Raw genomic sequence first — 57,671 nt, 5'->3', positions numbered from 1 at the left:
TTCATTCTGATGGTCAGTCTTTATATCTTCCCGTTGATTCTTCCAATTTTCACGGGATCGATTCTTTCTTTCCTCGCTTTTTCTGCCTTTTATCGTCTTGTGCTGAAATGGCAGGAGAAAACGGAAGCAGCTTAACCGGAAGCCTTTGGTTTCCGGTTTTTTGTTGTTTTCATTTAAGTGGGAGGGACGGACTGGAGGATATGGGACGCTTTCTGCGCGAAAATATCCTTCCACAATAGCAGCAGGTTAAGACAGAAAGGTTTTTGGGGGAGTGTTCTTCGGAAAGGAAGGTGTTTTTTACGTGGAGCCTCCACATCTTACATTCAAGCCATCTCACTGATTTATCTCTCAGTAGGAAATGATGTTAAGGAAAAGCTGCCTTGGTGGTATGAGCTGTAGAAAGGGCGCATATAGATGAGAGTGAGTGGTCTATGACTCCTATTATGGAGGTGACAGTGGTGTGAGTTCTGCCATTGTCACCTCTTTTTTCGCCGCAGGCACAGGCAGGAGGGGGATCGATGGTCGAATTGAACGGAAGGACGTTGACTATCAGTCAAATACGGTCGATATGTTACCAAAACGCGCCGGTTTCTTTGAATGAGATGAGTCTGGAGAAGGTCCGGGCGAGCCGGCGGGTGGTCGAGGAGATTGTGAAGAAGGGCAGCATCGTATATGGCATTAATACAGGGTTCGGGAAACTGAGTGATGTCCGGGTAGCAGCGGCGGATGTCGATCAACTGCAGCAGCATTTGATCCGATCGCATGCCTGCGGTGTCGGGGATCCTTTTCCGGAAATCGTGAGCAGGGCAATGATCGTGCTGCGTCTCAATGCGCTCTTGAAAGGCGTGTCCGGGGTACGGGAAGAAGTCGTATGCCGGCTGCGCGATTTGATCAATAAGGGCATCCATCCGGTGATTCCATCACAGGGATCGCTCGGGGCGTCCGGTGATTTGGCGCCGCTTGCTCATCTTGCACTTGTTTTGATGGGAGAAGGTTGGGTCAACTATCGGGGGGAAGTACTTCCGGCAGAAGATGTGTATGCGCGACTTGGCATGGAGCCGATCCAATTGAAAGCGAAAGAAGGACTTGCGTTGATCAACGGTACGCAGGCGATGACGGCGGTCGGGGTCATCCAGTTCATCGAATCGGAACGGCTCGCTCTGCAGTGTGACTGGATCAGCAGCATGACGATGCAGGCGTTGGAAGGGGTTCGTGATGCGTTCCATCCGAGCATCCACGCGGCGCGCGGGTATCCGGAACAAGAGGAGGTGGCGGAGCGGATCAGGCACTTGATCCACGGCAGTCAGCTTGTTACGTACCAAGGAGAGAAGCGGGTGCAGGATGCGTATTCGATCCGCTGTATTCCGCAAGTCCACGGAGCGTCCTGGCAGGCTCTCCGCTACGTGGAAGACAAGCTGACGATCGAGATGAACGCTGCAACGGATAATCCATTGCTGCTGGAAGACGGAAGGGTTGTCGTCTCCGGGGGGAATTTTCACGGTCAGCCGATTGCGCTGGCGATGGACTTTATGAAAATCGCGATCGCTGAATTTGCAAGCATTTCCGAACGTCGGGTCGAGCGGCTCGTCAATCCGCAGTTGAACGATCTTCCCCCTTTTTTAAGCAGAGATCCTGGGCTTCAGTCAGGTGCCATGATCCTGCAATATGTGGCGGCGTCTCTCGTTTCGGAGAATAAAACGTTTGCCCATCCGGCGAGCGTCGATTCGATCCCGTCCTCTGCGAATCAGGAGGACCATGTCAGTATGGGAACGATCGCCGCCCGCCATGCCGCTGAGATTGTCAGAAATACGTACAAGGTGCTGGCGATCGAGCTGATCTGCAGCATGCAGGCGCTGGAGTACCGGGGAGTGGAGAAGGTCTCTCCGAAGACGGCGGCTTTGTATGAAGCAGGGCGAAAGGTCGTGCCGAGCATGACAGAGGACCGAGTTTTTGCGGAGGATATCGAACGGGCGGCGGCGTGGCTGCAGACGGATGTGTTTGGTTGGAAGAAATGGAGAGAAGGGGGAGATCCCAGTGGCGGAAGCGAGGAAGGTACGCGCCAAGACGGGGAGAGGTCTTGAGTGTAAAGGATGGGAGCAGGAAGCGGTGCTGCGGATGCTCTGCAATAATCTTGATCCGGACGTCGCCGAGCGGCCGGAGGATTTAGTCGTATACGGCGGCATCGGCAAGGCGGCCAGGAATTGGGAGGCGTTTGATGCCATCGTTTCGACGTTGAAGCGTCTGGAAAAGGATGAAACGATGCTTGTTCAGTCCGGTAAACCGGTCGGAGTTTTCCGGACCCACGAACAGGCGCCGCGTGTGCTGCTTGCCAATTCGGTCCTTGTCCCGAAATGGGCGGATTGGGATACGTTTCATGAGCTTGACCGGAAAGGATTGATGATGTACGGCCAAATGACGGCCGGGAGCTGGATCTATATCGGCTCGCAGGGCATTCTGCAAGGGACATATGAAACGTTCGCGTCGCTGGCTGAACAGCACTTCGGAGGATCGCTTCAAGGAACAATTACGTGGACGGCCGGCCTTGGCGGCATGGGGGGCGCACAGCCGCTCGCAGTGACGATGAACGGCGGAGTCGTCGTCGCGGTCGAAGTGGACGAAACCCGGATCGATAAACGGATTGCGACAGGATACTGTGACCGGAAAACGGCGTCGCTTACAGAGGCGTTAAAATGGGCGGAGGAAGCAAAGCGTGCCGGGCGCCCGCTGTCGATTGCGCTCCTCGCAAATGCTGCAGATGTCTATCCATCTTTGATTAATAGAAAGGAAGAAATCGATATTTTGACAGACCAGACCTCGGCACATGACCCGTTGAACGGATACATACCGAAGGGGTGGAGTCTGGAGAAGGCGGCGGAATTGAGAAAGGAAGACCCGGAGCGCTATGTGGAGCTTTCCTCCCGGTCGATGGCCGATCACGTCACGTCGATGCTTCATTTTCAAAAAGAGGGGACGATCGTGTTCGACTACGGCAACAATATCCGGCAGGTCGCCTATGATCAAGGAGTTAAGGATGCTTTTGCCTTCCCGGGATTCGTCCCTGCCTATATCCGGCCGCTGTTCTGTGAGGGGAAAGGACCGTTCCGCTGGGCGGCGCTCTCCGGGGATCCGGCAGATATCAAACGGACGGATGATCTTTTGAAAGAATTGTTCCCGAACGATGAAAAACTGCTGCGTTGGATCCGGATGGCAGAAGAGAAGGTCCACTTCCAAGGCCTCCCGTCGAGAATCTGCTGGCTGGGCTACGGGGAGCGGATGAAGATGGGGCTTGCAATCAACGAACTCGTACGGAAAGGGGAGCTGCGCGCACCGGTCGTAATCGGCAGGGATCATCTGGACTGCGGCTCGGTCGCCTCTCCCAACAGGGAAACAGAAGCGATGATCGACGGCAGCGATGCGGTGGGGGACTGGGCGGTACTCAATGCACTCCTTAATACGGCTGCCGGTGCTTCGTGGGTGTCCTTCCACCACGGTGGTGGTGTCGGCATGGGATATTCCCTGCATGCCGGAATGGTCGCCGTCGCTGATGGATCGCAGCTTGCAGAAGAGCGCCTCCGACGGGTGCTTACGACGGACCCCGGCATGGGCATCATCCGGCACGCTGACGCAGGATATGAGAAAGCGGTGGCAGAAGCGAAACGGCACGGCATCGATATTCCTATGAAGAAGGAGGAGACGTAATGTTGGATCTCGTGATCGACCGGATTGGTGAGCTGATCCTGCCGGAAAAGGGACCGCTGAAGGGCGAAGCAATGGCTGAGCTGCCCGTTCGGCGGAACGCGGCCCTCGGCATTCAGAACGGCAAGGTCACGTGGATTGGGAATCAGGGCGAAGCGGCCCCGGCACGTACCTATGTCGATGCTCGTCATCAGGTGGTTTCCCCCGGACTTATCGACCCCCACACCCACCTTGTTTTCGGAGGTTCCCGGGAACAGGAACTCCCGTTGAAGCAGGCGGGCATGCCGTATTTGGAAATCTTGAAACGGGGCGGCGGTATCCTTGCGACCGTCGAGAAAACGAGGCTTGCGACTGAGACTGGACTCTATGAAAAAGGGAAAGCGACGCTTGCGAGAATGGCGGCTCACGGAGTGACGGCGGTGGAGGCAAAAAGCGGCTACGGCCTTGATCGGGAAACGGAACGGAAGCAGCTCCGCGTCATCAAACGGCTCGGGGAGGAAGGGATGCTGACAGTGGTTCCGACCTTCCTTGGTCCACATGCGATTCCTGACAGCATGGCCCCGGACGTCTTTTTACAGGACATGATCGATCTGCTTTCTGATATCAAGAACGAGAGCCTTGCCCGCTTTACGGATATCTTCTGTGAGACGGGCGTGTTCACGGTCGATCAGTCGCGTCGGTTTATGGAAGCATCGAAGAAACTCGGCTTCCCTGTCAAAATTCACGCCGATGAGATCGACGCGCTTGGCGGTACAGAGCTTGCTGTTGAACTGGAAGCGGTATCGGCGGATCATCTCGTCGCTGCGACGGAGGTTGGAATGGAAAAGCTTGCCGCCGGCCGGACGATTGCTGTGCTTCTTCCGGGCACGACCTTCTACTTAGGGAAAGATGCGTATGCCGATGCACGGAGGATGCTCGGGAAAGGGGCCGCCGTTGCCCTTGCGACCGACTTCAATCCTGGAAGCTGTGTCACCGAGAACCTGCAGCTCATCATGTCGCTTGCTGCGTTGAAGCTGAAGATGACAGCGGAGGAAATCTGGAATGCGGTGACGACGAACGCGGCCTGCGCCATCGGATTGGAAAACACGGCCGGCCGCATTGAAATCGGAGCGGCCGCTGATCTCGTACTTTGGGACATTCCGAACTACACGTACCTTCCCTATCATTACGGCGTGAACCATGCCCGTTCGGTTTGGAAGGACGGCCGGAACATTTGGGAAAAGAGGGATGCCGATGTCTTTCCGTTACGTTAAACCGGCAGGGGAAGCAGTTTTCAAAGACAGCCTGACGACGAAGATGGAGGACCGCATCGTTCCGTACCGCCAAGGAAAGGGGGCGGAAGCAGGGATCATCGGCCTGCCTTTGTCGAAGTCCTCGATTTCCCCGTCGACGGCATCGGAAGCGCCGGCTGCAATCAGGAAGGCGTTCCGGTCTTTGACCACTTACGCCTCCGGAAAAGGGGATTATGCAGGAACGATTCTCGATTTCGGCGATGTCCTCATGCATCCGACGGATATCGATGAGAATATTGCCAGGCTGAAAGAAAGCATCCGGGACATGTTGAAACAGGAGGCGTGTCATCGCTACATTATTCTCGGTGGGGATCACGGCATCAGCTACCCTTCGATCGCTGCCTTTCAGGAAAAATACGGCACGATCGGCGTGCTGCAGTGGGACGCCCATCACGATCTGCGTAACCTGGAGGACGGCGGACGAACAAACGGGACACCTTTTCGCAGTTTGCTGGAAGCAGGTATTCTGAAGGGTGAGCATCTAGTACAGATCGGTATCCGGGACTACTGTAACGCAGGAGCGTATGCGGAATATGGCGAAGAGAAAGGTGTACACGTGTACACGATGGAGGAAGTGGAACGGCAGGGCATCACGACGATTCTTCAGAAGGAAATAGCCCGGTTGAAAAAAGTGACGGACGCCGTCTATTTATCTGTCGATATGGATGTGGTCGACCAGGCCTTCGCACCGGGTTGCCCGGCAGCCGGACCGGGGGGAATAACATCGCGGGAGCTTATTTCAAGCATAGCGGCAGCCGCGGCAGATCCTTCGGTTAAAGCGATGGATCTTGTAGAAAACGATCCATCTAAGGATATCCGTGACATGACAAGTCGTTTGGCTGCCTATGCGATGATGACGTTCCTCCATGCGAAATAGATAGGCAGTCGACGATCGATGTGGTAAAGTATGGATATAAATCAGTTGCAAGGAGACAGAGGTACGGATGAAAGAAGTCATTTTGCTGTTAGCGGAGATCGTCAACATCTGGCATGAGGTGATCGCAGATTTTTCGTCCTCCATGGGGTGGACTCTGACGGATAAGGAACTGCATTTTTGGGTGATCGGGATACTTGGCATTATTGGCCTCGTATTCGTCGATATTCTTTTTCACATTCTCGCCAAGTGGAGCATTACGGCCATCTCGTTTCTATTCACCTTCGCCATGGTGCTGGTGTTCGTTTTCGCCGTCGAAATCCAGCAGAAGATCACAGGCAGCGGGAACATGGAATTCGGAGACGCTGTCGCAAGCGTACTCGGCTTTTTCCTCTTCTGCGGTATCTATATGATCCTGCGTTTGATTTCGAAGGCAGTGAAGCGGTGGATTGACAAGCGGGACGAGAAGTCCGCGGCATAAAGGAACCCCGGCTATTCCATATGGAATAGCCGTTTTTTTGTTTTATGTTCCAAAAGGACATAGCTGACGGCAGAGAAAAGGAGAGAAGACGATGGATATTAGGATAGATGATTTACAGGGACGGGAAGTGGCGGATTTACTGGAGGAACATCTTCAGATGATGAGGAGGCATTCGCCTCCGGAAAGTAAACATGCCCTTGATCTCGAGGCACTGCGCGCATCGGAGGTGACATTTTGGAGTGCCTGGGAAGATGGGGAGTTGGTTGGCTGTGCGGCATGGAAGGTGCTGGACAGAAAACATGTAGAGCTCAAGTCGATGAAAACGAAAGCTGGTCATGAACGGAAGGGCGTCGGCAGAAGTCTCCTCGCACACGTGCTGAAAGCAGCGAAGGAAGCGGGATACGAACGGGTCAGTCTGGAAACCGGATCGATGGAATACTTCAAACCGGCGCGGACGCTGTATGAGCGTTTCGGTTTCCATTACTGCGCCCCGTTTTCGGATTATACGGATGATCCAAACAGTGTCTTTCTGACAAAAGACCTGAAAGAATCATAGGATGTTATCATAAGAGAAGGAAGCTTTAGGGGGTGTAGGATAAGTGAAGCGGTTGTCTATTTTCTTAGGTGGTCTGTTGTTTGTTCTTTCTGCTCTGCCGATTCTTGGGGTATGGAACGGATTCGGCTCCGGTATTTCTGAATTTTTCTTCGGTATCAGCATCTTCCTGCCTGTTGTTTTCGCCATTGCCGGTCTGCTGTTCAGCATCTTCGGATCGAAGGGGACGTGGAAAGTGGTGCTGATCCTTCTCAATACGGCGAGCGTCATCTTCTGGGGGTTCGTCCTCTTCGTAGCCATCTTCGGATTTCAGAACCCTTGATACGTAAACAAAAAGGAACGAGGATTTCCATCCCGTTCCTTTTTTGTGTTTAGCAGCACGGCTGTTTCTTCTCCCGGAAGAAGCGGGTACTTGGGTTCTTTGGTTCCTTCTTGGCGATCGGAATGCGATACTCGTTATTGCGGCGACCGTACTCTAACTGCTTTTCTATGACATAAAAGGTCTCCATATCAGTTCTCTCCTCCGTTCGTGTCTGCTTTCGTATAGAAGAATTCCCACTCGTTGCCGTCCGGGTCCGTGATCCAGAACTTGTCCTGAAGCGCATAGCAGCAGTTCGTGTCCTTCTCTTCCCGAGTGAAGAAGCCGAGAGCTTCCAACCGGTGTTTCTGATGATCGATGTCTTCCTGTTGATCGACTTGAATACCGAAGTGGCCGACCTGATTGCCCGCGACTTCCGGTTTCTTATTAAGGGTGAAGTTCAGTCCGAGCCCTTCCGGTAAATATTTCGCATAGTCTTCTTCCTCCTTCACCGGGGTTTCACCGAAAACTTTGTTATAAAAAGCGATCGACTCCTCTAAATTGGTGACGTTCAATCCCACGTGTAAATTCATGTACTTTCCTCCATTCATCAACTTTTTTTGATTTATAAGGTAAAAAAATTAACCGCGACGGAACAGGCAGCATAGCTCTTCTGATAAAAGGTGGTTGATTTCTTTATGTTGGAGGGTGTAATAGCTCCATGTACCCCGTGTTTCTTTCTCGATCAGACCGGCATCCATCAAAATCTTCAAATGATAGGACAGCTTGGATTGCGGGAGCTCCAGCTTCTCAGACAAATCGCAGACGCATACTTCTCCGTATTCGGTAATTTCATGGAGGATGTGAAGGCGGCGTTTGTCTGCCAGCGCTTTGAACTTCTTCTCATAGAGCGCGAATGTATTCGTAAGGGATACATCTGTAAAGGCCATGTTCTCTTTCATGGAATCCTCCTCCTTCATCAATTTTTTTTGATGAATTAATCATATGTCAGAAAATTCGGTAAGTCAAGGATTATATTGGCAGTAAAAAAATAAGTTGCATATATAAGCATACACTTATATAATGGCGGTGGATGAAAGGGAGGGGAAGGGTATGGAGCCGAAGACGATCGATTTGGAAAATGCCGCAAAAACGCTGAAGCTGCTTGGAGACAAAACGCGCTTGACGATCCTCGGGATGATCAAGGGCGGCGAGTGCTGCGTGTGTGAGTTTGTGGAAGTGCTGCAGATGAGCCAGCCGTCCATCAGTCAGCATTTGCGGAAGCTGAGAGACGCCGGTCTCGTAAAGGAGCGCCGCAGCGGGCAGTGGGTTTTTTATTCGTTGAATGAAGCACATGAGACGTATTCGATCATCGAGCAGGTGTTAAACCAAATACCTGATCAAAGAGATAAATTAAGAGCATTGGAAGAAGCAGGACTGCGAATCCAGTGCGACATCTAGGGGGATGCACGTGAGTTCAGCCATTATTGCCATCATTATTTTCCTGATCACCCTGACATTGGTGATCTGGCAGCCGAAGAACTTGGGGATCGGCTGGTCAGCCTGCGGGGGAGCCGTGCTTGCCCTCCTGTTCGGTGTCGTCGATTTCCAGGACGTCGCTGATGTGACAGGCATCGTCTGGAATGCCACTTTAGCGTTTATAGCGATCATCATCATATCCTTGATTCTGGATGAGATCGGATTTTTTGAGTGGGCTGCGTTACATATGGCCCGCATTGCCAAAGGAAACGGAAAGAAAATGTTTATTTACGTCATCCTGCTCGGGGCGCTCGTTTCTGCCCTGTTTGCCAATGATGGGGCGGCTCTGATTCTGACACCGATTGTACTCGCAATGGTCAGGAATCTGAACTTCAAGGAAGCGATGATTTTGCCGTTCATCATGGCGAGCGGCTTCATTGCCGATACCGCTTCCCTGCCGCTTGTCGTCAGTAACCTTGTGAATATTGTATCTGCAGATTTCTTCGGCATTGGTTTCGTAGAATATGCTTCGCGTATGATCGTGCCGAACTTGTTCTCGATTGCGGCGAGCATCCTCGTCCTCTTCCTGTTCTTCCGGAGGAGCATTCCGGGAACGTACGAGGTAAGTCAGCTGCAGGAGCCGAAAAGGGCAATCAAAGATCCTAAAATGTTCCGCCTGTCATGGGGCGTCCTTGCTGTGCTGCTCATCGGGTACTTCGCCAGTGAGCCGCTTGAGATTCCGGTTTCCATCATTGCCGGCATCGTGGCGATTTTCTTCCTGCTGATGGCGAGGAGAAGTGCAGCAGTGGAAACGGCAAAGGTCGTCAAAGGTGCGCCTTGGGCGATCGTGTTCTTCTCGGTCGGCATGTATGTCGTTGTATATGGACTGCGGAACGTCGGGTTGACCGACGTACTGGCAGAGGTCATTCAGTACACAGCGGATCAAGGATTGTTTGCAGCGACTATTTCCATGGGATTCATCGCAGCGATTCTTTCTTCGGTCATGAACAACATGCCGACTGTGATGATCGATGCACTGGCCATTGCAGGAACCGATACATCCGGGACAATCAGGGAAGCGTTGATCTATGCCAACGTCATCGGTTCGGATCTAGGTCCGAAAATCACTCCGATCGGGTCGCTTGCTACATTGCTTTGGCTCCACGTCCTTTCTTTGAAAGGCGTCAAGATTTCATGGGGATACTATTTTAAAGTTGGTGTGATTCTGACGGTACCGACGTTATTCATCACACTGACCGGCCTTTATATCTGGCTGTTACTCTTATAAACCAACACGAAGGAGATGGAAATTATGTCAAACAAACCAGTTATTTATTTTCTATGTACAGGAAACTCCTGCCGCAGTCAGATGGCGGAAGGGTTCGGAAAGAAATACCTTGGGGAGAAATACGATGTGCGTTCAGCGGGAATTGAAGCACACGGATTGAACCCGAATGCCGTGAAAGCGATGAAGGAAGTGGACGTCGATATTACCGATCAAACATCCGACATCATCGATTCTGATATTTTGAACAACGCCGCTTATGCGATTACGCTGTGCGGGGATGCTAACGACAAATGTCCGATGACGCCGCCGCATGTGACACGCTTCCACTGGGGATTCGATGACCCTGCCAAAGCAGAAGGTACCGAAGAAGAGAAGTGGGCTTTCTTCCAGCGCGTCCGTGATGAAATCGAAGCTCGAATTCAGGAGTTTGCTGAGACAGGCAAATAATCAGAAGAAGCCGCCGGGACGGAATCGTTTTGGCGGATTTTTCTATACATAGAAGGAGAGAAGGTGCAGGGATGGGAAGAGAGGTTGTTGTGGAACCTATGCTTCCGGAAGATTGGGAGCAGGTGCGGGCCATTTATGAAGCAGGAATAGCGACAGGGAATGCAACCTTCCAGAAGGAGGTCCCATCTTGGGATGACTGGGATGCCGGACATGCTTTGGAGTGCCGAATCGTCGCAAAACGCGACGACGAAATTATCGGTTGGGCGGCCTTGAGTCCCGTGTCGAGCAGATGTGTGTATGCAGGTGTGGCGGAAGTCAGCGTCTACGTCCGCCCGGAAAGCAAAGGGCAGGGAGTGGGCAGCAAATTATTGGAGCAGCTGATTGAGGCGAGTGAAGCGCATGGCTTTTGGACATTACAGGCTGGGATCTTCCCTGAGAACGGTTCCAGCATAGCGATCCATAAGAAAAACGGATTCCGGGAAGTCGGACGCCGTGAACGGATCGGCAGGATGGACGGCATCTGGCGTGATACGGTGTTTCTGGAAAGACGAAGTAATAGAATAGGGTTGGATTGAAAACAGTCTGGTGTCCCAGGCTGTTTTTTTATTGAATGAATGGAAAGGTGTTCGTAAGGGAATGTACTTGGCTGGTCTTTCATAATTAGTACGTGGAAAGTGAGAAATGAAACGTATTGTACTCAATAGGAATTTTTGAAATGATTGGATTATAACCAGGTAGGAGAGAAAGGAAGATATTTATGTGGAGTGTGGTTTATTATGTACTGGCTGTTCTAATCTTCTCTGCACTTTGGAAAGGGATGGATCTTGTGTGGAATGCCTTCGTCCCGCTGAATTATAAAACCAATTTGATCGCCGTTATTTTTGTGATCCCGCTTATGATCATCATATCCTTATTACTCGCTTCTTTTATAAAAAAAGCTCTGAAGAATGGATGAAATCCCTCCGCTTGAAAGAATCCAAGAAGAGGGAATAAGGATAGTGCTTGGATTAAAGAACTCTGGCAAGTCCCCGCTCAAATGCGGAGAGGTGGTTGACGGAAGCGTTGCGTAAGGAGTTGAAAACGATTCGGATGTCTGGAGGCAGCTGGAAAGTTAGAAATTTTTCGTACATCGCGATATTATCGATTTCTCCTTGAACTCCGGCGGCATAGGCGGCTTTTATTGTCTCCGGAGTGGTGACAAGGGAGGCGGATGTGTCTTCCGGTAAAGGGATTTGGTAACGGTCGAACAGCTGCCATAATGCGTAAATATGTCTCATTTCTGCTTCTTTTATTTGCACAAAAGTACGGATGCTGCCGAATTTATTTATTATATCTGCATACCTCGCCTGAGCCAGGTATTCATCCTGAAGGGCGTAGGTCAACATTTGGGGGATGGTCAATGTCGCTGCATTTAACGCACCAACAGCGCCGTAATCTTGACGGATAGACCGTTTATGGCTGTCGTAGGGAGTGTTATACATGGATCTTCCTCCTTTTTATTAAATTATGTGCAGGACGTTTCGGAGGTTCGTTGTCTATTTTCTTCGGACCCTTTAGAGAGTAGACGGATTCTGCCTATCTTCTCGGTAACCTAAAAAACCCCGCATCCTAATCAAGGATGCGGGGTTTTTTATCATTTACCGAAATTCACAATCATGTCGTGCGCTTTCTGGACTTCTTCGTCGCTCATGTAAATCAGGTACATGCCGTTTGTCATCCGGCCTTCCCCGCTCATCTGATACGTAGAGGATTCCTTGCGGGCACTGCTGTATTTCGTCGCCAGACGGCGCATATCACTGAACTCCATGTTCGTGCTGACATTGCTGCCGAGGACGTCGAGAATGTCGTTGATCTTATTGACGACGTTCAAGCTGGCACCTTTGTTGATGATGCCCTGGATGACCTGCCGCTGGCGTTCGTTCCGGCCGAGGTCGCCTTGAGGGTCTTCTTTACGCATCCGAACATAGGCGAGCGCTTCACGTCCGTCGAGATCAAGCTCCCCTTCTTCAAAGGTGAAGTTGCCGGACTTGAAGGCGCGGTCGTTCTGAACGGTTACACCGTTCACCGCATCCACGACCTGGGAGAGTCCTTCCATATTGACGCGGACGTAGTAATCGAGGTCGATATCGAGAAAGTTCTCGACGGTATCGACGGCCATATCGCTTCCACCATAGGCGTAGGCGTGGTTGATCCGCGTAACGCGGCCGTCGCCTGCAATTTCAGTTCTCGTATCCCGCGGGATGCTGACCATCTGCATCTGATCATTGTTCGGATCGAGGGTCATCACGATCATCGTATCAGAGCGTCCGACATCGTTTTCCCGTTCATCGACACCGAGAAGGAGAATATTCAACGGTTCCTTCTTGTCGACCTTCGCTTTCGTTTCTTCGGTATCGATCGACGATACGTCTTCATGTAGATCCTGATTCACGGTCGCCCGTACATTATGGAATATCGTATATAAGTAAATGCCTCCGCCTGCCAGCACGAGAGCTAACAGGACTAAGAGGACTTTCCAGCGTTTCTTCTTTTTACGTTTGCTGCGTTTGAGCTCTTTGCGCCCCATTCCTCCACCCCTTCTCTAAAAAAAGCGTACTTCTATATTATACGTTTTTTGTAGAATCATGTAAAAGCATGTTTTTAAGAAAAGTGCTACTATTAACTAAATAGTGCGAATAATGAGGGGGATCTTATGGGAATTCATATCGGTGTCGATCTCGGCGGGACGAACGTCCGCACGGGAATCGTACAGGAAGATGGAACGGTCGAACAACTCATTCAGGAGAAGACGGAAGTGGAAAACGGGGTGGACCGGACGCTTGAAAAAATGATCGACATGATTGAGAGGACCGCCGGCGGCCGAACGATTGATACCATCGGCATCGGAGCTCCTGGTCCGCTCGACCCGCACCGTGGAGTCATTCTCGATCCGCCGAACCTGCCGGGATGGGAAGAGGTGGCGCTGGTGGAACGAATGGAGTCCCACTTCGGCGTCGATGTCCAGTTGGACAACGATGCCAATGCCGCGGCGCTCGCCGAAGCGAAATTCGGAGCTGGCAGAGACTATACGAGTGTTTTCTACATAACGGTGAGTACCGGTGTCGGCGGGGGATTAGTGATCGACGGCCGGGTGTTCAGCGGGGCGCAGGGCTACGCCGGGGAAATCGGCAACATGATCCTGCAGCCGAACGGCTATCAATACAGCAACCTCAATAAAGGATCGCTCGAAAGCTATGCAAGCGGCACGGCGATCGGAAAGAGAGCGGAAGAGTTATACGGCATCGAAGGCGGAGCGGAGCGTGTCTTTGAACTCGTGAAGGAAGGGAAAGAGGAGGCGCAGCACATTGTCGAGGAAGCGGTTGATTTCCTGGCAATGGCGATTGCGAATCTCACCCACATCATCAATCCGGAAGTATTCGTCCTTGGAGGCGGTGTGATGAATGCAGGGGATTTGATCTGGGTTCCTCTCGAGGAGCGGGTGAAGGAGTACCTTTTTCCCGGCCTGATTCCGGAAATCAAGCTCAAGCGTGCAGAGCTGGATGGACATGCCGGCGTCATCGGTGCCGCCCTGCTCCCGCTTCAGAAAAAGTAATAGACTCGTCCGTGCTAATCCATTCCCGCCCGGCATAAGATGGTATAAGCTATCTTTTCTGGAGGAATGTCTGAGTGAGAACGCGTGTCTGGCTGTTGTTGGGGATCGTTCTGCTTACGGGATGTATGGAAAGCGCGACACAGCGGTCGATTGATGAGTTCAAAATGCCTGTGACCAATGCTTTGCACTTCGTCTACTTCTATGAGGGGGACCCGCCGGAGGAAAAGGTGCGCTCCCGGCTGAACGGGATGAAAGTGTTCCTTGCCCGGAAGAGCGTGCAGGCCGAAGTCACCTACCAGCCGTTGACGGAGGACAATGAGTATAAGGAAACGTTGAATGTGGAAGACAAACAAATCGTCGTTTTCGATTACAAGGGGATCCGGTTCCAGGCGAGAAACCTCGACGTCCTGGAGGGAATGGTCCTCCAATTTGCTAATAACGGATAATTAAAAAGGAAACCAGCGTCTGCTGGTTTCCTTTTCAGTTTGTGGAAGGAGTATTTATAAGGAAGGAGCGGACGGACTCCGTAAACGGACATCAAACCCCTGACATTCTTCGTATTTCCTTTATCTCCTGTTAATCGGTCCTGATTTATCGGGAGAAGAATTCTTCTAACACGAGGACACAGGCACCGATGGCGGAGGCGTTGGCTCCGAGCTTCGAGAGCACGATTTCCGTTTCTTTCGCCTTTATCGTCAAGCCGCGCGACTGGATCGTCTCACGAAGACCCTCTAATAAAAAGTCACCCGATCTCGCAACACCGCCGCCGACGATGATCCGTTTCGGGTTCAGCGTGTGTATCAAATTGGCGAGGCCGATGCCTAAGTAGCGGCCTGTTTGGTTCAACAGCTGGATACTGAAGGCGTCGCCTTGCAGTGCCGCTTTGTGGACGGTCGCACCATCCACTTTTTCGAGGTCATGGTCGACCAGTTCGGTGATCAAGGAAGGCTTGCCTGTTTTCAGTTCCTTCCGTGCCCGGTCAGCGATGGCGGGTCCGGCCGCGAATGTCTGAAGGCAGCCGTAGTTGCCGCACGGGCACTTCGTTCCGGATAGATCAATAGTGACGTGGCCGATTTCTCCTGCCAGGTGGTTTTCCCCGTGGAATAGTTTGCCGTTGATCATGATCCCGGCACCGATTCCGTTTCCTACATTAATGCCGACGAGGTTATCGGCATCGTTGCCGTTTCCGAACCAATACTCCCCGAGCGTCATCGTATGGGCGTCGTTCTCGACTTTGACGATCATGTTGAATTCCTTCTCCAACTCTTCCTTGATCGGGATATCATATAGCTGGAAGGAGGGGGCGAATAGGGATGTCCCCTCTTCCGGATCGACGATTCCGTGCATACCGATGCCGATACCGAGAAACTTGTGTTCATCTCCATCGCCGCAGGTCAACAGCTCACGGATGCCGCTCTTCATCGTCGAGATAATATCTTCCTTGGACGGATTCAGCGGTATCGCGAGTTGGAAATCACGCTTCAGCTCACCGAACAGGTTCGTGACGACGAATTTCATCTGATTCGTACCGACATCGACGCCGAGAATATAGAACTGGTCGGCATTGATAGCGAGCAGCGTCGGTTTGCGCCCGCCTTTGGACTCTCCCTGCGTCGTTTCGATGACGAATTTCGTCTGAATCAGCTCTTTGACGATGTTGCTGACCGTCGGGGGAGTGAGGCGTGTCTGTTTTGCAATATCAGCTCTTGAAATGGGGCCGTGCTCACGGATCATGTTCAAAATGATCGAGCGGTTGATCGATTTCATCAACTGGAAGCTGCCCCGTGTATAGTTGGTATTCATAGGATTCCTCCACTATTCATTCTTCGTTTAGCATACCACAAATTCCACTTTTTTAATTAATTTTATTAAGTTGTGAAGAAAGTCCTGTTTGAGGAATCGGGAAAGATGGACATATTTTAACGTCTTAAACGCCTTGGTGATAGGACATAAGGCCGTTACATAAGAATATTTAAAAAATTTACGAAAGGATAGCAGACAAAGCTAGGAAGCTGTGTTACTATTTACATAAATTAAATTAATTAACAAAGTCAAAACGTTGAAATGTAAGCGTTTCTATAGACGGGAGACATAGGAAAGGGTTGGTGAACAGTGTTGATTCATATACACGAAGCGGAGAAACAGTTCCATCTGACAAACGGAAAGATCAGCTATATCTTTCATGTCATGCGGAACGGACAGCTTGGACATTTGTATTACGGCAAAGCCATCCGGGATCGATCCGGATTTGCGAGGTTTCAGGATTATGAGACGGTCGCACCGTCCAGTACGCACGTCTATGAAGGAGAGCTCGGATTCTCAATGGAAACGATCCTTCACGAAGCGACAGCTTATGGGAAAGGAGATTTTCGAGAGCCGGCGGTGAAGCTGGAAGCAGCCGACGGCTCGTACGTTTCTGATTTCCGATTTGACCGTTACCACCTGGAAAAAGGCAAAGCGAAGCTGCCGGGACTTCCTGCGACATTCGCGGAGGAGGAAGAAGCGGAGACGCTGACGATCACGCTTAAAGATGAACCATCCGGTGTAGAATGGGACCTTTCCTATACAATCTTCCGGGACCATCCCGTCCTTTCAAGGAGCAGTATCCTCCGAAACGATGGAACAGAGAAGGTGAAGGTGGAGCGGCTGATGTCCCTGACCGTCGATCTTCCGGACAGCGCGTATGACATGGTCCATTTGGCAGGAGCCTGGTCGCGCGAGCGTCATATCGAAGAACGTCCGCTCCGTCCTGGTATCCAGTCGATCGGCACGAGCCGCGGAGCGAGTTCGCATCAGCACAACCCTTTTCTCGCGTTGAAAAGAAAGGGAGCGACCGAGTTTGCCGGCGAAGTACTCGGGTGTCAGTTCGTATACAGCGGCAATTTCCTCGGGGAAGTGGAAGTCGATCATTACGACCGGACGCGGGTGTCGATGGGAATCAACCCGGACACATTCACGTGGCATCTGGAAAGCGGAGCCTCGTTCCAGGCGCCGGAAGCGGTCCTCGTCTATTCGGAAAACGGGATGAACGGGATGAGTCAGGCGCTGCACGCGCTTCATCATGGTCATTTAATCGCACCGAGATGGCTCGAAAAAGAACGTCCGATCCTCATTAACAACTGGGAGGCGACTTACTTCGACTTCGATGAAGCGAAGCTTGACGCTTTTGCAGAGGAAGCGAAAGATCTCGGCATTGAATTGTTTGTCCTCGATGACGGTTGGTTCGGGAAGCGGAACGATGATACGACATCGCTCGGTGATTGGTTCGTTGATGAAGCCAAGCTGCCGAACGGAATCGGTGCATTAGCGAAGCAGGTGAAGGCGAAAGGGCTGCAGTTCGGTTTGTGGTTTGAACCGGAGATGGTCAGTCCTGTCAGTGACTTGATTAAGGAACATCCGGAATGGGTCGTCGGTGTACCTGGACGCCACCAGACGCTGGAACGGAACCAGAAGGTGCTGGATTATGCCAATCCGGAGGTCGTCGACTACTTGTTCAGCCGGATGGACAGCATCATCAAGGAAACGAAGCTCGACTACATCAAATGGGATATGAACCGGAACATCACAGAACCGTTCTCCCCGCATCTCGAGCATCAGGGGGAGTTCTTCCACCGCTATATTCTTGGAGTCTATGATTTGTATGAGCGCTTGACGTCGGCACATCCGGACGTTTTGTTCGAATCATGTGCCGGAGGCGGGGGACGCTTCGATGCCGGCCTTCTGTATTATGCCCCGCAGGCGTGGGCTAGTGATGACACCGATGCTGCCGAGCGTCTGAAGATCCAGTACGGCACCTCGATTGCTTATCCGCTGTCAAGCATCGGATCGCATATATCTGCTGTACCGAACCACCAGACGTCGCGCGAGACGCCGATGAAGTTCCGCAACGATGTCGCGGTTTTCGGAACGTTCGGATATGAGCTCGATCCGTCCGGTTTGACCGAAGAAGAGAAGTTGGAAGTCCGCCGCCAGATCAAAGAGTTCCAGAACGTCCGCCGCTTGATTCAGACTGGCACCTTCCACCGGCTGCTCAGCCCGTTTGATGGAGAAGAAACCGCCTGGATCGTCGTGTCGGAGGATGGTACGAAGGCGCTTGCCGGCTGGTATCGCCAGACGTATCACCCGAATCCGAAGCAGGATCAGGTTTTGAAGCTTACCGGACTCGATCCGGACGCAGCTTATAGAGTCACAGGGCAGGATACGGTTTATTACGGGGATGAATGCATGTACCGCGGCCTTCCGCTTCCCGTCGAGTTCAACGGGGCGAATGCACCGCAGGCAGAGCGGGCCGGAGATTTTCAGTCCCAGCTGTTTTTAATCGAAAAGGTAGAAGAATAGAAGGGAGAAGGAGTCGGAATGAAACAATTACGAGATGCGTTCGCAGAGAAGTTCGGCGGGGGCCAGGGGGCATTGCTGTTCTTCGCACCGGGCCGGGTCAATTTGATCGGAGAACATACGGATTACAACGGAGGGCACGTCTTTCCATGCGCCCTGAGTGTCGGGACATACGCTGTCGCGAGAAAACGAGAAGATACGAAACTTCGGTTTTATTCGATGAATTTCCCGGAAAAAGGAATCATCGATGCTGATATAGAAGAATTAACATATGAGGAAAAGCACGACTGGGCCAATTATCCGAAGGGAGTCATCGCTGCCTTCAAGAAGCACGGCTATGCGGTTTCTTCCGGCTTTGATATTGCCTTTTTCGGAAATATCCCGAACGGGGCAGGGCTTTCTTCGTCCGCTTCGATCGAGCTTGTCATGGGAACAGTGCTTGAGGAGACGAGCGATTGGTCGGTGGACAGAGTGGAGATGGTGAAGCTTGCGCAGGAGGCGGAGAACGAATTCGTCGGCGTCAACTGCGGCATCATGGACCAGTTCGCTATCGGTATGGGAAAACGGGACCATGCGGTTCTATTGAATTGTAATACGCTCGACTACCGCTACACTCCGGTAGAGCTTGATTCTCACGCGCTGATTATTGCTAATACGAACAAGCGCCGAGGACTTGCAGACTCCAAATATAATGAACGGCGCTCGCAATGCGAGACAGCTCTTGCAGCCTTGCAGACTGAGCTTAAGATTCACAGCTTAGGAGATTTGACAGAGGAGGCATTCGAAGCGCACAAACATCTGATAGACGATCCCGTCGTACAGAAGCGCGCAAAGCATGCCGTTTATGAAAACCGTCGTACCATCAAGGCGGTCGATCTGCTTGATCAGGGGGACATCGAAGGTTTCGGTGCGCTGATGAATGACTCGCACCGCTCCCTGCGCGATGATTATGAAGTGACGGGTCGCGAGCTCGATGCCCTTGTCGAAGCAGCCTGGGCGGAAGGGGCAGTCGGATCCCGCATGACCGGTGCAGGTTTCGGCGGCTGTACGATCAGTATCGTGAAGAAGGATGACGTTGATTCCTTCCTTACGAATGTCGGAGATCGATACAAAAAGGCGGTCGATCTCGAAGCAGATTTCTACGTGGTGGAAATCGGAGATGGAGCGAAACGTATGGAGGAGGAAAGAATATGACCATTCTCGTATGTGGAGGAGCAGGATATATCGGCAGCCACGCGGTGGCGGAGCTGCTGGACAGGAAAGAAAAGGTGGTTGTCGCAGACAACCTCCAGAAGGGGCATGAGCCGGCCATTCTGGAAGGAGCGGACTTTTACAACGGGGATTTGAGAGATGAAGCATTTCTCGACCGTGTTTTTCAAGAGAATGAGATTGCGGCGGTGATTCATTTTGCCGCTGATTCCCTCGTCGGTGAAAGTGTGGAAGATCCATTGAAGTATTATGATAACAACGTCTACGGAGCCGTCGCTCTCCTGAAGAGCATGGCCAAGCACGGCGTCGATAAGATCGTCTTCTCTTCGACGGCTGCCGTCTACGGGGAACCGGAACAGGTGCCGATCCAGGAGACGGACCGGACAGTTCCGACTAATCCATACGGCGAAACGAAGCTCGCCATTGAGAAGATGCTGCGCTGGACGGAAGAAGCACACGGCATCAAGCATGTCGTCCTCCGTTACTTCAATGTTGCCGGTGCGGATCCGGATGGAAGGATCGGGGAAGATCACCGGCCGGAGTCCCATTTGATTCCGATCATTCTGCAGGTCGCCCAAGGGAAGAGGGAGAAAATCATGATGTTCGGGGATGATTATGACACACCGGACGGCACATGTATCCGTGACTACATTCACGTCAACGACCTTGTCGATGCCCACCTGCTGGCACTGGCGAAGCTTGAAAAATCAGGAGAAAGTGCGACCTACAACCTTGGCAACGGGAACGGCTTCAGTGTGAAGGAAGTCGTCGACGCTGCCCGCAGAGTGACGGGGCATCCGATTCCTGCCGAAGTGGCACCGAGAAGAGCGGGTGATCCGGCTCAGCTCGTCGCATCTTCCGAAAAAGCGATGGAAGAGCTCGGCTGGATACCGAAATATGCCGGTCTTGAAACGATGATCCAAACCGCCTGGAATTGGTTCCAGCAGCATCCAAACGGTTACGGCGGGAAGGAGTGAAGCAAATGGCTGTCTACGAAGATATCGAACGTCTGATTCAGTTCGGTTTGAACAAAAAGATGATTTCTGTCTGGGATGTCGATTACGTCAGGAACCAGCTGTTCCGTGTCATGGAACTTACAGGGAAAGGGCCGGTTCGTATCAACGACGCAGTAGCGTTGGAGAGTCCGGTGCCGGTGCTGGAGCGTCTGTTGGACGATGCAGCGGCACGCGGGGTTCTGGAAGAGGATACGACGACAGACCGTGATCTTTTTGATACGAAGCTGATGGACTGTCTCATGCCGCGGCCGTCGGAGGTCATCCGGGATTTCTATCACAAATTCGAGAAAGAGGGACCGGAAGCGGCAACGGATTATTTTTATCAGTTGTCTCAGGATGCCCACTATATACGTACGGACCGGATTGCAAAGAACAAACACTGGTACAGCGCGACGGAGTACGGGAACTTGGAAATAACGATCAACCTGTCGAAGCCGGAGAAGGATCCGAAGGCGATTGCGGCGGCAAAAGCTGCACCGCCGTCGGAAGCATACCCATCCTGTCTGTTGTGTAAGGAGAACGTCGGCTATGCAGGAAGGCTCGATCATCCGGCGCGCGATAACCACCGCATCATTCCGATCGATCTGGAAGGAGAGCATTGGTTCCTGCAGTATTCGCCGTATGTGTATTACAACGAGCATGCCATCGTCCTCTCGCGTGACCACCGGCCGATGAAGATATCGAAGGAGGGCTTCGATCGTCTGCTGGATTTCACGGATCAGCTGCCACATTATTTCGTCGGATCGAATGCGGACCTGCCGATTGTGGGTGGTTCCATTCTGAGCCATGACCACTTCCAGGGCGGGCACCATGAATTCCCGATGGCGAAAGCCGAGGAACAGGAAAGCTATCGCCTGCCACGCTTTTCAGATGTGGAGGTGTCGATCGTACGCTGGCCGATGTCGGTGCTTCGTGTGAAGGGAGCGGACCGGCACCGGGTATCAGAACTCGGGGAAGTGATTTTACAATCGTGGCGTGCTTATTCCGATGAGGAAGCGGGTATTTATGCAGAAACGGCGGGGGAGCCGCACAATACGGTCACGCCGATTGCAAGGTACCGGGATGGTCAGTATGAGCTCGACCTTGTCTTGCGGAACAATCGTACGAGTGAAGAGCACCCGCTGGGTATTTTTCATCCGCATGAAGAGGTGCACCATATTAAGAAGGAGAATATCGGCTTGATCGAAGTGATGGGGCTGGCAGTGCTGCCCGGCCGTCTCGTAGAGGAAATGGAGAAATTGGCCGATGCAATCATGGAGAGCCGTCTGCAGGATGCTGCCAAGGAAGAGGCGACGGCGAAGCATGTCCCGTGGGCACTCGGCATCGATTGGGACAGGTCGTCCAGGGAGGCACTGTGGTCGCAGATCGAGCAGGAAATCGGCAGACGCTTCTCGGAAGTACTTGAGCATGCCGGTGTGTTCAAAAGAGATGAGGCCGGCCAGAAGGCGTTCCGCCGGTTCATCAAACAAATCGTATAAGGAGGAAGAGAACATGATCGATGTATCGACTTATCATAAGAAGAAGTACAAAGGGCTCGAGGCCGTGGTGTTGGAGAATTCCTACGTACGCTGTGCCATCCTGCCGGCTTACGGCGGGAAAATGGTGAGTCTGTATGATAAGGAAATCAATCATGAGTGGCTCTATCAGGCGAAGGATAAGCAGTTGACGGTCCCGCCTTATGGAGCGGATTTCTCCAAGTATGACTCCAGCGGATTCGATGAAATGTTTCCGGGAATCGACCGCGGTCCGCATCCGCTGTCGTGGAAAGAAGTGCCGGATCACGGGGAAGTGTGGGCACTTCCCTGGGAGTACAAAGAGAACAACGGCTGTATCGAGATGTATGTAGACAGTCCGGTGTTTCCGTATCGTTTGAAGAAAAAAGTCGGGCTGTATAAGAACGTCGTCGTAACGTCCTATGAAGCGAAAAACTACGGCGATGAGCCGTTTCCGTTCATCTGGACGCCGCATGCGCTGCTTAATTACAACGAGCATACGGAGATCGAAGTTCCGGAGGGCGCCGATAAGGTGATGAATGTGGAGAAAGGTACGAAGCATCTCGGGGATTGGGGGACGGTCCATGATTATCCGGTTACGACATCCTTGTCTACCGGGGAGAAGATCGATCTCTCGAAGCTTGAACCTCTCGAGGAAGGAACGATGGAGAAGTTCTATTTCACTGAACCGCTGCAAAAAGGGTGGTGCACGCTTTCCCAGCCGGAGCTCGGCAGGAAGCTGACGTATGATTTTCCGGAGGAGATGGTGCCTTATCTCGGCATCTGGAAGACACGCGGCGGCTACCGCGGGGAGCATAACGTCGCGCTTGAGCCGTGCACAGGCGTCTACGATGACGTGTACGTGGCGGACAAGATCGGGAAGGCTTCCTACATTCCTCCAAAAGGAACATATAAATGGACATTGACGATAGAAACGGGGGAGCGTTAGATGACATATTTGGGAGTCGATTATTATCCGGAGCATTGGCCGGAGGAAATGATCGATGAAGACATCAATGGAATAAAAGGGCTGGGTGCGAATATCGTCCGGATCGGTGAATTCGCCTGGCATAGGATGGAACCGGAAGAGGGAAGATTCGACTTCTCCTATTTCGACGGGGTTATGAAGAAGTTGAAGGAAGCGGGGCTGTCCGTCATGTTCGGCACGCCGACAGCGACGTTTCCGGCCTGGCTCGCGAAGAAACATCCGTCTATCCTGTCAGAGGATGAACAGGGACAGACGCGTGTCTTCGGAGGCCGCCGGCAGTACTGCTTCAATTCTGATAAATACAAGGAATATGCGGCGAGGATCACAAGGGAACTCGTCGCCCATTACAAGGAGGAAGAGGCGATCATCTCCTGGCAGATCGATAATGAGATCGGTCACGAAGGCAGCGACCTCTGCTATTGCGATCAATGCCACCAGGCATTTCAAAAGTATTTGGAAAAGAAATATGCTTCCATTGAGGAATTGAATGAGACGTGGGGGACGATTTTCTGGGGACAGACGTACAACGACTTCTCGGAAATTCCTCATCCAAAGCCGACGATCACCACACACAATCCAAGTTTGAAGCTGGAGTGGGCGCGGTTCCGTTCTTACTCCATCAACAGCTTCACTCATGAGATGACGGAGATTGTAAAAGAGTGTAAAGGCGGGCATCAGACGGTGACGACGAACGTGTCGGGAGGTTTCTTCAATAAATCGTTCGACCATGAAGAAAACGTAGAGCCGATGGACTTCGTTTCTTATGATAACTACCCGGTGTGGGGCGGCCTTGAGAAGCCGGTACCGCGGGAATCCATCGCGATGACCCATGATTTCAACCGGGGGCTGCTCGATCAGAACTATTGGATCGTGGAGGAACTGATGGGCGCGCAGGGGCACGACGTCATCGGCTATCTGCCACGGCCGGACCAGGCGAAGATGTGGTCGTATCAAGCCTTCGCCCACGGCTGTTCCAATATGCTCTACTTCCGCTGGCGCGGGATGACGAAGGGAGCCGAGCAGTTCTGCTTCGGTGTCGTCGATCATGATAACGTTTACGGACGGAAGTATAAGGAAGTCCAATCGCTGTTTTCATCGATCAAAGATCATTCTCGACTGCTGGATGCGAAGATTGAAGCGGACGTAGCGGTTCTGTATGATTACGATAATATTTGGTCATGGCGCGCTCAGATTCAGAGTAAAGATTTCGATTTCAATGAAGAACTGCTGCGACTCTATCGTCCGTTCTATCAGTGGAACACGGCGATCGACGTCATTCCTGCCGGTCGGGACTTCAGCGGTTACAAAGTCGTCGTCGTACCTGTTATGCAGATGATGGAACAGGGGCTCGCGGACCGGCTTCATGCATTCGCAGACAGAGGCGGAACGGTCATTTTCTCCTATCGTACGGGACTGAAGGACAAAGACAACAACATCCGCCTCGGAGAAACCCTTCCGGGGCCTGTCAGCAAGCTCGTCGGTGCAAGAGTCGAGGAGATTGAATCACTCACAAAAGAACATCGTCTCGCTATCCGCGGGGAAGAAGAATGGGAAGGTGCCGCCGCTTATGTATCCGTTTGGCGCGACCTGCTCGTTGCGGAAGAAGCGGAAGTCCTGTTCCGTTACACCGACACGTTCTACAAGCAGTTTGCTGCGGTAACGCGGAACCGCTACGGAAGTGGAGATGTCTACTACATCGGCGGCGGTCTCGATGCAGATACGCTGAAAGAGCTTGTCCAGCCGATTATAGAGAAGCACGGAATCTTCCACGTAGAGTCGGAAGAGGATGTAGAAGTATACCGCCGCACAAGCGAAGAGGGAAGCTTCCTGTTCGTCATGAACCACGGCGAAGAAGTCCGCTCCTTCGAGGATGTGGAGCTCGCTCCATACGAAAGTCGGATCATCAAACAAGAGTAGAAGAAAAAGACCGAACGCCTCTGCTGCGTTCGGTCTTTTTTGTTTATGGTTGGAAGGGACCTGCACTTAAGGAGAATGGAGCTGTTGTATGGCAGAGGGCGGAGGGAAATGGGGAGACTATCTCCTTAAAACAGGAAGATGGCCAGGGTAGTGGATGCGATCAGGCCGAGGAGGACGGGGAAGAAGTTCTTCCGGACGAGTTCCATCACGGGCACGCCGCAGAAACCGGCAATCGCAATCAAGGACGACCAGGCGATGATCGTTCCTCCTCCCGTCCAGATCGATCCCATCTGTCCGATGGCAGCAAGCGTTTCGACATCGATCTGACCGTTCGCAAGCGAAGCCGATAATGCACCGGTCAGAGGGAGGCCGGAGAATCCGGAACCGTCGAGCCCTGTGATGATCCCGATCAGAAGAATCGAGAATGCAGTCCAAACGGCGCTCTCCGGCAGGAACTGCTGGATCGACTGGACAAGGTCGAACAACAGCGACGGGGCGGAATCGGCGGACAGGACCAGGATATCTTTAGCGAAATCCGCACTTCCGAGAAAGAAGAAGCCGGCAATCGGAATGACCGGTCCCATCGCCCGGAAAGCGAAAACGAAGCCTTCGGTCAAGTGTTTGCTGACATCATCAAGCGCCCGCAGTTTTCCGTGGGCGGTCGCAGAAAGCAGAAGAAGCAGGACGGCGACACCCCCGATAAAGGCAGCACCGGTTCCTCCTTCAAACCCGCCCATTCCGCCGGAAGTCACCTTCGTAGTGACCATGTAGATCATGATCGCCAGCATAGCGAGTGGGACGAGAATGGCGAAAAGTCTGCTGAAGAACGGATGCGCGTCTGTCCCATTTATATCGTCTGTCCCCTGCATGGCAGCAAGCTCCCGGCTGTTTTCCGGGTCTCCTTTTGTACGGAACGATTTCCGATGGAGGAGGTAGACGAGACTGATGGCGACGGCTCCGGTAATGAGCGAAAGAATCATCGCTTGATCCATGACCGCAGCAGTTTCCACACCGGCGGACTTCGCAGACAGTCCCGGTGCGACCTGGATGATGTAATCCGAGGAAAGTGCCATCCCCTGCCCGGCGATGGCGACGACGACCGCGGCTGTCATCGCCGGCAGTCCGGTGCGGATGGCCGCTGGAACGAGCAGGGCACAGATGAGCGGCACGGCCGGTGTCGGCCAGAAGAACAGGGAGACGATATAGGTGACGGTAAGCAGGACGAAGAAGGAGAGATGGCTGTTGACCATCACCTTTTCTATCGGTTGAATCATTTTCGTATCGGCGCCGAGATCCCGGAGTGACCGAAGCAGGGCGACCATGAAGGTAATGATCAAGAAGATGTTGAACAGTTCTCTGGCCGCGACCAGGTTGGCCTGGAACACGCCGATGAAGCCGCTGACGATGCTGCCGTGGAAGACCCACGCGACGAGGAACGTTCCGAGCAGCGTCGGAAGGACGACTCCTTTTCTGAAAATCATCGTAACGATGATGAGGAAGGTGAACAAACCATAGATCCAATGAGACAGGGTTAGTTCCACCATAGTGCCTCCTTTCTTTCTACGACACGCGTAGACACTATAGGCTATTCACCGGGATCTGAAGGAGTGACGGGCACGGAGGGGACGATCGGAGAATTTTTTCTTGGAGGGGTGGTCCGCGTCCAGACGGCACCTGTATCGAATCATGTCAAAATCTGCCCTTGATTTGATTGTTTAGATAATTATAATTATTAGTATTATTCGAGAAAGGAGCAGCCGGGGAGAAAACATCATCTAGGGGGATATGTCTTGGAACAAAAGCTGACTAACATTTGGAAAGACTGGCGCCTTCATGCCATCGTACTGATCATCGTCGTACTTACGGAATTCATCGGAACCCATTCCTTCACGGTCGGGCCGGGCGTCGTCCTGCTCCTGCCTATGCTTTATGCCATTATCATCGGTCTTGCTTTATTCTTCACACCGCTCATTAAGGAAAAACAGGCGAAAAACGCCGAACCGCTTATCATTCTCGGTGTAACGCTCCTCATTGCGAAAATAGGTGTCGTCATCGGTCCGTCGCTGCCGGAGATCATCGCCGCAGGCCCTGCCCTGCTGCTTCAGGAGTTCGGAAATCTCGGCACAATCTTCATCGCACTCCCGGTCGCTGTCCTGCTAGGGTTGAAACGGGAAGCGATCGGTATGACGCACTCGGTCGCGCGGGAGCCGAACGTCGGACTGATCATGGATAAATACGGCTTCCATTCACCGGAAGGACGGGGAGTCATGGCCATTTACATATTCGGTACCGTCTTCGGCGCGGTATTCATGGGATTAATCTCCGGTTTTCTCGCGACCATCACACCACTCAGCCCGCTGTCGTTCGCGATGGCATCTGGAATCGGGAGTGGAAGCATGATGGCTGCGGCCAGTGGCTCTCTCGTCGCCGCCTTTCCGTCTATGGAATCGGACATCCTCGCGTTTGCCGGTGCGAGTAACCTCCTTTCTCTTTCGACAGGCCTTTATATGAGTATCTTCATCGGACTCCCGCTCACAGAGAAGATGTACCAACTGCTCACCCGGGAGAAGAAAACAACGAAGAAAACGGAGGAGGTCTGATTATGTTGAAAACGATTCAAGAGTGGGTGCTCCTGCTCGCAATTTTCGGTATCGTTTCCCTGCTCGGGAACAGGATCGGTTATGATGTCGGTATCGTCGAAGCCCTTCCCGGAATGGTCATTCTCGTCATCATCTGCCTGATCGGTCTGCTTCTGGGGAAAGTACTCCCTGGAAGCATTCCGAGCGTCGCTTATGTTGCCATCGTCGGCGTGTTGTTCTCGATGCCGTGGATGCCGGGATCGGATTACATCGTCGCTGCGACGAATGAAGTCAACCTGCTCGCGTTGACGACGCCGATCCTTGCCTATGCCGGGATCGCGATCGGCCGTTCGTGGGCCGACTTCGCGAAGCTCGGCTGGCGCTCGATCGTCGTCGCCGTCTTCGTCATGTTCGGGACGTTCCTCGGCTCAGCGTTAATCGCGGAAATCACGCTCCGCATCCAGGGAATTATTTAATACGATTGGGTACCAGCAGCTTGTAATCCGAGGTCCAATAATCCTATTAGGGAGAGCGGGCTCCGGGAAAGGAGAGGCTTTCCATGGGGCGGCCGGTGAGCCCATCGGATTCTCTCCTTTCCCTACGCCCTTTGCAGGATAGGAACTCCCTTCAGCCTGGCGCACGCGAATCGAATATCTATTTTATTACATACAAAAAAAGCGCGGGAACCAAACGGGTCCCGCGCTTTTTCTTATTATTATTCCTTATTTCCCGGTACTTCACAGCCGTCGTCGGTGCAGACAGCGCCTTGGTCCTGGGATAGATCCTCGAATACCGGCTTTTCTTCGGCGAACGCTTTCTCCAGCCCCTGGACAAATACTTCCGTCGGCTGGGCGCCGGACACGGCATACTTACGGTTGATGACGAAGAACGGTACGCCTTGGACGCCGATCTGCTGCGCTTCAGCTTCCTGGGCGCGGACGGCTTCCGTATAGCCGTTTCCATTAAGCACACCCTTCACATCTGCTTCATCCAGACCTGCTTCCGTTGCAAGTGCGACGATCGTGTCGTAGTCGCCCACGTCTTTGGACTCCGTGAAGACGGCATGAAGGAAACGCTCGGTATAGGCTTTGCCGACTCCTTTTTCATTAGCGAGCTGAGCAACACGGTGAGCGTCGAACGTGTTCGTCGGTTTCATCGTATCGAAGCGGAAATCGAGACCGACCGTTTTCGCCTGCTCGGTCATGTTGTCGGTCATGCCTTTTGCTTCCTCCAGGCTGCGGCCGTATTTCGCAGCAAGGCCTTCTACAACAGATTTACCGGTGTTCTTCTGTGCATTCGGATCAAGCTCGAAACTCTTATATTCCACGTCTACGTCTTGTCCCGGGAACTGCTCAAGCGCTGCTTCCAGACGGCGCTTGCCGATATAGCAGAACGGACAGACGAAATCGGACCATACTTCTATTTTCATTGTCGTCACCTCTTCATTAGATTACGTTTCTATTCTACGATGATTCCTGCTTCGATTGCGAGCCATCTGTTTAGACACCATGGAAGGGTCTCTTTTCGATTGTAAAAGTGGGAGGGGATTAGTCATGATAAGTGTAGAAACGTTAAAGAAACGCAGCTTGGAACGAATCGGTGAGGTTCATATGGAAGTAAAGAAGAAAGTGATCGAATTAATTGATGCAGCCTATGAGGAAGGAATAGCTGTCCAAATGTCCTCCGGCTATCGTTCCCATACCCAGCAGGCAGCGATCTACGGGCAGGGGAGGCCGGGGTATCATTGGAACGGCGTTCATTACGGCAGTGCGGGACGAATCGTCACCTACGCCGAGCCAGGGGAAAGCAACCATCATTCCGGAAGGGCGGTCGACTTCTTCCTCGTTTCACCCGAAGGAAACGAAGCGCTCTGGGTCGTCGACAGCCGTTGGAGACGGGTCGCTGCGCTTGCCAAAGAGCTTGGATTCTCGTGGGGTGGGGACTGGAAATCATTCAAGGATTATGCCCATCTGGAATGGATGGAGGCAGAGGAATGGGCAGTAGTGCTTAAGACCGGAAGCAGTGGACCTGCTGTACGCATACTTCAAAAGCAGCTTGCGGATCTCGGCTATCCGCTTGGTCCCTCAGGGGTGGACGGACGTTTTGGACCTGCCACGATGCAGGCAGTGAAGATGTTTCAGGAAAAAGAGGAGCTTGCCGTGGACGGTAGCTATGGTCCGAAGACCCGCACCCGCTTGAAGATGCGTACGTACACGGGCGTCCTGAAACAGGGGGCACGAGGTTTGGCCGTCGGTGAGGTGCAGAGAAGGATAGGCGTCTCTGTGGACGGTTCCTTCGGTCCGAAAACAAAGGAAGGCGTGAAGACTTATCAGGAGCAGCACGGCCTGGAAGTGGATGGAATGGTCGGCCCTAAGACGTGGCGTCATCTTTTTGGAAAATAATCGAGGATAAGCTCCCGGGTCCGGGGGCTTTTATCTTTTACAGGGGTAAAATGTCCCGTGTCATTGTCCTTGATTTTACGATATGTTTTTCCATCGGTTGACAATAATTCCAAGGTCTATAATAATGACAGTTGTAATATTCAGTATTTTCTAATTATTTTTGTGCGCTTAATTGGAAGCGTATACAAAGGAGGTGTGCCATGCTCATTCCCATCGTACTCGGTTTGCTGACGATCCTTTCTGTCGCTCTCGCTCTCCGCAGAAAGCGTCCGATATTCCTTTTGCTGCCGCTTGCCGGGGTTCTCGCCACTTCTCTTGTCAAAATCATCCAGGTGCCTATGCCGTTTTGGGAAACAATTCAATTCATCTTCGACCTGAGGGGATGAAACCGAAGGGAAGGATTACAGTGAAGAAAATGGATCCAGCACGGGCGAAGGCGTACTTTCGTCTTCGGACGACTTTGATCGGCATCTACCTGGCGGTCGGAGTCCTCGCTTCGTTTGTCATTGTCCTCTTTGCAGAACGTCTCTCGTCGATTGAAATAATGGGGATCCCTTTGCCCTACTACATGGGGAGTCAGGGGGCAGTGCTCGTCTTCATCCTCCTGCTTTTCTTCAATGCCGCAATCAGTGATGCCGTAGATAAGAAATTCGGCTTGATCGAGCAGCCAGTAGAAGAAAAAGATAAAGCCGCAAACCAATAGGATAGGGGGAAGAACATGGATGCACAATTTCTCGTTTCACTCGCACTGATCGGAGGGACCTTCGCCTTATACATAGGAATCGCCCTCTATAACAAGGCCAGACAGACGTCGGATTTCTATGTAGCGGGAAGAGGGGTGCCGCCTGTTTTCAACGGAATGGCGATCGGCGCAGACTGGATGAGCGCCGCCTCCTTCATCGGTATGGCGGGGACGGTCATGATTCTCGGCTATGACGGACTTGCTTATATCATGGGCTGGACAGGCGGGTATCTGCTGCTCACCTTCCTGCTCGCACCGCAGCTCAGGAAGTACGGGCGTTATACGGTGCCGGAATTCATCGGCGACCGTTATAAAAGCAATGCGGCCCGCCTGATTGCAGCAGTTGCGACGATCATTATCAGCTTTACCTACTCGATCGGCCAGCTGTCCGGGTCCGGTGTCGTCATCGGGCGTCTGCTTGAGGTGAACACGGTCATCGGTACGCTGATCGGGGTCGTGCTTATCGCCTTTTACTCGGCGCTCGGTGGAATGAAAGGCATCACCTGGACCCAGGTCGCTCAATATCTGGTGCTCATTGTTGCCTATTTGATCCCGGTCATCTTCATGTCGCTGCAGCTGACTCAGAATCCGCTGCCGTGGTTGTCTTATGGAGGCGTCATCGAAGAGATGCGGACCCTCGACCAGCAGCTCGGTATCTCGGAATACATCGTGCCGTTTACAGAGGCTACGAAATGGCAGTTCCTCGCTCTCATGTTCACATTGATGGCGGGGACGGCCGGGCTTCCACACGTCATCGTCCGTTTCTATACTGTAGCGACGATGAAGGCTGCCCGCTGGAGCGGGGCGTGGGCGCTGTTGTTCATCGGTCTTCTTTACTTGTCTGCCCCTGCTTATGCGGCTTTCTCCCGGTTCATCCTGATGACCGAGGTCGCCGGCTCTTCCCTTAACAACCTGCCGGCGTGGACACAGCCGTGGGTCGATACGGGGCGGTTGTCGCTTGCCGATACGAACGGCGACGGGATTCTGCAATGGTCGGAACTCGTCATCAGCAATGACATCGTCGTCATGGCGACTCCGGAGATCGCCGACCTGGGTATCTTCGTGATCGGTCTCATGGCTGCCGGTGCGATGGCTGCTGCCTTATCAACGGCGGGCGGGCTGATGATCGCGATTTCGGCTGCCTTGTCGCATGACATCTACTATCGTTCCATCAATCCGAAGGCCTCGGAAGCGCGCCGCCTGTTCGTCGGGCGTTTGTCCATCGTGCTTGCTACCGTTGCTGCGGGGCTGATTGCGCTCAACCCGCCTGGTGCGATTACGCAGATTGTCGCCTGGGCGTTTGCACTCGCTTCGGGATCGTTCTTCCCGGCACTGCTGCTTGGTGTCTGGTGGCGGCGTTCGAACGGACCTGGCGTCATCGCGGGGATGCTCGTCGGCTTATCTGTCACACTCGGCTACATCTTTGCTGCTAAATACGGTGGGTTTACGATTCTCGGGATCATTGATACGGGGGCGGGCGTGTTCGGGGCGATTGCTGCCATCGTTGCCAACATCACGGTATCGCTCCTGACGAAAGCGCCGTCCCAGGAGACGCAGGATGAGGTGACGGACCTTAGGTATCCGGAGCAGATCGAATATAAAGATGGAGAGTTTTGGATGAAAAATGTGAAGTGATCCCTGGAGGTCCTTTACGGGCCGGTTCCCTAAGTAATGGGGAAGCGGCTTTTTTGTTCTCGGGCTGCCGCCGGGGATTTCCGTGCAGGGCTGCGCTTTCCGCGGGCGGCCGGCGAGCCTCCTCAGAGCTCCGCTCTTCCGGGGCCTCCCCAGTCCCGCTGTTCCCGCAGGAGTCTCCGCCCTGCCCTCCAATCCCCGGCTGGATGAGAGGAGTGCTGTGAATTCGAATGTTCGTGCTTGGAAGTATCAGCCGGCGGCGTGTTGATCGTGTGTTTAATGGAACGGGGATCGCTGACAGAAAAATGGGGAACGTTGCTTTTTCTTATGTTAGGGTTCACTATGTAAAAGGGCCATTCGATTAGTAAGAGGAATACATAATGTGAAAGGAACGGGCACAAGGAAACAGGTCTTATAAGCACTTGCTCTTGTTTTCTAATCTGCGATCAGCTGTTTGTTTAACAAGGGCGGGCGTCTATTGCAAAAAAACTTAAATAGGAGGGTCTGAAATGAAAGAGAAAGCAAAGTTTTTTATCGTACTTTTCCTGTTTTTCTTTATCACTGGATGTGCAAATGTTGAAGATACATCTATGGAAGAGGAAGGGGCGGATCAGCAGGAAGAAACGGCCTCGGCGGTTGTTGATCAAGATACGTCCGAAACGAGTGATGCACCGTTTGAAGGATACGAACTCCTTGAGGTGGACGGCGGTGATCTAAGCGGGGAAAGGGAATCAAACGTTGTCGTAGACATAGGGTTTGGTGACAGAAAGTACTGGGCATTTACGAATGAGCATGGTCAATTAGTAAGAGTCGTTGCGGACGAAATTATTCTCCAGGATGATGACAAAGAACCTGTCTTATCCAGTGGTAGATATTTTTCGGATGAAGCGAAAGTACCAGGTGTCGAAAGTGATGTGTTAGATGAAGGTCATGTTATTGCAGACTCTTTGGGAGGGGTGTCTAATGCTTATAATATTACCCCTCAGGAAAGTACGCTGAACCGTCATGGCGATCAATCGTACATGGAGAATATGATAAGCAAAGCCGGAGGCGCAACTAACTTTGAAGCCGTGATTTCGTACCCGGATACGGACACGCAGATCCCTTCTGAGTATCAATATACTTACACGATAAACGGCAGCGAGGTTGTAGACACTTTCGAAAATGTCAACCCGGATGAAGTCAATGAGTCGTTGGGTTTAACAGGGGACAGCGAACCTTCGAATGCGGAGGACAGTTCTCGTTCCATGGAAGAAGGGGATGTTTCGAGCATTGATACGAACGGCAATGGTCAAGTAACCATTCAAGAAGCGAAAGACGCCGGTTTCAGCATGCCGATCACGGACGATCATTGGTTGTATCCGTACATGAGAGATAATGATGGGGATGGGATGGTTGGAGAATAATAATTAAATTATAGTAAGTATTTAAAAGCCGGTCCTCTTACATCAAGGGAGCCGGCTTTTTGACTTTGAGAGTCCAATTAAGTAAAGCACTCTTTTAACCAAGCTTGTTTTTGATTTCTCTCAATTCCTTAAGTATTTCATTTTGTAATTCCATTCTTTTTTCATTTTGATCCATTATTTTAGCGTAATCCTTTTTATAGCTAAAAAAATTAGAAAAGAAGGAATTAGGATAATGGCAGAATAAAAGAGGGTGGCTTCCATGACATTCACCTACCTAGAAAGTAATATCCACATCTATATCTTCTCCCAGAGGTTCTTCATCACTATTTTGGGGAGCTTGGATATGGAGGGTTAATTCATTAATATCATCAACATCTGATTCTTCCAGGAAGAATGTGAAGACTCTAATTAACTCATTTTCACCGAGTACATCTTTGTTTAGACCATCACTCATAAAAGCATTTGGAGAGCTTATTTCCTCTCCTGTATTTGTGGCTAATGATAAATGTTCACGGGTGAATGAAATATCTTCATTGGAAGTAGATACTTTTGTCCCAATGGCGACATATTCCACATCTTCTCTTCCGATGTTTTTGATTACTGTTTCATGTACCACTTTTTGACACTAAAAAAACAATAAGAATGTTCCATTACAGATTGAACATGGGCTGTTCGTAAAAAAAATTCATATAAGGATCCTTCGGCAAAAAAATAGTAAAAAACCTTTTTATTATTCCGTTATAGCATATTTATCAGCGGGTAGAGGGGAGTAGACCCGTTAAGAAAAAAGGGGAATAAGATTAGGAGGATTCGATGAAAAGCAAGAGATTGGTGGATTATAAGATTTTTGTGCCGTCGCTTCTTATGATGGCGGCGGTCAGTGTTCCATTCGTCCTCTTTGAAGAAGAGTCACTGAAATGGTTAAACGCTGTTTTTGATTACATAGTAAATATGTTCGGCTGGGGGTACTTGTGGTACGGAATCCTGATAACGGGGGCGGCGCTTTATTTTTCCTTCTCCAAGTATGGGAAGGTCGTCCTCGGTGACCCGCAGGAAAAGCCGCGATTATCGCTGTTTTCTTATGCAGCCATCCTGATTGCCATGGGGGTGGGCTCGACGATCATGCGGACGGGAATGCTGCAGTGGACGTCGGTTGCGAACGATCCGCCGGCAGGAGTGGAGGCCGGTTCACCGGAATCCCTGTTGTGGGGAAACGCCTACAGCATGTTCCTCTGGGGCTTCCAAGTGTTTGCGATCTTCGTCATGATTGCCCCGGCGATGGGGTATATCCTGCATGTAAAAAAACGGCCGCTCCTGCGGATATCAGAAGCGTGCCGCTCCCTGTTTGGAGACCGCTTCACAGAAGGCATCGGCGGTAAGCTCCTCGATATGCTGTTTCTGGTCAGCATCCTTGCCGGCGCCGCGGTGACACTCGGGTTGGGAGCACCGATCATAACACAGAATTTATCTCATTTATTGAACATTCCCGTCACCTTTACGCTGACGCTGATCGTTACGATCATCTGGGTCTTTTTGTTTTCCTTAAGTGCATATTTAGGTGTTGAAAAAGGGATCAAACGACTCAGTACGTGGAACATGTACCTTGCCGGAATCTTTGCGGTCTTCGTTCTGGTTGCCGGGCCTGGAGTGTTCATCCTGAATTATTTCTCGGACAGTGTCTCTTTCCTCGTTTCCAACTATTTGAACCTGTCTCTGAATACTGACTCGGTCCATCAGGGCGGTGCCTCCCATATCCAGAGCAACACGGTCTTCTGGTTCGCCTACAGTGCGACATGGGCTATGCTGCACAGCGTGTTTGCAGCGAAGATTTCGAGGGGGAGGACGATCAAGGAAATGATCCTTACCTACCTTTTGGCACCGACAGCCCTTTCATGGGTCGCTACGGGGGTTCTCGGCGGCTTAGGCGTGCACCGCTATTTATCCGGTGATCTGTCTGTGCTTGAGCTTGTTGAAGAAAAGGACCGGATGGCTGCCATTCCGGATATTTTGGCAACGCTGCCGTTTGGAAATATCGCAATCGTTATCTTTATGATCGTCGCCCTTATTTTCCTGACGACAACGCTCGATTCGACGACGTACACGGTTGCTGCTTATACAAGTACCCGTGATATGAGCCGGTTCGAACCGCCGCGGGTCCTGCGTATCCTTATCGCAGCTATTATCACCGTCTTCGCTCTCATCCTGATGCGTGTCGGCGGCCTCGCTCCGCTGAACGTCGTGTCGGGGTTGATGGGGCTGCCGATCATTCTTGTCCAGTTCCTGCTCGTTTATGCAGCGAAGCGGATGATGGACGAAGATAAGGCGTGGATGTATAACGTCCATAAACAGGACCATCAGGAAGCAGCCAGGAAACAGAGAGTGAACGGATAAAAGGGCGTTTGGAGGTTATTAGCCTCGTATCTCGGATGAAGGCTTAAAATGATAAATCCCCGCTCGGGAATCCTGAGCGGGGATTTATCATTTATGACAGCTGGTGAAGACGGAAGAAGTCGTCCTGCAGCTTACCGGAGACCGATTGGTAGACGTCGAAGAGTTTCTTGTATGTCTCATGACGTTCGGGATCGGGCGTATAGTGCTCCTGCATCGGAATGGAATCCTTGATCGCCTCCAAGCTGTCCGTAAGCCCCAGGGCATAGAGAGCGACCCAGGCAGCACCCCAAGCAGAGCTTTGGTGACTGACGGGAATGTCGATTCGTTTGTTGAACATATCGGCGACCATCTGCACCCATAACGGCGAGCGGGCGAATCCTCCGCTTGCAAAGATGCGGTCGTGACTGTTTCCAAGGCGCTCGAGGGCACTTGCGATGTGCAGCACCGAGAAGAGTACGCCTTCCATAGCGGAACGGGTCATGTGCTCCTTGCGGTGGTTCGGCGTCAGACCGATGAAGGATCCTTTCGCTTCCGCCTGCCAAAAGGGAGCGCGTTCTCCGTTCAGGTAAGGCAGGAACAGCAGGTTGTCTGCACCCGGGGCGACCGATCCGGCAAGCTCCGTCAGCTCTTCGATCGACATTTCTTCACCTTTGTTTTCGAACAGGCGCTGGACCCATTGAAGAACGAGGCCGCCGTTGTTGGAAGGACCGCCTGTAATCCAAAGGTCATCAGAGAAACGGTAGGAGAAGATCTCCTGTTTTTCGTCAAGAAGCGGCTCCTTCGAAAACTGGCGGATCGCACCGCTTGTACCGATTGTGATGGCTGTTTCTCCCGGCTGGATGGCGCCGATACCGAGATTGGCAAGCGGACCGTCGCTTCCGCCGATGACGAACGGGGTGGAGGACTTCAAGCCTGCTTTCTCTGCGATGGCTGCATCCATGCCTTCCATCGTGTAGGTCGGCGGCACGGGGGAGAAGAGCTGTTCTTCGCTGATGCCGGCGATTGCAAGTGTCTCCTCATCCCATTCGTTGCTGTGGATGTTATAAAGTCCCGTCGCGGCGGCGACCGAGTAATCGACGACTTTTTCTCCGAACCAGCGGTAGAGCAGGAATTCCTTCACAGAAATATAATAAGCGGCCTGTCCACACGGTTCATACCCGTTCTCCTTCATCCAAACGAGCTTGGAGAGCGGAGACATCGGGTGAAGCGGCGTGCCTGTCCGCAAATAGACGTCGGGATGTTCTTCCTTCAGGTGTGACGCCTGTTCCGAGCTGCGGGCGTCCGCCCAGATGATGGAAGGCGACAAGGGAGCTCCGCTTTCATCGGTACAGATCAGGGAATGCATAGCCGAGGAGAGACCGACACCGACGATCTTATCGGCGTCGAGTCCGGCGACGCTGAGACGGATCGATTCCAGCGCTGCCTTTTCGATCACAAGCGGGTCCTGTTCGGCATAGCCGACCTGCGGGTGATGGAGCGGGTATGCAACTTCATGCTCTGCGACGACGTGTCCATTTTCCTCGAACACGACGGATTTGCTGCTTGTCGTACCTAAATCTAGACCTATGACGTAATTCATTTCTGACTTCCTTTCTATATGAGAACGATTTCAATAACTCTATCATCTATTGTAAACGATAACATTTCCAATTCATAGGGAGCAAGAAATTTTCCTCATCCCGAAGCTAACAAAGGCCGATATTTCTGATAAACTAGTAGAGTTCTAATATTTAACAGACAGGGTGGTTATATAATGGCAATTTTCTTTCAGGTAGTACTTCCTGTCGTACTGATCTTCTGTACCGGGTTCGTCCTACAAAAAGTACTGCGCCTCGAAATCAAGTCGATTTCGACGGTCGCTCTCTATATCATGCTTCCGTGTCTCGTCTTCAAGACGTTCTACGAAGCGACATTTGACCGCGATTACTTCCTGATGGTCCTTTTCTCGGTGTTTCTGTTGATCGCCATCCTCGCTGTCAACAAAATCGGGGCAAAGGTGCTCCGCTACGATACACCGACGGAAAGCGGGCTGATTTTATCCACGGCCTTTATGAACGCCGGGAATTACGGGGCGCCGATTGTCCTGTTCGCCTTCGGAGAGCAGGGCTTCGTTTATTCCGTCTCGTTCATGGTGCTTCAGCAGATCGTCATGAATTTCTTCGGCGTCTATTACGCAGCAAAGGGAACCGCCGGCATTACGATGGCTTTGAAGCAGGTGGCCAAAATGCCGCCGACGCATGCGATCTGGCTCGCGCTCGTGTTCAAATATACGCCGCTTTCGATTTCCGATAATATCATGTCGAGCATCGAGCTCGTCGGGAACGCCCAGATTCCGACCGTCATGATCCTGCTCGGGATGCAGCTTGCCAACATCACCGTGAAGAACCTGGCCTGGGACAAAGTCTCCTATGCGGTTTCGGTCCGGCTGCTTGTCTCCCCGCTTATCGCCTGGGCGCTGACGATGATCCTGCCGATGGGGGATCTGATGGCGAACGTGTTGATCGTATCGGCAGCCATGCCTTCTGCGGCTACGACGACGATGTATGCCGTCCAGTTCGATTCGAAGCCTGAACTCGTCTCAAGCATCACGCTCATGACCACGCTCCTAAGCGTCGTCACTATCCCGATCGTTCTCAATATACTGACGTAAAGGGTATTTTGATAAAATAACGTGGCGAGAGCGGGCTGCGGAAAAGGTGGCGCTTTCCGCGGGGCGGCCGCTGAGCCTCATCATCGCGTTGCTCTTCCGGGGTCTCACCTGTGCCACACCTCCCGCAGGAGTCTTTCATGCCGAGGTTTACACAAGTGTAGATGGTGTTTTAAAGCTGTATAACTTTTTCGGAAAAGCCCATTGTCTTGAGTTCGATTTGGTTATTATATTTAAACGAAGTTTTTACACAAACGGAAAAAAGCCCCCGTTCCATTCGGACGGGGGCTTTTCGTATTTAAGACGGCGTCTTTTCCTTGTCTTCTTTCCTCGACTTCAAGAACATATAAATATTCGTGAAAAACAGCGCGATCGCAACGATCATGCTGAACGACGACAGCTCAATCATATCGGTGAACCATCCAAGGATGATGAAGATTAGAAAAAACGCTGCAAAGCCTAGATGAAACATAAACTCTTCCTTTCCATCATTCGTCCCTGCCATTATAACATCTTCCGGACTCAGTCCGGCGCATACATGTAGAAACGGTAGACCGTGAATTCATTGCCGACTTCGATGTTGTAGGATTCGATCGGTAATTCGGAATAAAGCAGCCCGTCTGCCTGCTCGACGGATATGTGGGTGACGTACTCCTTCGTTTCCATGATGGGGATGGGGTAGGGATTGACGATTTCGACCATCCATTCATACGCGAGCCGCTCCAGGAAAGCGTGAGTGAACGTAGTCGGTGTATCGTCCAGCCAAATCTTGGTGAGAGGAGATAGAGATCGAGTGGAAGCTTCCAATGCTGATTCCTCCGTTTTCCGTTGGATTTAGTGGATTTATTTTCCCTTTCTATTACAAGTATAAACGAGGATAGAAGCAGAGGATAGTTTCTCGCGCAAACTTTTGCGGAGGCGGAGGACGGTCGATTCGCTTTTGCCGATCTTTCCCGCAATTTCATAGGTCCGGTAGCCTGCCATCGCAAGCAGGCAGGTGCTTTGTTCCAGTGCGGTGAGGTCAGCGTGAAGGGAGAGATCAAGCAGGAACATCCGGTCATGGAGGTCGTTTTTTGGATGAGGGAAAGGGGGATGCTGGGTTGTGGAAATCAGCTGCAGCCGGCGCTTGGATTGGAGATGGCTGAGGAGCTTCCAGGAGAGATGGTGGAAATAGTAGGTGGAGAACTTGCCTCGGGAAGAATCGTAGGTTTCTTCACAGTGTTTGTAGATGAAATAGGCCTCCTGGCAGTAGTCTTCATAAGGCTCAGGAATCTTGTGGCGGTGAAGGATTTGGTAGACGAGGTTTTGACAGCAGAAAAACGAGGGGATGTGGCTCATTTTACACTCCTTTCTACCTATCATTATCTTCCATTTCATAGGAAAAGGAAAGCGAAAATGGAAGTTTAACAGCTTTTTTTAGTTGAAAATCAAGAAATTGATAGGTACATGACACCAAAAATCCATTTTTTAACGATTATAGTATGAACGTTAAAAAATGGAAGGGGTGGCACTGTGATCGATGAGCAATTCAGTCAGTTGGTTGCGGATAGTAAGAAGCTGATTCATTATCACATCCGAAGGCTTCACATCATGGATAGGAACGGGGATTTTTTTGCAGAAGGGATGGTGGCGGTGTGGAACGCCTCCCGGACGTATGATCCGGCGGCGGGTAAGTGGGAGACGTATCTCAGCTGGAAGATCAGGAACGCGCTGATCGATCTCATCCGCAAAGATTCCCGCACACAGGAAAAAGAGACGCTGTGCCGGCGCAGTTTAAGCAGCACGGACGCGTCTCTGTGGGAAGATGTAATAGAAGATGAGTACTTCTGGATTCAAGTGCGGAATCCGCTGACGGACAATCAGTGGAAATGGGTCTATCATCATTTCATTCACGATCGTTCGCTTAAGCAGATCGCTAGTTTGGAAGGAGTGACGATCGATGCGGTGAAGAATTGGGGAAGACATGCAAGAAGGAAGCTGAAGGGGCTGAAGCTTGAGGCATAAAAGCCCTGAAGAACGCGTCCCCAGGACTTTCGTGCGCGTTTATCGATCAATCGTGATGTTAATTTTAGTAAGGCCGAGTGCACGTGCCGCTTTGATCATCTTCGCTGCCTCTTGCTCTGCGTCCTGGATGTGGATATCATTTCTTGAGATGCTTAGTGCTGTCCCGCCAGACAACAGGTTCGTATTCTCTTTCGGTTCTTCCTTGATCGTGAATACAGGTGCCTGATTCAGCTCCGCATTCATTTCCTCTTGACGGATACGGTTGACGCGTCCGCGGATTTTACGACCATGGTAAACGACGCTCGCATAAGGACAGCCTGTCTCCTGAGCGATCTCCCGGTAGTTTTTATCTGTCTCCCCGATCAAACGCTTCACTTCTGCAAGGTCGTAATCGTATTGTTTACTCTTCTTTGCCATGTTGAATCCCCCTTTTCTTTCTCTAGTTACCATTGTATACAAATTCTATCGTCATTAATAGTACTATATATAAATCTTTTGATACAAATTTCATTCTATTGCTTAAATGGGGTTTTATTGTAAAATGTTGATATATCAAATAAATAGAGTGATAGAAAGTGTGAATAAGTTGTCAAAAAATAATAAGTTTTGGATTATACCCGTGCTCCTCGTCATGGGGATTATTTTTTACAGTTCGGCGACGCCGTATGGAGATCAGGACCTGCGTCCATCGCTGATGTCCTACCTTCCTCTTGACGCGATGAAGCCTGTTCTTGAGCCGATTGATTTCATGTACCACGGCAAGCCGGTGAACCTGGCCAGTCACGGGCCGGCTGGGCTTGTGGAATTCTTGATCCGAAAAGCGGCACATGTGACGGTGTTTCTTCTGTTGATGGTGACGTCGTTTCTCGCATTACATAAGCTGACGAGTCTGCGGCTTTTGCCGAAGCTTGGAGCAGCGTTTGTGATTACGGTGCTGTACGCTTCGTTTGATGAGTTTCATCAGTCGTTGACGCCGGACCGGACGCCTTACATCGGGGATGTGGTGCTGGACAGCTTCGGAGGTTTGATTGGTGCGCTGCTTATTTTGGTCATTTGGCGGTTTGGGAAGCGGGCTTAGGGTTTTTTTTTCAGCCGCCGGGGGGCTGCGCTTTCCGCCTTGATTAACCCACCTACAATAAAGGATAAAAAAAACCGAACGGCGTCCACCTTTGAATAAAGGGATCGCGTTCGGTTTTTTATTAGCTTTAAGTTTAACCAGCTGATGATTGGAGGGCAGGGCGAAGACTCCTGCGGGAAAAGCGAGACAGGGGAGACCCCGGAAGAGCGGAGCTCAGAGGAGGCTCGCCGGCCGCCCGCGGAAAGCGCAGCCCTGCCCGGAAATCATCAGCGGCTAAACAGCTAAACAGCTAAACAGCTAAACAGCTAAACAGCTAAACAGCTAAACAGCTAAACAGCTAAACAGCTAAACAGCTAAACAGCTAAACCATTTAACAGTGCTTCGCTTCGGTCTGTTTGTGGACGGTGACGCCTGTCAGGTGAGCTTGGAGCGGCTCGACCTGGAAGTCTGTAAGCTCTTGCTTCAGGCGTGCCGCTTTCGCTTCGTCCCACTCGTCGAAGAGGGCGAGCATCGTCGGGCCTGCGCCGCTGATATAGAAGCCGAGAGCTCCTGCGTCTGTGGTCGCTTTCTCAACGTCAGTGAAGCCCGGAATGAGAGCCTGGCGGTAAGGCTGGTGCCAGCGGTCGCTCTTCATCATCCGGCCGGCAAGCTCCCAGTTCTTCGTCGCAAGCGCTGCGACGAGTACGTTGGCACTGCCGCTGTTATTGACGGCTTCTTTGTAAGGAAGCTCGACAGGCAGAAGACCGCGGGCTTTCTCTGTCTTCAAATGGTAGTTCGGAATGACGGCGAGCCACGTCAAATCGTCCAGTCCATCGGTGAAGTGGACGTAATCAAGAGCGCCGTTATCGTAATTGGATACCATGATACCGCCGTAGATCGCCGGGCCGACATTGTCGGGATGCCCTTCAATCTCACAGGCGATCTTGAATTTATCATAATCGCTCAAACGAAGATCGAGCAGCTGGTTGGCAAGTTCGATGCCGCCGACGACCGCTGTCGAGGAACTTCCGAGCCCGCGGGCAATCGGAACGTCGTTTGTCATCGTCACATGCGTCGGAGGCAGGGAATCGTGTCCATGGACCTTGGCTGTATGGAGCGCCGTTTGATAGACGAGATTCGTTTTGCCGGACGGGATATAAGGCTGGTCTTCTTCGGGAACAGCAAAGTGCCATTCATCGGCCGGACGGCAGTCGAGCGTGACGAACTTCGTTAAGGCGATGCCGACAGAGTCGAATCCAGGCCCGAGGTTCGCGGATGTCGCGGGAACCTGGATCTGGAAGCGGGTCATGATTGGACTCCTGTGACCGCCGATGCGAAGACTTCATAATCGTTTTCAATAAGGGTCGGTTTGACCGGGCTGTGCTGGATCGCTGTCGTCGGGTCCTTGAGTCCGTTTCCTGTCAGGACGTGGACGATTTTCGAGCCTTGCGGAATCGTGCCGTCTTTCACTTTCTTGATCATGCCGGCAATGGAAGCACAGGAGGCAGGCTCCGCGAAGACGCCTTCCTTCTCGGCCAGCAGCTGATACGCTTCGATAATTTCTTCATCCGTCACTTCATCGATCAGGCCGTTCGATTCATCACGCGCCTCAATCGCTTTGTCCCAACTTGCCGGGTTTCCGATCCGGATGGCTGTCGCAAGCGTCTCCGGATTGTCGATGACCTGGTTGCGGACGATGGCGGCAGAACCGCTCGCTTCAAAGCCCATCATTTTAGGAAGGCCGGTCTGTTTCGTTTCGTTATATTCCTTGAAACCTTTCCAGTAGGCCGTAATGTTACCGGCGTTGCCGACAGGGATGCTCAGAATATCCGGAGCACTGCCGAGGACGTCACAGATTTCGAAAGCGGCTGTCTTCTGGCCTTCGATCCGGTATGGGTTGACCGAGTTTACAAGCGTCACCGGTTCTGTTTCGGCGATTTTACGTACCATGCGAAGGGCGTCGTCGAAGTTTCCTTTGATGGCAAAAATCTCTGCTCCGTACATAACGGCCTGGGCCAGTTTACCTTCGGCGATTTTCCCGTCCGGGATAACGACGATGCAGCGGAGGCCGGCGCGTGCCGCAAAGGCAGCAGCAGCTGCGGATGTGTTACCGGTCGAGGCACAGATGACCGCCTCGGAGCCTTCTTCGATCGCTTTTGCCATCGCCATCACCATGCCGCGGTCCTTGAACGATCCGGTCGGGTTCAACCCTTCGAATTTCACATAGCCTTCGATGCCGAGATCCTGAGAAATCGTTGGAATTGGAATCAGCGGTGTGTTTCCTTCATACAACGTCAATGCCGGTGTCTTATCTGTAACGGGAAGAAACTCTCCGTATTGTTCAATTAACCCTTTCCACATATCATTCGCCTCCTTCTACGCGGTAGACGCTGTCGATGCCCTGCACCGAATCCAGGTCCTGCAAATCGCGTAGTGCTTTCTCAAAGTCTTCTTCGCTTACCTGATGAGTGACCATCATCAATTCCCGTTGGCCTTCCTCTGCCGCTGCACGCTGGGTGAACTGATCGAAAGAAATATCGTATTCTGCGAAAATGTTCGTCAAATCTCTTAACATGCCTGCTTTGTCATCGACATGAAGACGGATATATTTCTTCGCAAGCTGTTCTTTCTTCGTTTTCACCTGCTTTGCGAACTGCGGCTGCACGTAAGAGGTGCCGGTCGTACCGAGACGGATGTTCTTCAATACGGAAATCAAATCGGCGACGACTGCCGTAGCCGTCGGCAGCTTGCCTGCGCCTGGTCCGTAGAACATCGTTTCACCGACTGCGTCTCCGTAGACGTAGACGGCGTTGAATTCATCATTTACCGATGCGAGCGGATGCTGAGCCGGCAGAAGGGTCGGCTCGACGCTTACGGATACACCGTTATGATCGCTCTCCGCAATACCGATCAGCTTGATGCGGTAGCCCATTTCCTGGGCGAAGTTGATATCATCAATAGAAATGCCGCGGATTCCTTTGACATGCACATCTTCCAAATGGAACGGCATCGAGAAGCCCAAGATGGAAAGGATCGTCATTTTCCGTGCAGCATCCAGTCCATCGACGTCTGCTGTCGGATCTGCTTCTGCGAATCCAAGCTCCTGCGCTTCCTTCAATACGCTGTCGAAGTCGACGCCTTCATTCGCCATTTTCGTCATAATGAAGTTCGTCGTTCCGTTCACGATCCCCATCATCTTCGTGATCCGATCGGAGGACAATCCATCCATGATGCTGCGGATGATCGGAATACCGCCTGCAACACTCGCTTCATAATAAAGGTCGCAGTTATGACGCTGGCAGGCAGCGAACAGCTCCGCACCGTGCTGGGCGACAAGGTCTTTGTTCGCTGTCACGATATGCTTGCCGTGCTCGATCGCTTCCAGCAATACAGCTAATGTGTGATCGATACCACCCATCACCTCTATGACGACATCAATATCCGGATCTCTCGTAATGTCTTCATAGCGATCCGTGAGCTTCGTTTCGGAAGGCAGCTCGCGCGGTTTATCCAAATCGTGGACGAGTACCGACTTGATGGTGACATCGCACCCTGTCTTATGTTCGATACGTTCTTTATGATCGCGCAGGATCTCTATGACACCGCTCCCGACCGTGCCTAATCCCAATAATCCTACGGTAATGGTTTTCTTCATCGTTCACACTCCCCTGTCCATCTGAAATATACATGTTTCTTTATATAAAGGACATTGTAACGGAAAGGCATAGTAAGTACAAGAGTGAATTATCCGACGATTCCGCAGGGTTCGAGCCGGTTTACACCCGTCTTCGGGAACAGATGCGACTGCTTCGACCGTTCCCAAGTTTTTCTCCGTCTTTTTCCTATATAAAAGAAAAAAAGAATGAAAAGAAAAAGAGGCCTATAACGGGAAATTGATTACAAAATTCTGACAATATCAACACTTCGACCGCGACATGCCCGCCAAACCCGGGATATAAGGATATCGAAAGGTCTTGACTGGAAACAAAAGGTAGATTATAAAGGAAAGGAAGCGTAAGAAAAAAGAACTAGATAATTAAGGGGGATACGTTATGTCATGGTTTAGTTTGCAATTGCCGGGTCCGCTGCAGAAATACGAGCGGGTCATCCGTTCTGTCATCAAGGAGCTTGGGATTGACGGATGGGAAGAAGAGTATATTGAAGAGGGCGTCGGCGTAGTTATGCGCATGGAAAAGGAACAGGCCGGCACAGAACCGCAGGTACTCCACGAAACGACCGTGTACCACATCCTCAAAGACCATTTCTGCCAATCATTAGACAGCCACTCTTAATCTCTTCGGTCAATCCGTCCCCGGGAAGCTCCTTTCCGGGGACTTTCCATGTCTTCGCTGTCCGACTTTCCCCCTAACTATTGTCTATCTCTGGACAACGGCTTCGTATTTCTCTACGATGATAAATGAAAAGGATTCCATGGAGGATGAAAGCAATGACTACAATCAATGATATAGCACAAATGGCGAACGTTTCCCGGACGACGGTATCGCGCGCACTGAACGACAGCGGATACGTCAGTGAAGAGGCGAGGGAGCGGATTATGAAGATCGTCGAAGAAACCGGTTACATCCCTAGCCAGTCAGCGAAGTCGCTGCGGACGAAGCGTTCCGGCGTCATCGGTGTCATTCTGCCGCGCTTAAGTACAGAAACATCGACCCGAGTCGTGAACGGGATCAATGAAATTTTATCTAAAGAAGGATTCCAAATCCTGCTTACGAATACAGAGCTTGATGAAAAGAAGGAAATCGAATACATCCGCCTTTTGAAAAGTCGTAATGTTGACGGCATCATCCTGCTTGCGACGAACGTCAATGACGCGTTGATCCAGGCGATTCAGGATACAGATGTCCCCTTCCTTGCTATCGGCCAGGAGCTTCCCGGTGTGACGTCGATCGTCTATGACGACTACCATGCTGCAGGGGATGTGACGAACATGCTGATCCAGAAGGGGCATGAACAGATTGCGTTTATCGGCGTGGGAGAAGACGATCCTGCCGTCGGTCGTGTGAGAAAACAGGCGTATAGAGATAGAATGAAAGAAAACGGTCTGACCATTAAAGAAGATTGGGTGACAGAGGGCGATTTCAGTGTGGAATCCGGGTATGAAGCGATGAAGCGGATCCTCCGTGCGAGTAAAGAAACGAAGCCTACGGCTGTGTTCGCGGTGACGGACCGGATGGCGATCGGTGCGATGGAGTATTTGAAGGAACAGGGCTATTCGATCCCGGAAGACATGGCTGTTGCCGGCATCGGGGCATCGATGATGTCGAAGCACGTGACCCCGTCCCTTACTACCGTCGACTATTTCAACAAAGAAGCTGGGAGGAAAGCGGCGAGCGTATTGCTCCAGAAATTAAAAAAAGAAAATTTAAATAAAAAAATGGAGTTAACGTATAGACTAATAGTCCGAGATAGTGTATAGTCCTAATTGAAAACGCAATCATGTAATCGTTCACACACGAGTTACACCTGGTTATAAACATCAATTTCATTAGCAATTATTCACTATCTAAATTTTTTTATGAAATGTGTAATCGATTACACGTGCACACTAAAACCCGAAAGGAGAATTACCATGGCAGATAACGCTCAAATTGCAAGAGACGTCATCAAAGCAGCTGGTGGTCAGGAGAACATCGCCTCTGTCGCCCACTGTGCGACACGACTGCGGATCATGCTTCATGACAAGGAGAAAGCGGACATTTCTTCCATTGAAGAAATCGATAAAGTGAAAGGTGCTTTCTATAACTCCGGTCAGCTGCAGGTCATCTTCGGTACTGGTACCGTCAACCGTATTTATGAAGAAGTGATGAAACAAGAGGTGCAGGGAGCTACGAAGGAAGAAGTGAAGCAGGAAGCGAAGAAACAGGGGAACTCGTTCCAGCGTGCGATCCGTACGTTCGGAGACGTCTTCGTACCGATCATTCCGGCCCTCGTTGCCACTGGTCTGTTCATGGGGCTGCGGGGACTTCTGACTCAAGAAGCGATTCTCGCGCTCTTCGGTCTCACGCCTGAAAGCATTCCGGAGAACTTCATCCTGTTCACCCAGGTCCTTACCGATACGGCCTTTGTATTCCTGCCGGCGCTTGTCGCCTGGTCGACCTTCCGGGTATTCGGAGGCAGTCCGATACTCGGGATCGTCATCGGACTCATGCTCGTATCACCGGCGCTGCCTAACGCCTGGGCTGTTGCCGACGGAAGTGCAGAACCGCTTGAGTTCTTCGGCTTCATTCCGGTAACCGGCTATCAAGGGTCCGTCCTTCCGGCATTCATCACCGGTATCGTCGGGGCGAAACTGGAGAAAGCCTTGAGAAAAAGGATTCCGGAAGCACTCGATCTTATTCTTACACCATTCTTAGTGCTTTTGATCATGATCACGCTTGCTATGTTCATCATCGGACCTGTGTTCCATATTGTTGAAAACGGTATCTTTGAAGCGACGCTGTGGGTCTTGGAACTTCCGCTTGGTATCAGTGGACTGATCATCGGTGGACTTCACCAGGTCATCGTTATCACCGGGGTACACCACATCTTCAACCTGCTTGAGATACAGTTGCTTGACCGCGTTGGTTCAAACGCGTTCAACCCGCTGATCACAGCAGCGATCGCTGCCCAGGGTGGCGCGGCGCTTGCAGTCGGCTTGAAGACGAAGAAGAAGAAAATGAAAGCATTGGCGCTGCCATCCGCTTTGTCCGCGTTCCTCGGTATCACCGAGCCCGCAATCTTCGGTGTCAACCTGCGCTACATGAAGCCGTTCATCATGGGTCTCATCGGTGGAGCCGTCGGTGGTTTCTTCGCCTCCATCACAGGCTTGAAGGCTTCCGGTATGGCGATCACGGTAATCCCGGGATCCCTGCTGTACCTGGACAGCTCCTTCATCTTCTACTTGCTGACGAACATCATCGCCATCGGTGTCGCCTTCGGATTGACGTGGGCGTTCGGATTCAATGATAAGATGCTGGAAGATAAATAAGCCCTTTTTATAAGAAGAAAAAAATCCGGACGTCTTCCGCATTCTGAACAGAGTGCCGGACGATGCTCCGGATTTTTTCTTGAGCAGAAAGGCGGCCCTTCTGGATCGGCCGCTATGGTACAATAGTGTTAAAAAACTGGAAAGAGGTGCAGCGAATGTACAACGAACCGATTTATTTAGAGCCGGCGTTCAAAGAACGGCTCTGGGGTGGAACGAAGCTTGAAGAAATCTTCCATTATAAGATCCCGTCCGACTATACCGGAGAAGCGTGGTGTATTTCCGGGCATAAGAACGGACCGAATACGATTAAGAACGGACCTCTGGAAGGGAAGACGCTTCGGGAAGCGTGGGACGGCCACCGTGAGCTGTTCGCCGGAGAAGAAGGCGAGGAATTCCCGCTGCTCGTGAAGATTCTGGATTCAAAGAAGGACCTCTCCGTCCAGGTGCATCCGGACGATACATATGCACGTGAAGTGGAAGGGGAGAACTACGGCAAGACCGAGTGCTGGTATGTGCTCGACTGTGAGGAAGGCTCGGAAATTATTTTCGGACATCATGCCTCGAATAAACAGGAATTTGAAGCAATGGTGGCGAATGGAGAATGGGGGGACTTATTACGAACCATTGAAGTGAAGCCCGGAGACTTCTTTTACGTACCGAGCGGGACGATCCACGCGATCGGAGCGGGAATTCAGATCTTGGAAACCCAGCAGAGCTCGGACATCACGTACCGCGTCTACGACTATGAACGTGTCGGGCAGGACGGCAACAAGCGCGAGCTGCACCTCGATAAGTCGATCGAAGTGACGACGGTTCCGCATGTCGATCCTGAAATCGAGCGCACGCAGTTCTACCAGGAGGATCTGCGGAAAGAGAGACTCGTCGAAGAGAAGTATTTCTCCGTCTATCGCTGGGACCTGGAAGGCGAATGTAAAGGACTCATCCCGGAACCTTATGTACTATTGAGTGTCATCGACGGGACAGGGGAAGTGATCGTGGAGGGACGCTCGTATCCATTCAAGAAAGGCGACCACCTGATCATCCCGGCGACCGTCAAGACATTCGATTTAAAAGGAAACGCTTCCTTGATCGTTTCCAACTCAAATAAATAACAAACCAGAGGAGTGTCGCGTATGTGGAAAGAGCAGTACGAACGATGGAAAGAATTCAAAGGACTGGATGCCGAGCTTTCAACGAAGCTTGGAGAATTGTCAGAAGATGAACAGTCCCTGGAGGATGCATTCTACAAAGACTTGGAATTCGGAACGGGAGGCATGCGCGGAAAGCTCGGACCGGGAACGAACCGCATGAACATCTATACCGTCCGTAAAGCGGCAGAAGGCCTTGCTGCTTACGTCAACGATCAAGGCATGTCGAAGAAAGGCGTCGCCATCGCATACGACTCCCGCTACATGTCCAAAGAGTTCGCTGTCGAAACGGCGCGCGTCCTCGGAGCACACGGCATTCCATCCTACGTATTCACTTCCTTACGACCGACACCGGAATTGTCGTTCGCTGTCCGTCATCTCGGCGCAGCAGCAGGCGTCGTCGTGACGGCCAGCCACAACCCGCCGGAATACAACGGCTTCAAAGCCTACAACGAAGACGGCGGCCAGCTGCCACCGGAACAGGCGGAGATCATGATCGATTTCGTCAACAAAGTCGAGAACGAACTGGAAGTCGACGCAGCCGATCAGAAGGAATTGGAAGAGAACGGCCTTCTGCGCTGGATCGATGAAGAGGTCGATCAAGCCTACTTGAAAGCGTTGGAATCCGTCACCGTCCAGAAAGAGATCGATAAGGATCTGTCGCTCGTCTTCACACCGCTGCACGGAACGGCCCGCCACCTTGTGGAAAAAGGATTGGCGCAGAGTGGTTTCACATCCGTCCATATCGTGGAAGAACAGGCCAAACCGGATCCGGAATTCTCCACCGTCGCTTCTCCGAACCCGGAAGAGCATCAGGCGTTCGAAATCGCCATCGAACAGGGCAAAGCGATTGGTGCGGATCTCCTGCTTGCGACAGACCCGGATGCCGACCGTCTCGGCGTCGCCGTACCGGATGAGAACGGGGAATACCAGGTGCTGACCGGGAACCAGACCGGCGCCCTCATGCTCGATTACATCCTCGGCCAGTCGGCAGAAATTCCGAAGAACGGCCGCATGATCAAGACGATCGTGACCTCCGAATTCGGCCGCGTCATCGCCGATTCTTACGGCATCAGCTCCCTTGATACACTGACAGGCTTTAAATTCATCGGTGAGAAGATCCGCGAGTACGAGCAGACGAAGGAACACACCTTCCTCTTCGGTTATGAAGAGAGCTACGGCTACCTTGTCAAAGACTTCGCCCGCGACAAAGATGCCGTCCAGTCGGCTGTCTTGATCGCTGAAGTCGGCGCTTACTATAAGAACCAGGGCAAGACGCTTTTGGATGCGTTGAACGATCTGTACGAGAAGCACGGCTTCTTTCTGGAAGGGCTCCAGTCCATGAAGCTCGAAGGAAAAGCAGGTGCGGACACGATCCAGACGATCATGAACGACTTCCGCGAAGCGGATATCACGGAAGCAGGCGGCAAGAAGGTCGTGGCTGTCGAAGACTACAGCACGTCCATCCGCCGCGACGTCGAAAGCGGCAGCGAAGAACACATCGACCTGCCGGCATCGAACGTCGTGAAGTTCATTCTGGAGGACGACTGCTGGTTCTGTCTCCGCCCGTCCGGAACCGAACCGAAAATCAAATTCTACTACGGCGTGAAATCCGGAGCGAAAGCCGACAGCGAAGCACTGCTTGAAGCAGTCAAAGCAACTGTCAACGAACGCCTCCACGCGCTTATCTAATTAAAAACCGACCCCTTTCCATAATGGAAGGGGGTTTTTTGTGGTGTGAAGAAAGGTAGGTTCTTAGCAGATCACTACTACTTCGCTTCACCAAGCCCATGGAAGGGTGTATATGCGAAGGGCGGAGGGAAATGGGGCAGACTCCTACGGGATTAGCGGAACAGGTGAGACCCCGGAAGAGCGCAGCGATGAGGAGGCTCACCGGCCGCCCCGTGGAAAGCGCCCCATTTCCCGCAGCCCGTTCTCGGATAGGAAGGAGACGGAACTTCTGTGGGGAGTGGTGAACAGGTCGAGGGCTTTCCGTCTTCCTTTATGTGAAAAGAGGCCTCCGGCAAGTGTCCCGAACACAGTCACCAAGCGGCAAAAACCTGCATACGAATAGGATTAAAAGGGCTTTCAATTTGTTGACAAATAAGCGATAATAGAATAAAATACTGAAAATTCAGATTTAATAACGAAGGGGTGGGCAACGTGTTGAACATAAAAATGTTAAAACCATACTATGTTAAGGAAGACAAACGCTTTATCCGTGTCGTTCTCGCCTACCAGTACTTTTCCTTATTCATCGATAACGAACTATACCAATTCATCCCGATGGAATCCAGAGAAATCATCATCGACCGAAACAAAAAGCGAGTACACAACGTCTTCGATATCTTCGTCTTCCAACGAGGCAAGAAGATGGTCTACGTCTCCGTGACCGACTTGCTTCAGCTTCCGGAATTCATTACACACCTTCACACGATTGTGTCGCCGTATTACGAAGAGGGGATCGAAATCAGCCAGCAATCATCAAGAGAAGTGAAAGAACTCATCCGTGAATTAGAAAAAAATAATCTTCGGCGCCTCATTGACAGGGCGATCGACGAACAAGATGAAGACGCGTTTCATCTTCTGACAGAGAAATGGAATGCGTTGTACACATGAACCAAGCGGGTATGATCGCTCATGCCTGCTTTTTTATTCCCTGAGAATACTTGTCCTTGTCGCATAGTGAACGTTTTCATGATGAAAAATGTAAAAGGATGAAAGTCTCATCATTTTTTTAAAAAATAAAGGAAACTAACTGAAAATAGTTAAAAAATAGTGAATTTAGTTAAAATATTTAACGCATTCATCCATTATAATAAGACTAGATTTACAGGTATAGGAAATTAAGGCACCGAGGGATCATACATAAACGACCCGGGGCCGCAGCGAAACCAAACCAGGGAGGTTGCCGAACAATGAATACAAAACCTGATATGCACGTGCTGGATGAGGAATGGGTGTCCCTGATGAGAGAAGCCAAGGCACAAGGTTTAAGTGTGGAAGACGTCAAGAATTACTTACAACAAGAGCATATAAGATCACGAAAAACCATATAGAAGGAATACACCTCTCCAAACCGGGAGGTGTATTTTTTTCCAAAGTGTTCTAGTATAATAGATAGAAAGTAGGATGGTGGGGGGAGAGGACCGGATGAGTAATCATGAATGGATTCATCTTTTGAAGGATTGCTCACTCGCTTTCCAGATGCCGGTGTTCATGGTCAATGATCAGCCGAAGATGATTTATCATTACCCGGATCACCTGATGCGCCCGCCGCAGTTCGTGCGTGATTCCAATGTGCAGTACGTTAAGGAAAGCAAGAAACACCCCTTCCGTCTCGGTATGTATTCGGATGAGTTCATGCAGAGTTATTTTCTCTATACGATCAAAAGGACCGATATGGAAGTTGTACTTGGTATCGGTCCTTTTTTGTCTAATCAGATAGGAAAGAAGAAGGTGAAGGCGCGGGTCGCCGGCCGCGGGCTTGCGCCGGATGTGGAAGAAACCCTTCTGCACTACTTCGATCAGCTGTCCGTCCTCAGCGAAAGCAGGATCAAAGCGATCGAGCATCTGCTTGTGCAGATTCTGCCCCGGCCGGAACTGTCTTCTTCCTTTAATGAGCAGGCGCAGATGCGCCGCCAGTTGAATGATTATTCACGTACGGTTCCTGCCTATTCGGAAGCGGTCGCTGCGAAAGAGAAGTTCCAGCAGCTGTTCCTGTCAGGATCGCCTGAGGCGGTGGCTGCTTATGCAAATTATAAGAAACTGCTTCAGCCTACCCATTCGGACAGGGACGAGATCCGTTCGGCGAAGAACCAGTTGATCCGACTGATTACCGAGCTCGGAAACTGGTCCATCGAAGCAGGATCGCAGCCGGATGAGATCATGTCATTAAACGACTTCTATTTGAATTATTTGGAGACGAGAGAGACGCTCGGGGAAGTGGAAGAGCTCGAGCAGAATGTCTTACGGTCCTTTCTGGAACGGATCGGCGGGACGAATGAAATGCTCCGGTCCTCTCCACTTGTCGAGCGGACGAAACGGTACATATTTGAGAACCTCAGCAGGCACTTGACCTTGAAAAAAATCGCCGATGCGATGAACGTGAACCCGAACTACCTTTCCGGCATTTTCGCACGGGAAGTCGGGGTCGCCATCACTCACTTCATCAATCAGCAGCGGATCGAAGAGGCGAAGGAACTGCTCTCGATAACGAACTACTCGCTGCTTGAAATCAGCACCCTGCTCGGCTACAACAGCCAAAGCTATTTCACACGGGTGTTCAAGGGCGTCGAAGGCATCGGGCCGAAGGAATTCCGAAAGAAATACCAGACCTATGAAGATTAAACAGCCGGGAGGTGCGCCTCCCGGCTGTTTTTTTATGCGAATGTTCTCAAAAAAGAATAATAGAAGAAGAAAATCTGCGAAAAAGCGAGAAATTCCTGCACTTTATGTTCTTAATAATGAAATTTATTCTTTTATTTCCGGTAGGTTTCGTATTATAATATTCTTAATAACGAACATCTTGATTCTATGACCGGCCGGCTGTTCGCTGGTTGATGAAAGTGAGGTTGGAAAAGTGACTTCCATTGGTGAGAAAATCCGTGTCCTTAGAGTGAGCAAAGAGTTGTCCGTCAACGAGTTTGCCAAGAAATCAGGGGTGTCCAAGTCTTATATCAGCAACATTGAACGAGGTGTGCAGAAGAACCCGTCCTTGATCATCATGGGGAAGTTGGCGAAGACGCTCGACGTCTCGCTGGAGGAGCTTTTGACACATAAATATGCGAAAGAACTGCAGCTGGAGGAGAAGGAGTAACTCAGCTTCGAAACGCCGATTAATCTGACAGGTGGTGACATGGTGAGAAACAAGACAATCTTCACAAGAGAAGCGGCGCGAAGGAATATCGCAACCATGTATTTGCCGATCCGTCGTCCAGGCAGCCCGGATATTCTTGTATTGGATCCGATCATCGATCAGTACTCCCAGCTTTTACTGAAGCCGGGGTGGCAGCTCCTCTGTTCCAAAGGGAGCGTTTTTGCTCAATCAGAGACAGAAACGCTCCCTGTAAACCGGATGATGGAAGCCGTAACCGGGGATGAATCGCCCCTTTCCTATGTGCAGGCGGCGGTCTGCTTCCATCATCTGCTCGACTACAGCGACCATCCGACGGGTGTCAATGCCTATACCATCATGGATGATGCCTTTGTTCGGGAGCTGGACCTGCTCGGTCAGTGGAAGATGGGCCGTTGGGAAAGAAGCTTCAATCCGATTTTCTTCTATGATTCCCTGCTTCACCCGGCTGTCATCCTGTTTACCTATCACCGGGAAGGGCCGGGGACGATCCAGAAGCATATCCACCGTTTCGCTTATCAATCCTACGCCCTGCAGACGATGCAGCGGACATGGACCTCCCATTCCTGAAACAGGCAGAAGCCTCCCCGGGCTTCTGCCTGTTTTTATGTTTCATCTTAGACAAGATCGTTTAACAACATATTCAGCAAGGGATTAGGCGTCTACCTGTTTTCTTCACGTTTCGACTCTAGTTACATAAAATAAAGAAAAATAGACAAAACACTTTTCAAATATTTACAAATACCTTATGATAGGAGAAATAGTCGAAAAATTGGACACATTTCCCGGGAAATGAAGCGAATGATGAAACTTTTTCGGTTATGTAGCCGTCTAATCTATACAAGATACATAGACTGCCGTCAAAAAAAGTAGTTTTGTCCCGAATGTTTGAGTGAACCGTAGTAGAAAGCTATGTTTGAAAAGGTGGGTAGCATGGATAATTTAAAGGAATTGTTACAGAACATCATTCAGAAGACAGAGAACTCTGAGCTGCTATCATCAAGAGAAGTCATCGACCATATGATTGAAGAATTACAACAACGATAAATAGATAGAAAACAGCGTCCATCCGGACGCTGTTTTCATTTTGCCCTCTTGTTTTTCCGCCATATTTGCTGTACCCCTTCGAGCAGGCACCCTCGCGTGTAAGTCGATGTAACTATCGAAATTGACGAAAAATAGAGACAACGTTTGACAAAACTCGCCTTCACCTGTGATATAATGTTAGCGTTGTCTCAAAACGAAAGACTAAAAATAGTTAGTGAGGATTTGTATGAACATTTATATAGACTTGACCATTGCTATTCTTTTGTCCATGGCCGTCAGTTATGTGCTGGTTTTTCCGGTCATGAAGCTTGCTGTAAAGTGGAAGATGATGGACTATCCGGAAATGAGAAAAATACATAAAGAAATCACTCCCCGTATGGGAGGGCTGGCGATCTTCGGTGGTACGGCGGCCGGGCTTTTGTACACGCGACCTGATGTACCGTATCTCCTGCCGATCTGTATCGGCGGATTCGTCATCGTCCTGACGGGACTGCTTGACGACCGCTTCCAGATCCGCCCGCTCTATAAGCTGGTCGGTCAGGTGATCGCGGCGCTGATCCTGATTTTCTCGGGACTGCAGATCGACGTACTCAGTATACCGTTCATCGGTATGGTGACGCTCAGTGATCCTGTCAGTATCCTCTTGTCGTTCTTCTGGATCATCGGGATTACGAACGCGATCAACTTGATCGACGGCCTCGACGGCCTCGCTGCCGGCGTGTCGACCATATCGCTGATCAGTATCGCCGTCATGGCACTTGCCATCGAGCCGCAGGTCGCGATTGTTTACCTCTGTGTCGTGCTGATCGGTTCGAACATCGGCTTTCTGTTCCATAACTTCTACCCGGCGTCGATTTATATGGGCGATACAGGGTCCTTGTTCCTCGGGTATTCGATGGCCGTCATCTCGATGGTCGGTCTGTTCAAGAACGTGACGTTGTTCAGCTTCATCATTCCGATCATCGTGCTTGCGATTCCTGTGTTCGATACGTTGTTCTCGATCCTGCGCAGGCTCATCAACAAGCAGAAGATCATGATGCCGGATAACAAGCATATCCACTATCAGATTCTGGCGGCCGGCTTCAGCCACCGGACGACGGTATTGATCATTTATGCGTTCAGTGCGATTTTCGGTTTTCTGGCACTCTTGTTCTCGCTGACTTCGTTCGGCATATCGTTGATCATTACGATTGTGATTTTGTTCCTGCTTCATCTGTTTGCGGAGATGACGGGTGTGGTATCCGGCGGAAAGCGTCCGGTCATCGGGCTGTTTTCGAGAGGGAAGAAGGAAAAAAGAAAAGAAGAAGGTTAAAAGAGCGGGGATTTCCCCCGCTCTTTTTTTATTATAGAAAAAGGTTGTTTTTAGGAGGAGAGGTCGGGCTCCGGGAAATGGGACGCTTTCCACGGGGCGGCCGGTGAGCCTCCTCATCGCGTTGCTCTTCCGGGGTCTCACCTATTCCGCTAATCCCGTTGGAGTCTGCCCATTTCCCTCCGCCCTATATCGAAATCAGTTTTCCATAATAAGAATAGAATAAGACGAGGTTATGTTTGTAAAAGAAACGCATACAAAGATGGATTGGATTCCCCGCGTTTTCCTCTCGGCAGTTCTTCATTCCGTTGACTGGCTTCAGAAATATCACGTTCAGAGAAAAAAAGAAGGATGAAACGGCTGGCGGGTTAAAATATTTTCCATTAGAACAGATGTAGGAAAGGGCTTGTGAAAATGTAGAATGCAAAAACACCGAATCGATTTCGATTCGGTGTTTTACGTTGTTCCAACTGCCTGACACTCATCAGCTGTTGATCGGAGGGGAA

At 51.4% G+C, this 57,671-nt stretch carries 57 protein-coding genes and 3 pseudogenes (1 of these 60 only partly in view); 43 read left to right on the top strand and 17 right to left on the bottom strand.

The genetic code is table 11. The annotated features are described in order from the left end of the window. The 8 genes and pseudogenes from AXG56_RS12240 to AXG56_RS12205 form a co-directional block, all read left to right on the top strand. On the top strand, positions 1-135 hold the final stretch of the coding sequence (locus AXG56_RS12240) for a YesL family protein (protein WP_062514842.1). It extends 561 nt beyond the left edge of the window; 135 of the gene's 696 nt are visible here — the last part of the coding sequence; its start codon lies beyond the left edge, outside the window; its stop codon occupies positions 133-135. Between the two features lie 383 nt (positions 136-518). After that, positions 519-2,081 carry a histidine ammonia-lyase gene (hutH, locus tag AXG56_RS12235; protein WP_062514841.1) on the top strand — a complete coding sequence of 521 codons (1,563 nt, stop codon included), beginning with the start codon at positions 519-521 and terminating at the stop codon, positions 2,079-2,081. Then, the gene (gene hutU, locus AXG56_RS12230) at positions 1,993-3,699 is read left to right on the top strand and encodes a urocanate hydratase (protein ID WP_062514840.1); all 1,707 of its coding nucleotides are present in this window, start codon (positions 1,993-1,995) and stop codon (positions 3,697-3,699) included. The genes hutH and hutU overlap by 89 nt, the downstream gene beginning before the upstream one ends. Beyond that, the gene (gene hutI, locus AXG56_RS12225; RefSeq protein ID WP_153017426.1) at positions 3,699-4,949 is read left to right on the top strand and encodes an imidazolonepropionase; all 1,251 of its coding nucleotides are present in this window, start codon (positions 3,699-3,701) and stop codon (positions 4,947-4,949) included. Before hutU ends, hutI begins: the two co-directional genes overlap by 1 nt. Continuing rightward, a complete protein-coding gene (gene hutG, locus AXG56_RS12220) occupies positions 4,930-5,865 on the top strand; it encodes a formimidoylglutamase (protein ID WP_062514838.1) in 936 nt (311 codons plus the stop codon). The genes hutI and hutG overlap by 20 nt, the downstream gene beginning before the upstream one ends. A 67-nt stretch (positions 5,866-5,932) precedes the next feature. Continuing rightward, positions 5,933-6,343, top strand: coding sequence for a hypothetical protein (locus AXG56_RS12215; RefSeq protein WP_008632457.1), 411 nt, complete (start codon positions 5,933-5,935; stop codon positions 6,341-6,343). A gap of 82 nt (positions 6,344-6,425) precedes the next feature. Continuing rightward, positions 6,426-6,899: pseudogene (locus tag AXG56_RS12210) on the top strand (GNAT family N-acetyltransferase); the annotation flags it as partial. A 43-nt stretch (positions 6,900-6,942) separates the two neighbouring features. Next, positions 6,943-7,218 (top strand): hypothetical protein, encoded by a 276-nt coding sequence (locus AXG56_RS12205; RefSeq protein WP_008632462.1) that lies wholly within the window; start codon positions 6,943-6,945, stop codon positions 7,216-7,218. A gap of 49 nt (positions 7,219-7,267) precedes the next feature. Here AXG56_RS12205 and AXG56_RS19530 read toward each other — a convergent pair whose 3' ends face one another. The 3 genes and pseudogenes from AXG56_RS19530 to AXG56_RS12195 form a co-directional block, all read right to left on the bottom strand. Further along, a complete protein-coding gene (locus AXG56_RS19530) occupies positions 7,268-7,405 on the bottom strand; it encodes a hypothetical protein (RefSeq protein WP_161484926.1) in 138 nt (45 codons plus the stop codon). Between the two features lie 16 nt (positions 7,406-7,421). After that, positions 7,422-7,787 (bottom strand): annotated as a pseudogene (locus tag AXG56_RS12200) (ArsI/CadI family heavy metal resistance metalloenzyme); the annotation flags it as partial. Between the two features lie 48 nt (positions 7,788-7,835). Beyond that, positions 7,836-8,156: a metalloregulator ArsR/SmtB family transcription factor gene (locus AXG56_RS12195; RefSeq protein ID WP_051348893.1), complete on the bottom strand. Its 321-nt coding sequence runs from the start codon at positions 8,154-8,156 to the stop codon at positions 7,836-7,838. A 151-nt stretch (positions 8,157-8,307) separates the two neighbouring features. Between AXG56_RS12195 and AXG56_RS12190 the strand changes: the two genes are divergently transcribed. From AXG56_RS12190 to AXG56_RS12170, 5 genes are all read left to right on the top strand, one after another. Next, positions 8,308-8,655, top strand: a complete 348-nt coding sequence (locus AXG56_RS12190) for a helix-turn-helix transcriptional regulator (protein WP_026577891.1) — start codon at positions 8,308-8,310, stop codon at positions 8,653-8,655. A 4-nt stretch (positions 8,656-8,659) separates the two neighbouring features. Continuing rightward, entirely contained in the window at positions 8,660-9,961 is a 1,302-nt protein-coding gene (locus AXG56_RS12185; RefSeq protein WP_201029315.1) for an arsenic transporter, read from the top strand. Positions 9,962-9,985: 24 nt separating this feature from the next. After that, positions 9,986-10,408 (top strand): arsenate reductase (thioredoxin), encoded by a 423-nt coding sequence (gene arsC / locus AXG56_RS12180; protein ID WP_026577893.1) that lies wholly within the window; start codon positions 9,986-9,988, stop codon positions 10,406-10,408. A 71-nt stretch (positions 10,409-10,479) separates the two neighbouring features. After that, positions 10,480-10,983, top strand: coding sequence for a GNAT family N-acetyltransferase (locus AXG56_RS12175; RefSeq protein WP_062514832.1), 504 nt, complete (start codon positions 10,480-10,482; stop codon positions 10,981-10,983). A 182-nt stretch (positions 10,984-11,165) separates the two neighbouring features. Then, positions 11,166-11,363: a hypothetical protein gene (locus AXG56_RS12170; RefSeq protein WP_008632474.1), complete on the top strand. Its 198-nt coding sequence runs from the start codon at positions 11,166-11,168 to the stop codon at positions 11,361-11,363. Positions 11,364-11,415: 52 nt separating this feature from the next. Here AXG56_RS12170 and AXG56_RS12165 read toward each other — a convergent pair. Beyond that, positions 11,416-11,844 (bottom strand): annotated as a pseudogene (locus tag AXG56_RS12165) (DUF2202 domain-containing protein); the annotation flags it as partial. Positions 11,845-12,041: 197 nt separating this feature from the next. After that, a complete protein-coding gene (locus AXG56_RS12160) occupies positions 12,042-12,974 on the bottom strand; it encodes an LCP family protein (RefSeq protein ID WP_008632478.1) in 933 nt (310 codons plus the stop codon). Positions 12,975-13,100: 126 nt separating this feature from the next. Here AXG56_RS12160 and AXG56_RS12155 point away from each other — a divergent pair, with 126 nt between their 5' ends. Next, positions 13,101-14,000: an ROK family protein gene (locus tag AXG56_RS12155; protein ID WP_026577896.1), complete on the top strand. Its 900-nt coding sequence runs from the start codon at positions 13,101-13,103 to the stop codon at positions 13,998-14,000. A gap of 74 nt (positions 14,001-14,074) precedes the next feature. Continuing rightward, positions 14,075-14,446 (top strand): hypothetical protein, encoded by a 372-nt coding sequence (locus AXG56_RS12150; protein WP_062514830.1) that lies wholly within the window; start codon positions 14,075-14,077, stop codon positions 14,444-14,446. 145 nt (positions 14,447-14,591) lie between these two features. Here AXG56_RS12150 and AXG56_RS12145 read toward each other — a convergent pair whose 3' ends face one another. Beyond that, positions 14,592-15,803, bottom strand: a complete 1,212-nt coding sequence (locus AXG56_RS12145) for an ROK family transcriptional regulator (RefSeq protein WP_062514827.1) — start codon at positions 15,801-15,803, stop codon at positions 14,592-14,594. A 309-nt stretch (positions 15,804-16,112) separates the two neighbouring features. On the opposite strand from AXG56_RS12145, the gene AXG56_RS12140 reads away from it, so the two are divergent. From AXG56_RS12140 to AXG56_RS12115, 6 genes are read left to right on the top strand one after another with little or no spacing between them, the layout of a single operon-like run. Then, entirely contained in the window at positions 16,113-18,338 is a 2,226-nt protein-coding gene (locus AXG56_RS12140; protein WP_062514825.1) for an alpha-galactosidase, read from the top strand. An 18-nt stretch (positions 18,339-18,356) separates the two neighbouring features. Beyond that, positions 18,357-19,529, top strand: a complete 1,173-nt coding sequence (locus tag AXG56_RS12135; RefSeq protein ID WP_062514823.1) for a galactokinase — start codon at positions 18,357-18,359, stop codon at positions 19,527-19,529. After that, positions 19,526-20,521: a UDP-glucose 4-epimerase GalE gene (gene galE, locus AXG56_RS12130; RefSeq protein WP_008632491.1), complete on the top strand. Its 996-nt coding sequence runs from the start codon at positions 19,526-19,528 to the stop codon at positions 20,519-20,521. Before AXG56_RS12135 ends, galE begins: the two co-directional genes overlap by 4 nt. Before the next feature lie 5 nt (positions 20,522-20,526). Further along, positions 20,527-22,038: a UDP-glucose--hexose-1-phosphate uridylyltransferase gene (gene galT / locus AXG56_RS12125; protein WP_062514822.1), complete on the top strand. Its 1,512-nt coding sequence runs from the start codon at positions 20,527-20,529 to the stop codon at positions 22,036-22,038. A gap of 13 nt (positions 22,039-22,051) precedes the next feature. Beyond that, complete coding sequence (locus tag AXG56_RS12120) at positions 22,052-23,002, top strand: galactose mutarotase (protein WP_062514820.1); 951 nt, start codon at positions 22,052-22,054, stop codon at positions 23,000-23,002. Next, entirely contained in the window at positions 23,003-24,958 is a 1,956-nt protein-coding gene (locus tag AXG56_RS12115) for a beta-galactosidase (RefSeq protein ID WP_062514818.1), read from the top strand. 125 nt (positions 24,959-25,083) lie between these two features. On the opposite strand, the gene AXG56_RS12110 is transcribed toward AXG56_RS12115, so the two are convergent. After that, positions 25,084-26,499, bottom strand: a complete 1,416-nt coding sequence (locus tag AXG56_RS12110) for a hypothetical protein (protein ID WP_062515260.1) — start codon at positions 26,497-26,499, stop codon at positions 25,084-25,086. A 249-nt stretch (positions 26,500-26,748) separates the two neighbouring features. Here AXG56_RS12110 and AXG56_RS12105 point away from each other — a divergent pair, with 249 nt between their 5' ends. Both AXG56_RS12105 and AXG56_RS12100 read left to right on the top strand, forming a co-directional pair. After that, complete coding sequence (locus AXG56_RS12105; protein WP_008632501.1) at positions 26,749-27,558, top strand: DUF3100 domain-containing protein; 810 nt, start codon at positions 26,749-26,751, stop codon at positions 27,556-27,558. Positions 27,559-27,560: 2 nt separating this feature from the next. Then, positions 27,561-28,013, top strand: a complete 453-nt coding sequence (locus AXG56_RS12100) for a hypothetical protein (RefSeq protein ID WP_008632503.1) — start codon at positions 27,561-27,563, stop codon at positions 28,011-28,013. A gap of 239 nt (positions 28,014-28,252) precedes the next feature. Here AXG56_RS12100 and AXG56_RS12095 read toward each other — a convergent pair whose 3' ends face one another. Beyond that, the gene (locus AXG56_RS12095; protein ID WP_062514816.1) at positions 28,253-28,966 is read right to left on the bottom strand and encodes a DsbA family oxidoreductase; all 714 of its coding nucleotides are present in this window, start codon (positions 28,964-28,966) and stop codon (positions 28,253-28,255) included. Between the two features lie 124 nt (positions 28,967-29,090). Here AXG56_RS12095 and AXG56_RS12090 point away from each other — a divergent pair, with 124 nt between their 5' ends. The 5 genes from AXG56_RS12090 to AXG56_RS12070 all read left to right on the top strand — a co-directional run bounded on the left by AXG56_RS12090 (position 29,091) and on the right by AXG56_RS12070 (position 33,719). After that, positions 29,091-29,939 (top strand): peptidoglycan-binding protein, encoded by an 849-nt coding sequence (locus AXG56_RS12090; protein ID WP_062514814.1) that lies wholly within the window; start codon positions 29,091-29,093, stop codon positions 29,937-29,939. 200 nt (positions 29,940-30,139) lie between these two features. Beyond that, a complete protein-coding gene (locus AXG56_RS12085) occupies positions 30,140-30,325 on the top strand; it encodes a hypothetical protein (protein WP_062514812.1) in 186 nt (61 codons plus the stop codon). A 29-nt stretch (positions 30,326-30,354) separates the two neighbouring features. Further along, positions 30,355-30,642 carry a DUF4212 domain-containing protein gene (locus tag AXG56_RS12080; RefSeq protein WP_369815271.1) on the top strand — a complete coding sequence of 96 codons (288 nt, stop codon included), beginning with the start codon at positions 30,355-30,357 and terminating at the stop codon, positions 30,640-30,642. 15 nt (positions 30,643-30,657) lie between these two features. Continuing rightward, positions 30,658-32,316 carry a sodium:solute symporter family protein gene (locus AXG56_RS12075; protein WP_026577904.1) on the top strand — a complete coding sequence of 553 codons (1,659 nt, stop codon included), beginning with the start codon at positions 30,658-30,660 and terminating at the stop codon, positions 32,314-32,316. Positions 32,317-32,822: 506 nt separating this feature from the next. After that, positions 32,823-33,719, top strand: coding sequence for a DNA/RNA non-specific endonuclease (locus tag AXG56_RS12070; RefSeq protein ID WP_062514810.1), 897 nt, complete (start codon positions 32,823-32,825; stop codon positions 33,717-33,719). A 274-nt stretch (positions 33,720-33,993) separates the two neighbouring features. On the opposite strand, the gene AXG56_RS12065 is transcribed toward AXG56_RS12070, so the two are convergent. Further along, the gene (locus tag AXG56_RS12065) at positions 33,994-34,293 is read right to left on the bottom strand and encodes a hypothetical protein (RefSeq protein ID WP_152522206.1); all 300 of its coding nucleotides are present in this window, start codon (positions 34,291-34,293) and stop codon (positions 33,994-33,996) included. A gap of 239 nt (positions 34,294-34,532) precedes the next feature. On the opposite strand from AXG56_RS12065, the gene AXG56_RS12060 reads away from it, so the two are divergent. After that, positions 34,533-36,110 (top strand): BCCT family transporter, encoded by a 1,578-nt coding sequence (locus tag AXG56_RS12060; RefSeq protein WP_026577907.1) that lies wholly within the window; start codon positions 34,533-34,535, stop codon positions 36,108-36,110. Between the two features lie 91 nt (positions 36,111-36,201). Here AXG56_RS12060 and AXG56_RS12055 read toward each other — a convergent pair whose 3' ends face one another. Then, positions 36,202-37,689, bottom strand: a complete 1,488-nt coding sequence (locus AXG56_RS12055; protein WP_062514808.1) for a gluconokinase — start codon at positions 37,687-37,689, stop codon at positions 36,202-36,204. Between the two features lie 174 nt (positions 37,690-37,863). On the opposite strand from AXG56_RS12055, the gene AXG56_RS12050 reads away from it, so the two are divergent. Next, a complete protein-coding gene (locus AXG56_RS12050; protein ID WP_062514807.1) occupies positions 37,864-38,760 on the top strand; it encodes an AEC family transporter in 897 nt (298 codons plus the stop codon). A 295-nt stretch (positions 38,761-39,055) separates the two neighbouring features. On the opposite strand, the gene AXG56_RS12045 is transcribed toward AXG56_RS12050, so the two are convergent. From AXG56_RS12045 to AXG56_RS19335, 3 genes are read right to left on the bottom strand one after another with little or no spacing between them, the layout of a single operon-like run. Further along, positions 39,056-39,262: a hypothetical protein gene (locus AXG56_RS12045; RefSeq protein ID WP_008632930.1), complete on the bottom strand. Its 207-nt coding sequence runs from the start codon at positions 39,260-39,262 to the stop codon at positions 39,056-39,058. Positions 39,263-39,279: 17 nt separating this feature from the next. Further along, a complete protein-coding gene (locus AXG56_RS12040; protein ID WP_008632929.1) occupies positions 39,280-39,564 on the bottom strand; it encodes a hypothetical protein in 285 nt (94 codons plus the stop codon). Positions 39,565-39,600: 36 nt separating this feature from the next. Beyond that, entirely contained in the window at positions 39,601-40,095 is a 495-nt protein-coding gene (locus AXG56_RS19335; RefSeq protein ID WP_153017425.1) for a sigma-70 family RNA polymerase sigma factor, read from the bottom strand. 174 nt (positions 40,096-40,269) lie between these two features. Between AXG56_RS19335 and AXG56_RS12030 the strand changes: the two genes are divergently transcribed. Continuing rightward, the gene (locus AXG56_RS12030; protein ID WP_026577911.1) at positions 40,270-40,761 is read left to right on the top strand and encodes a sigma-70 family RNA polymerase sigma factor; all 492 of its coding nucleotides are present in this window, start codon (positions 40,270-40,272) and stop codon (positions 40,759-40,761) included. 39 nt (positions 40,762-40,800) lie between these two features. Here the strand turns inward: AXG56_RS12030 and AXG56_RS12025 are convergent, their stop codons facing one another. Continuing rightward, positions 40,801-41,178, bottom strand: a complete 378-nt coding sequence (locus AXG56_RS12025; protein WP_008632926.1) for a hypothetical protein — start codon at positions 41,176-41,178, stop codon at positions 40,801-40,803. 160 nt (positions 41,179-41,338) lie between these two features. On the opposite strand from AXG56_RS12025, the gene AXG56_RS12020 reads away from it, so the two are divergent. Next, complete coding sequence (locus tag AXG56_RS12020) at positions 41,339-41,839, top strand: VanZ family protein (protein ID WP_026577912.1); 501 nt, start codon at positions 41,339-41,341, stop codon at positions 41,837-41,839. A 370-nt stretch (positions 41,840-42,209) separates the two neighbouring features. On the opposite strand, the gene thrB is transcribed toward AXG56_RS12020, so the two are convergent. The 3 genes from thrB to AXG56_RS12005 are packed head-to-tail and all read right to left on the bottom strand — an operon-like array spanning position 42,210 to position 45,473. Next, positions 42,210-43,127 carry a homoserine kinase gene (gene thrB, locus AXG56_RS12015; RefSeq protein ID WP_026577913.1) on the bottom strand — a complete coding sequence of 306 codons (918 nt, stop codon included), beginning with the start codon at positions 43,125-43,127 and terminating at the stop codon, positions 42,210-42,212. Continuing rightward, on the bottom strand, positions 43,124-44,179 hold the full coding sequence (thrC, locus tag AXG56_RS12010) for a threonine synthase (RefSeq protein ID WP_062514802.1): 1,056 nt from the start codon (positions 44,177-44,179) through the stop codon (positions 43,124-43,126). The genes thrB and thrC overlap by 4 nt, the downstream gene beginning before the upstream one ends. 1 nt (position 44,180) lies before the next feature. Continuing rightward, entirely contained in the window at positions 44,181-45,473 is a 1,293-nt protein-coding gene (locus tag AXG56_RS12005) for a homoserine dehydrogenase (RefSeq protein ID WP_008632919.1), read from the bottom strand. Between the two features lie 397 nt (positions 45,474-45,870). On the opposite strand from AXG56_RS12005, the gene AXG56_RS12000 reads away from it, so the two are divergent. The 11 genes from AXG56_RS12000 to AXG56_RS11950 all read left to right on the top strand — a co-directional run bounded on the left by AXG56_RS12000 (position 45,871) and on the right by AXG56_RS11950 (position 57,168). Further along, entirely contained in the window at positions 45,871-46,110 is a 240-nt protein-coding gene (locus AXG56_RS12000) for a hypothetical protein (RefSeq protein WP_008632917.1), read from the top strand. Between the two features lie 155 nt (positions 46,111-46,265). Beyond that, the gene (locus AXG56_RS11995; RefSeq protein ID WP_026577914.1) at positions 46,266-47,255 is read left to right on the top strand and encodes a LacI family DNA-binding transcriptional regulator; all 990 of its coding nucleotides are present in this window, start codon (positions 46,266-46,268) and stop codon (positions 47,253-47,255) included. A gap of 153 nt (positions 47,256-47,408) precedes the next feature. Next, positions 47,409-48,806 carry a sucrose-specific PTS transporter subunit IIBC gene (locus AXG56_RS11990; RefSeq protein ID WP_026577915.1) on the top strand — a complete coding sequence of 466 codons (1,398 nt, stop codon included), beginning with the start codon at positions 47,409-47,411 and terminating at the stop codon, positions 48,804-48,806. A gap of 155 nt (positions 48,807-48,961) precedes the next feature. Continuing rightward, positions 48,962-49,918: a mannose-6-phosphate isomerase, class I gene (manA, locus tag AXG56_RS11985; RefSeq protein WP_062514800.1), complete on the top strand. Its 957-nt coding sequence runs from the start codon at positions 48,962-48,964 to the stop codon at positions 49,916-49,918. A 21-nt stretch (positions 49,919-49,939) separates the two neighbouring features. Beyond that, entirely contained in the window at positions 49,940-51,646 is a 1,707-nt protein-coding gene (locus AXG56_RS11980) for a phospho-sugar mutase (RefSeq protein WP_008632908.1), read from the top strand. A gap of 471 nt (positions 51,647-52,117) precedes the next feature. Continuing rightward, complete coding sequence (locus AXG56_RS11970) at positions 52,118-52,573, top strand: IDEAL domain-containing protein (protein WP_008639974.1); 456 nt, start codon at positions 52,118-52,120, stop codon at positions 52,571-52,573. Between the two features lie 299 nt (positions 52,574-52,872). Further along, on the top strand, positions 52,873-53,013 hold the full coding sequence (locus AXG56_RS19165; protein ID WP_008639976.1) for an anti-repressor SinI family protein: 141 nt from the start codon (positions 52,873-52,875) through the stop codon (positions 53,011-53,013). A gap of 94 nt (positions 53,014-53,107) precedes the next feature. Further along, positions 53,108-54,304: an AraC family transcriptional regulator gene (locus AXG56_RS11965; RefSeq protein ID WP_062514797.1), complete on the top strand. Its 1,197-nt coding sequence runs from the start codon at positions 53,108-53,110 to the stop codon at positions 54,302-54,304. A 232-nt stretch (positions 54,305-54,536) separates the two neighbouring features. Continuing rightward, a complete protein-coding gene (locus AXG56_RS11960; RefSeq protein WP_008639979.1) occupies positions 54,537-54,773 on the top strand; it encodes a helix-turn-helix domain-containing protein in 237 nt (78 codons plus the stop codon). A 42-nt stretch (positions 54,774-54,815) separates the two neighbouring features. Continuing rightward, a complete protein-coding gene (locus AXG56_RS11955) occupies positions 54,816-55,379 on the top strand; it encodes a hypothetical protein (RefSeq protein WP_153017424.1) in 564 nt (187 codons plus the stop codon). A gap of 703 nt (positions 55,380-56,082) precedes the next feature. Then, complete coding sequence (locus tag AXG56_RS11950) at positions 56,083-57,168, top strand: glycosyltransferase family 4 protein (protein WP_062514793.1); 1,086 nt, start codon at positions 56,083-56,085, stop codon at positions 57,166-57,168. Positions 57,169-57,671: the final 503 nt, after the last annotated feature.

Origin of the sequence: Halobacillus sp. KGW1 (assembly GCF_001592845.1) — a bacterium.
Taxonomy (GTDB): domain Bacteria; phylum Bacillota; class Bacilli; order Bacillales; family Halobacillaceae; genus Halobacillus.
Note: the sequence above shows the minus strand (reverse complement) of the source record. Positions and strands in the feature narration are given on the sequence as shown.

Coding starts and splice junctions, on each gene's coding strand:
- hutH (WP_062514841.1), top strand. CDS start 519: ATGGTCGAATTGAACGGAAGGACGTTGACTATCAGTCAAATACGGTCG.
- hutU (WP_062514840.1), top strand. CDS start 1,993: ATGTGTTTGGTTGGAAGAAATGGAGAGAAGGGGGAGATCCCAGTGGCG.
- hutI (WP_153017426.1), top strand. CDS start 3,699: ATGTTGGATCTCGTGATCGACCGGATTGGTGAGCTGATCCTGCCGGAA.
- hutG (WP_062514838.1), top strand. CDS start 4,930: ATGTCTTTCCGTTACGTTAAACCGGCAGGGGAAGCAGTTTTCAAAGAC.
- AXG56_RS12215 (WP_008632457.1), top strand. CDS start 5,933: ATGAAAGAAGTCATTTTGCTGTTAGCGGAGATCGTCAACATCTGGCAT.
- AXG56_RS19530 (WP_161484926.1), bottom strand. CDS start 7,405: ATGGAGACCTTTTATGTCATAGAAAAGCAGTTAGAGTACGGTCGCCGC.
- AXG56_RS12195 (WP_051348893.1), bottom strand. CDS start 8,156: ATGAAAGAGAACATGGCCTTTACAGATGTATCCCTTACGAATACATTC.
- AXG56_RS12190 (WP_026577891.1), top strand. CDS start 8,308: ATGGAGCCGAAGACGATCGATTTGGAAAATGCCGCAAAAACGCTGAAG.
- AXG56_RS12185 (WP_201029315.1), top strand. CDS start 8,660: ATGCACGTGAGTTCAGCCATTATTGCCATCATTATTTTCCTGATCACC.
- arsC (WP_026577893.1), top strand. CDS start 9,986: ATGTCAAACAAACCAGTTATTTATTTTCTATGTACAGGAAACTCCTGC.
- AXG56_RS12175 (WP_062514832.1), top strand. CDS start 10,480: ATGGGAAGAGAGGTTGTTGTGGAACCTATGCTTCCGGAAGATTGGGAG.
- AXG56_RS12170 (WP_008632474.1), top strand. CDS start 11,166: ATGTGGAGTGTGGTTTATTATGTACTGGCTGTTCTAATCTTCTCTGCA.
- AXG56_RS12160 (WP_008632478.1), bottom strand. CDS start 12,974: ATGGGGCGCAAAGAGCTCAAACGCAGCAAACGTAAAAAGAAGAAACGC.
- AXG56_RS12155 (WP_026577896.1), top strand. CDS start 13,101: ATGGGAATTCATATCGGTGTCGATCTCGGCGGGACGAACGTCCGCACG.
- AXG56_RS12145 (WP_062514827.1), bottom strand. CDS start 15,803: ATGAATACCAACTATACACGGGGCAGCTTCCAGTTGATGAAATCGATC.
- AXG56_RS12135 (WP_062514823.1), top strand. CDS start 18,357: ATGAAACAATTACGAGATGCGTTCGCAGAGAAGTTCGGCGGGGGCCAG.
- galE (WP_008632491.1), top strand. CDS start 19,526: ATGACCATTCTCGTATGTGGAGGAGCAGGATATATCGGCAGCCACGCG.
- galT (WP_062514822.1), top strand. CDS start 20,527: ATGGCTGTCTACGAAGATATCGAACGTCTGATTCAGTTCGGTTTGAAC.
- AXG56_RS12120 (WP_062514820.1), top strand. CDS start 22,052: ATGATCGATGTATCGACTTATCATAAGAAGAAGTACAAAGGGCTCGAG.
- AXG56_RS12115 (WP_062514818.1), top strand. CDS start 23,003: ATGACATATTTGGGAGTCGATTATTATCCGGAGCATTGGCCGGAGGAA.
- AXG56_RS12100 (WP_008632503.1), top strand. CDS start 27,561: ATGTTGAAAACGATTCAAGAGTGGGTGCTCCTGCTCGCAATTTTCGGT.
- AXG56_RS12095 (WP_062514816.1), bottom strand. CDS start 28,966: ATGAAAATAGAAGTATGGTCCGATTTCGTCTGTCCGTTCTGCTATATC.
- AXG56_RS12090 (WP_062514814.1), top strand. CDS start 29,091: ATGATAAGTGTAGAAACGTTAAAGAAACGCAGCTTGGAACGAATCGGT.
- AXG56_RS12085 (WP_062514812.1), top strand. CDS start 30,140: ATGCTCATTCCCATCGTACTCGGTTTGCTGACGATCCTTTCTGTCGCT.
- AXG56_RS12080 (WP_369815271.1), top strand. CDS start 30,355: ATGGATCCAGCACGGGCGAAGGCGTACTTTCGTCTTCGGACGACTTTG.
- AXG56_RS12075 (WP_026577904.1), top strand. CDS start 30,658: ATGGATGCACAATTTCTCGTTTCACTCGCACTGATCGGAGGGACCTTC.
- AXG56_RS12070 (WP_062514810.1), top strand. CDS start 32,823: ATGAAAGAGAAAGCAAAGTTTTTTATCGTACTTTTCCTGTTTTTCTTT.
- AXG56_RS12060 (WP_026577907.1), top strand. CDS start 34,533: ATGAAAAGCAAGAGATTGGTGGATTATAAGATTTTTGTGCCGTCGCTT.
- AXG56_RS12055 (WP_062514808.1), bottom strand. CDS start 37,689: ATGAATTACGTCATAGGTCTAGATTTAGGTACGACAAGCAGCAAATCC.
- AXG56_RS12050 (WP_062514807.1), top strand. CDS start 37,864: ATGGCAATTTTCTTTCAGGTAGTACTTCCTGTCGTACTGATCTTCTGT.
- AXG56_RS12045 (WP_008632930.1), bottom strand. CDS start 39,262: ATGGCAGGGACGAATGATGGAAAGGAAGAGTTTATGTTTCATCTAGGC.
- AXG56_RS19335 (WP_153017425.1), bottom strand. CDS start 40,095: ATGAGCCACATCCCCTCGTTTTTCTGCTGTCAAAACCTCGTCTACCAA.
- AXG56_RS12025 (WP_008632926.1), bottom strand. CDS start 41,178: ATGGCAAAGAAGAGTAAACAATACGATTACGACCTTGCAGAAGTGAAG.
- thrB (WP_026577913.1), bottom strand. CDS start 43,127: ATGACCCGCTTCCAGATCCAGGTTCCCGCGACATCCGCGAACCTCGGG.
- thrC (WP_062514802.1), bottom strand. CDS start 44,179: ATGTGGAAAGGGTTAATTGAACAATACGGAGAGTTTCTTCCCGTTACA.
- AXG56_RS12005 (WP_008632919.1), bottom strand. CDS start 45,473: ATGAAGAAAACCATTACCGTAGGATTATTGGGATTAGGCACGGTCGGG.
- AXG56_RS12000 (WP_008632917.1), top strand. CDS start 45,871: ATGTCATGGTTTAGTTTGCAATTGCCGGGTCCGCTGCAGAAATACGAG.
- AXG56_RS11995 (WP_026577914.1), top strand. CDS start 46,266: ATGACTACAATCAATGATATAGCACAAATGGCGAACGTTTCCCGGACG.
- AXG56_RS11990 (WP_026577915.1), top strand. CDS start 47,409: ATGGCAGATAACGCTCAAATTGCAAGAGACGTCATCAAAGCAGCTGGT.
- manA (WP_062514800.1), top strand. CDS start 48,962: ATGTACAACGAACCGATTTATTTAGAGCCGGCGTTCAAAGAACGGCTC.
- AXG56_RS11980 (WP_008632908.1), top strand. CDS start 49,940: ATGTGGAAAGAGCAGTACGAACGATGGAAAGAATTCAAAGGACTGGAT.
- AXG56_RS19165 (WP_008639976.1), top strand. CDS start 52,873: ATGAATACAAAACCTGATATGCACGTGCTGGATGAGGAATGGGTGTCC.
- AXG56_RS11965 (WP_062514797.1), top strand. CDS start 53,108: ATGAGTAATCATGAATGGATTCATCTTTTGAAGGATTGCTCACTCGCT.
- AXG56_RS11950 (WP_062514793.1), top strand. CDS start 56,083: ATGAACATTTATATAGACTTGACCATTGCTATTCTTTTGTCCATGGCC.